The organism is Microbacterium sp. F1-18 (assembly GCF_052921305.1).
On the sequence record NZ_JBREVD010000001.1, the window covers coordinates 281,167 to 337,035 of the forward strand.

Sequence of the window (55,869 nt, forward strand, 5' to 3'; positions counted from 1 at the left end):
CACGCGAGCGCGGAGACGGTGCGCGCTCGCGACCACCATCTCTCGCAGATGAGGCTGCACGCCCTCGAAGCCCCGGCCGGCGTACGCGTCGTCGGAGACGGGATGCTCCGCGCATCATGCGACCTCGCGACCGGAGCCGCTGGTGTGCTGCTCGCTCTCGTCGCGGCATCCCCACACGCCCAGACGACCGACCAGCCGCTTCTCCCCCTGCTCCCCCCGGTGCTCGCACCCGTCGGTCCCCCGGCGGCGATCGAACCGAGGAGGTGAGGAAATGGGCTTCATCCTGTCGCTGCAGACGCTCGAGAAGAGCGAGGACGAGCACCGCACGGTCCTGGCCAGCACGCTGAGCATCGGCCTGTGCCGAAGCACAGTGTCGACCGCCTGCTGAAACGCGGCATCCGCGCCCCATGGAGCGCAAACGAAAGGGCCCCCGCTCAGCGGGGGCCCTTCTCGATGTGGCGAGTGAGGGATTCTGCTGCGGGTGCTAGGATTGAGCCACAACACTGGCTCCTCTTCCAAGGCCGCACTCGCGTTCCTCGGTACGGGCCAGTTTTCTTTTGTGCGATGCTCACCAGGTGGTCGAGTATGTCAAGCGGTTCCTGAGCCTCGAGCAACAAGTCCAGCACCTTCGCGATCAGGGCCTCGATTGCGGCAACCAAGAGGGCGCCTTGAGAGCGCTCCATGAGTTCGGCTACTACCGGCTGACGGCCTACACCTACCCATTCCGACGCTTGCTCCCGGAAGGTGCCGCCCGAGAAAGCTCGGCGCAGTATCGAAGCTCCGAGTATCTTCCCGGAAGCACCCTCGCCGACGGAGTGAGCGCTGCGCGCTTCGACTCTCGTCTGCGCGAGACGGTGTTCGCCGGCGTTGGAAGGTTCGAGCTGGCGTTGCGGTTCCAGCTCGCGCACACACTCGGTCGACGTGGCGCTTTCGCCCATCTCGACATTGCGCATCTCGACCAACGCGTCGCGACCGCACCCCCTCCCGGAGACGGAGCCAGCCATTTCTCAGACGCACATAGCCTCTGGCTGGCGGCGTATCGCGAACAGGCTCGACGGGCGCAGAGCGAGGACTTTGTTACACACATCTTCGAGAAGTACGACTCCCGCGACCTTCCACTCTGGGTCGCCGTCGAGATTCTCGACTTCGGGGCTCTGACCCGTCTGTACAAGCTACTCAAGGACGGCGACCAGAGCGCTATCGCTCGCCGCTTCGGCGTCACCAACGGCAAGCTGTTCTCGAAGTGGCTCGTCGGCGTCAACCTCGTGCGCAACCACTGCGCACATCACGGCCGACTCTGGAACCGAAAGCTGTCGAGCACTCTCAAGCGGATTGCGCCCGGGTCCTTGACGTACCCTGAGCGCCTCGAGCACCTGGCTAACGCGCGTAGCCGAACGAAGGTATACCCCTGGCTTGCGGTCCTGGCGTACTGCCTGACCTCGTACGATCCTGCGTCCCGCTGGCATCATTCTCTGGCGAAGTGCCTCGCGACCTTCCCTCAGAGCGCATTCCTCGAGCAGGCGCGCGACATGGGATCCACTCCTAACTGGTCAAACGAGACACTGTGGACTCGAACACCGCAGCCGGACGCCCCGCTTCCCACCCCGATCGACCTGTCGCCTGTTTCGTAGGACCTATGGCCATCGACGGGGCTTCCCACCGCACGGTCCTGGCCAGCACGCTGAGCATCGGCCTGTGCCGAAGCACAGTGTCGACCGCCTGCTGAAACGCGGCATCCGCGCCCCATGGAGCGCAAACGAAAGGGCCCCCGCTCAGCGGGGGCCCTTCTCGATGTGGCGAGTGAGGGATTCGAACCCCCGAATGCAATGCAGTCTGATTTACAGTCAGATCCCTTTGGCCGCTTGGGTAACTCGCCAGTGCGCACCCGCCCGGCTTGTGCAGTCGACCGGAGGCGCGAGAACCCATATTACCCCCTGTGACCGCGTGCTCCGAACCATGGCGGAGCTCTCAGTCGTCGGTGCCGATGACCCGTCCGACGAAGGCCTCGGTGCGGTGGCGCGTGCCGTCGATCCGGCGATCGACGCTGGCTCGGATCTCGCTAGGCGCGAGTGGTCCTGCGATGCGCACGTTGTCGTGGCAACCGAGGTCTGCGCAGATGTAGGTGCCGATCGTGTCGCCGGCATCGCCCCCAGGCCCCGCTTTGCGGGCGCTGAAGAGCGTCACCTGATCGCCGGGCTGCATCGTGTGGCAGAGGTTGCAGAGCGCGGAGCGTGCCCGCGAGCTTCCCGACGCCGCGCGCAGCACGACTCCGACCGGGGTGCCCTCGTGCTGGGCGATGAGATAGCCGCGTTCGCGCGAGTTCGGATCGCGCCACGCGAGGAAGTCGAGGTGGTCCCAATCGAGCAGCATGAAGTCGATCGGCATCGCCATGATCCGACGGTCGTCGGCGGTCGCGTTCACGAACGAGGCGCGGACTTGTTCTTCGGTCAGAGCTTGCACGCGTTCCAGCCTACGAAGCGCGCGCCGCTCGCGGGCCGCCCCCGCTGCTGCCGGGCGCACGACACGGGGCCCGCCGTCACTGAGACGCGACCCATGCCTGCCAGTCGGCCTCGGTGAAGTCCGTGCTGTCGACGAAGAACCCACCGCCGACGACGGCATCCACCGCCATCGTCCAGGCCGTACCACCATGGGCGTCGGCGTACGCGTAGAACGACCCCGCGGCGTCGTATGCGAGGCCGGCGTCCTGGCTGCGCAGCGCCTCGTCGGAGAAGGCGCCCATCCCCTGCGAAGCGATGGCTGCCTTCACTTCGGGCCGCAGATAGCCGGGGTCGGCGAGACCCGACTTCCATTCGACGAAACGGGCGAACCCCTCATGGACCGCGACGGGCGGAGCGATGAACGATCCGGGGGCCGCGGTGTTGTGGAGCGCGTGCGCGAACTCGTGGACGAACACCTTGTCGCGGGCCGATTCACTGCCCGGCCCCATCACGACGAGGGTGCCGGAGGTATCGGCCCCCGTCGCGATCGCGGGGTCGAGAAAGCGCTGTGCCATCTGCGGGCGCAGGGTCGGCCGGGCGTAGCCCGCGACATCCATGTCCCACGGCGTGCCCTTGCCGTACTGCCAGCGTTCGAAGCGACCGTCGTCGCCGGTGATGGCCGAGACGAAGCCGTCCTGAGTGGGCTCACCGCTGAGCGCCCGAATCGTGTCGAGCGCGGTGACGGCCGACTGCTCAGCCACGTCGGCATTCTGCTCCACCAGATCGGCCTCGTCGCTCATGCCGAACAGGACGACGTGATCGCGCTTGGCGACGTGGATCTCGCCCTCGTCCCACGGGTTCGGCTCCCGCGACGGGACGATGGACGTGATCGTCGCGGGCTCAGGCGGCTCCGTGTCCTCGTACCGGTCGAACGAGCGGGTGGGGTCTGTGCCGGGCTCGAAGGTCACGGTGTACGCGAACCCCTGGATGAGGTCGAGGCCGGCGTCGCGGTCGCCGGCACCTCGCTCGGGGCGCGCCGCGAAGGCGTACTGCGCGCCGAGGATGACCTCGATCGTGCCGGCCTCGTCGACGTCGAAGTCCGACGGGGCGATCGCCGCGACGTCCCACCCGATCTTGCTCGAGTTGTCCCACCACAGCGCGAGCTGCGCCGCAGCGTCGCCGGTGGCGTGGGCGAGGAACCGCTCGCGGTCCTTGTCGCGCATCGCTGCGTTCATCTCGGTGAACGTCGCGCTGGCGGGGGTCGCGAGGTCGTTGTCGGCCCAGGGCGCCCACCCGACCGGGACGTCTGCCGCAGGCCCCGCCTCGGGCGTCCGCGGCCACAGGACGACACCCGAGGCGACGGTCAGCAGCAGCGCGCCGACACCGAGAGAGGCGATGACGATCTGCATCGTCCGCGCCGCCCGATTGCGGGGCTGGCGCTCCGGCGACTCGGCGGCCTGCGCTGGCGTGGTGTCGGTCATCGGGTCTCCGCCTTCGAGATGAGGATGATGCGGCGTTCGGAGTCGTTCGTCAGCTCGCCGCCGACGCCCGTCGATGCGAAGACGAACACGTAGTCGGCGTCACCCGCAGAGATGAGGTACTGCTCGAGGGGCGCGGGGGTACTCGGGTCGTTGTGCCACCCCATGAGGTCGGTGAGCGGCGCAGCCTGACCCACGACCGGGAACCCAGCCGCGAGGGCGTCGATATCGATGCCGTCGTCGAACGATGTCGAGGTGCCGCCGCTCAGGCAGATGGCGGCGAGTACGCCCTCGGTGCGCGCGATCTCCGACAGCTGCGACAGCACGACGTCAGAGGTGTAGCAGGCCTGATCGACGCGCGCGGGCTCGAAGCTGGTCGTCGCGACGACCTCTCCCTCATAGGCCGCCGCCGAGGCGGCGCCCGTCACCCGCCAGGGCCCGACGGCAGTCGGCGTCTTGCCCTGGCGCGCAGCGGAGGGAACGTCATCGCCGTAGTAGTAGGGACGGGTCAGCCAGATCTCGCGCGTCGAGGTCGCCGTCTGCGGTGTGCCGTCGACCGTGAAGGTGTAGGTCATATCGACCAGGGCCTTGGCGGTGTCCGCGCCGCTCGGCGACTCGTAGCCCGCGGTTCCGTTGACGCCGTACAGGATGCCGCGCTTGTCGTACTCGATCGACAGGTCGAGCACCTCGGCAGCGCGGGCGTCGCCGAACAGCGGCGTCGCCGAACCCGAGATCGCGATGTACCCGGGCGAGGCGTACTCCGTCCACGAGGGATCGTCGGCCGTCGCCGCGGCGAGGAAGCCGTCGACGACATCCGGCGCCTCCGACGTGGCCGCCGCGTTCGCCGAGACGACGGTCCACCCGACGAACCCGGCCGCACCGCCGACGATGAGGAGAGTCGCCGCGAGCACGATCCATGTCGCGCGCGTCATCGGCTTCTGCCCGGGTGCCCGGGGAGTGCGAGCGGGGGCGGGTTGCTCCTGGGGCGCCGCCGCTTCGGGTGCGGCCGCCTGGCCGGCATCCGCCGAGGACTGCTGTGCTGCGGGGTAGGGCGAGACGTGGTCGGTCCATCGCTGGCCGTCCCAGTACCTCAGCTGCGGCTGCCCCGAAGGATCGGGATGCCAGCCTGCCGGCGCCGTCGGAACAGATCCCGGCACGTCGTTCACAAATCCCCCTCCACCCCGGCCGCGAGCACCGCCGGTTCGAGACGATGCTATTGGCTCGCGCGAAGTGGCTCATACGCCTGCTTTCCCGCGCCGGCTCTGCTAGCGCCCGGCGCCACCGCCGGTCAGACGAACCAGCCGCCCAGCAGGCCGCTCCCCAGCAGCACCTGGCCCCCGCCGAGGACGACACCGGCCACGGGCCACCCGTATCCCGCGCGTTCGCCGCGCGCCGTGATCAGCCCGATGATGCCGAGCACGCCGCCGACCGCGCCCGCGGCGACCGAGATGGGCAGGGCGACGAACAGCATCCATCCCCAGAGGGGATCGACCGTGGCCGCGAGGAGGAACACGAGCCCCACGGCGAGGATGCCGATGCCCGCGACGATCGTGGCGGCGATGCCCCACCCGCGCGCGCGGCGTCGGGGCGGGGCGGCAGGCTCACTCATCATGGCGCGAGCCTAGCGTCGCCCCCGGCGGGTGCCGGCGGTCGCCGACGGACGCGGCTGAGGTCAGCGGACCATATGGGCGTCCGTGATGGCGGGAGCAGCCGGGTCGATCTTCTCCATCCCGTCGAAATCGAACCCGTTTCTGACGTAGAAGGCGATCGCTCGCGGATTCTGCTTTGCGACCCACAGAGTCGCAGGCGCTGTCCCGAGCACCGAGTCCAGGAGCGCCTGGCCCACGCCCGTGCCGTGATGAGCAGCGGAGACGTAGATCGCGTAGAGATGGGTGTCGCGCGCGGGCTTCTCGTCGCCTTCGGCAGAACTCGGACCCACCAGAGCGAACCCCACGATGCGACCGTCCTGCTCGGCGACGCGCACCGTGACCGCGGGAGAAGGATCGTTGAGGATCTGATTCCACATCCGATGCCGCGAGGCGACGTGTTCCGCGTCGAAGAACCCGCCCGGCAGGAGGTGTGCGTACGCCTCTCGCCAAGTGGCGACGTGGAGTTCGGCGAGCGGCGCTGCTTCCCCGACGGCGGGCTCTCGGATCACGAAGCTCATGCCTCCCACTCTGGCAGGGATGGGCACGATCGTGGCAGGGCGCACGGCGGCTCGGTAGGCTGAGCGGCATGGCAGATTCCTCGTTCGACATCGTCAGCAAGATCGATCGCCAGGAGGCCGACAACGCGCTGAACCAGGCCCGCAAGGAGGTCGAGCAGCGCTACGACTTCAAGGGCACCGACGCTTCCATCGAATGGTCGGGCGAGTCGATCCTCATCAAGGCGAACTCCGAAGAGCGCGCCAAGGCCGTGCTCGACGTCTTCCAGACGAAGCTCATCAAGCGGGGCATCTCGCTCAAGAGCCTCGATTCGGGCGAGCCCACCGCCTCGGGCCGTGAGTACCGCATCGTCTCGACGCTGAAGGAGGGCATCTCGTCGGAGGATGCCAAGAAGATCAGCAAGATGATCCGCGACGAGGGCCCGAAGTCGATCAAGTCGCAGATCCAGGGCGACGAGCTGCGCGTGCAGTCGAAGTCGCGCGACGACCTGCAGGAAGTGCAGCGGATGCTGAAGGCCGCCGACCTCGACGTCGACCTGCAGTTCGTCAACTACCGCTGACCCAGCCGAACCCCCGGCTCAGCGGCGGGGCGCCGTCGAGGCGCGCGGAATGAGTGTCGGCATCGCGCGGACGATCTGCGGCGTCGCAGGGTCGGTCGTCAGGAGGATGTCGAGGGCTGACGTCGCGATCTGATCGAACGGCGTGCGCACCGAACTCAGCGGGACGGGCAGACGTGACACGAGCGGGATGTCGTTGTACCCGACGATCGAGAGGTCCTTCCCCGTCTCGAGCCCCATCGATCGCGCGACGCTGAGCACGCCGATCGCGAGGTTGTCGTTGGCTGCGAAGATCGCGGTGGGACGAGAGGGGCCGGCCAGCAGTGTCTCGGCGGCTTCCATCCCGTGGTCGAGGCCGTAGCCGACCGCCATCACTCGATCTTCGGGGAGGGTCACGCCGGCCTCGGCGAGAGCGCGGTTCGCGCCGCTGCGTCGGTCGCGCCCGCTCGAGGTGAACCAGGGGCCGGTGACGACGGCGATGTCGCGGTGCCCGAGGTCGAGCAGGTGCCGCATCGCGAGATAGCCGCCGGTCTCGTCGTCGCCGAGTGAGGCCGGGCTGACCCCGTCGGTCCGCAGCGCGAGCACATGCGGGATGCCGCGGTCTCGCAGCGACGCCGGGAGCGAGTCGTCGATGCGCGCGGTCGCGAGCACGAGACCGTCGACGTTCCGGTCGAGCAGGGTCTCGGTGGCGCGGCGCTCCTCCTCACCGTCGTCGCCGCATGTCGCGACGACGGCGAAGTAGCCGCGCTGCCGCGCAGCGCGTTCGACCGCCTCGAACATGAGTGCCATGACGGCGTCGGTGAGCCTCGGCACGAGAACGCCGATCGTGCCCGTGGCGCCCCGGCGAAGCCCCGAGGCGAAGACGTTGCGGCGATAGCCGAGCTCCTCTGCGAGAGCGCGAACGCGTTCCGCTGTCGCCGACCGGGAGGGCGGAGTGCGGTCGTCGAGGATGCGACTCACGGTCGAAATGCTGACGCCCGAGGCGGTCGCGACGTCCTTGAGGGTCACGACGTGCCTGACGTTCCGGTCGCCTTCGGCCATATCTTGCCTCCCCTCGCGAGTGTAGTCGGCACGTACCGACCGACAAGAACCTTCCCGGGAACGTTCCCGAGGCGCTTGACATCGACAATCGTCGGGAGCAGACTGCAAACGTTCCTGCAAACGTTATTGGCCTCAGGGACAGCCATCCGGCACCTCCCCGATCTCGACGACGAGACCTCACTCAAGGAGACGACATGGTCCTCGACCTCCGCGGCCTGAACCCCGCCCCTGTCACCCCGTTCACCGTCGACGGCGACGTCGACTACGACGCCATCGCACGGCTCGGCTCGTGGCTCGGCTCCATCGAGGGGGTGAAGAGCCTGGTGGTTCTCGGCCACGCCGGCGAGGGGACCTTCCTCACCGAGAAGGAGCAGCTCGACGTCATCCGCGCTTTCCGCGACTCCGTCGAAGACCGGCTGCCGATCATCGCCGGCATCACGAAGGAAGGCAACGCCACCGCCGCCCTCGAGGCCAAGGACGCCGCGACCGCGGGAGCGCGCGGCGCCCTGGTCTACCCCTCGCACGGCTGGCTGCGCTTCGGATTCCAGCCGGGCGCCCCGCAGACGCGCTACCGCGCGATCTGGGAAGAGTCGGGGCTCGAGGAGATCCTCTTCCAGTACCCCGACAACACCAAGGCCTCCTACGACCTCGACACCCAACTCGAGATCGCCGGACAGGAGGGTGTGAACCACACGAAGAACGGCGTCCGGAACATGCGTCGCTGGTACACCGAGATCCCGGCGCTGCGTGCGGCGTACCCCGAGCTGCAGATCCTGTCGTGCCACGACGAATACCTGTTGCCGACGATGTTCGACGTCGACGGGCTCCTCGTCGGCTACGGAAACATCGCACCGGAGCTGCTCGTCGACCTGATCACCGCGGGTAGAGCGCGTGACTACGCCGCCGCCCACGCCATCCACGAGCGCCTGCTGCCCGTGACGAAGGCGGTCTACCACCGTGGCTCACACATGGAGGGCACCGTCGCCCTGAAGTGGGGTCTGGTCAACCGTGGCATCCTGGACCACGCGACGGTCCGGGAGCCGCTGCTGCCCCTCCCCGCCGGCGCAGAGGCCGAGATCGCCGCGGCCTTCGCCTCGGCCGAGCTCGGCAGCGTCACCGTTCCCGCATAAGACACCCCGGGCGGCCGGAGCCCGCATCCGGCCGCCCCCTCCGCCCCGTTCCGCTCCCCCGACGCGTTGCAGCGCCGGCTCGAAGTCGATGACGACTGCGCGGCATCCCGCCGCCCTCCGAAGGAGTCCCCATGAGCGACCGCACCACTTCACGTCCACCCGCCACCCCCGCGACCGGCCACGGCCGGATCTCGACCGAGACGGTGCGGAGCATCGTCGGCAAGAACCCCGTCCGGCGAACGTTCTGGCGTCGCCTGGCCCTGATCGGCCCCGCGTTCGTCGCGGGAGCATGGCAGTTCGGACCGGGAAACCTCACCACCGCGATGAACGCCGGAGCCGGCTACGGCTACGGCCTGATCTGGGTCATCATCGTCTCGACCATCCTGATGGTGTTCCTCACCGACATGAGCGTGCGTCTGGGCATCCGCACGCCGGTCTCGCTCATCTCGTCGATCAAAAACAGCCTCGGCCGGTGGACCGGAGTCGCCGCCGGCTTCGGCGTCTTCCTGATCACCCTCTGCTTCTCGGTGGGCAACGCCGTCGGCTCGGGCGTCGGGCTGGCGATGCTCATCCCGGGGAGCTCACCCGTCATGTGGACCGTCATCTGCACGGTCGCCGTCGCCACCATCCTGCTGATGAAGGGCATCTACGGCATCGTCGAGAAGATCCTGATCGTCATCGTGGCGATCATGGCGTTCTGCTTCGTCGTCTCGGCGTTCGTCTCCAACCCCGACTGGGCCGCTGCCGGTCTCGGCCTGATCCCCGTCGTCCCCGACGGAGCCTGGCTGCTCATCATCGGTCTCGTGGGAACCAATTTCTCGATCAACGCCGCGTTCTTCGCGTCCTACGGCACCAAGGCGCGTTCACGCACCGAGTCGGAGTACCGCGACATCACAATCGTCGACACCATCCCCGGCATCGTCGCCCCGGGCATCATGACCGCCCTCGTGATCGTCGTGTCGGCATCCGTGCTCTTCGACACGGGAACCGATGCGCCCGGTGCCTTCGTCGGCCTCGCCCGCATCTTCGAGCCGGTCGCGGGACCGGTGGGCACCTGGATCTTCGCGCTGGGATTCTTCGGTTCGGCCTTCTCGTCGATGATCCCCAACTGCATCGCGGGAGGCACGTTGCTCTCGGATGCCATCGGGCGCGGCGCGTCGGCCGAGACGCTGACAGCGCGGCTCGGGAGCGCTTTCATCCTGGCCTTCGGCATCACCATCACCGTCGCTTTCGCGGGCTCGTCGCCGGTCGAGCTGATCGTGCTCGCACAGGCCCTCACGGTGCTGTTCGCGCCCCTGCTGGCCGCCCTGATCATCGTCATGGCGAACAACCGGGCGCTCATGGGCCCCCTCCGGAACCGGTGGTGGCAGAACGCGCTCGGCATCGTCGGCTTCCTGTCGGTGCTCGCCCTCTCGATCCGATTGCTGATCAGCCTCATCGCGGGCTGAGCGCTCACCGGTCGAGGCCGCTGACGAACGACACCAGTCGGTCGGCGGCCTCGGCTCGCGCGCGTGCGGCCGAGAGGAAGACGTCGTGCAGCGCCCCGTCGATACGGGCGATCGTGACGGTCGCGGCGATGCGGGTCGCAGCGCGCGCGATGTCGTCGACGACGAGCACCGAATCGGTCGAGGTCATCGTGTCGTTCCACCGCAGGGGCGACGTCGAGCGGGCCGAAAGCAGCACGAGCGCGGGGGCGCCGACATCGACCCCGGCTGCGACGCGCGCATGCCCCGCGATTACGGCGGCGAGCCACGCGGGATGCGTGGGAAAGCCCTGTTCGGGTCGCCAGCCGTCGGGCGCTTCCGGCAGGCTCCCGACCTCGCGCTGGGCCCGCGTGTAGAACCCGAGATCGACCACGGGATGGCTTCCGCGCGGATCGAACCGCGCCCGGACCTCGACGAGCGGCGCCACCGCCTGCCTGCCGAGCGGCCCGAGCTGAAGCTCGAGCCACGGGCTGTTCAGGACTACGGCTGCAGCTCGCCCCGGGTGGCGCGCCGCCCACAGCGTGAGCGTGAGTCCGCCGGTGCTGTGCCCGAGAAGCACGAGCCGCCGGCCCTGACGTTCGGTGTCCATCGCGGCGAGCGCGGCCTCGATGTCGTCGTCATAGACGTCGAGCGACGTGACGTAGCCGCGGGCCTGACCGGGGCGGATGCTGCGGCCGTACTTGCGCAGGTCGAGGGCATGGAAGCGCGCACCACGATCGGTGAACACGCGGGCGAGATCGGTCTGGAAGAAGTAGTCTGACCAGCCGTGGACGTACAGCACGTCGATGTCACGCCAGGCCCCGAACAGACGGAGACCCGGATGCGGCATCGCGCGCACGAGCGTCGCGACGACCTCGCCCTCGTCGTCCGAGCCGAGCGGAAGCGTCGCCTGCTCGAAACCGGGACCCAGCAGATCGGGGCCCCATGTCACCTCGTCCACCCGCATGTCCCCACCCTAGGTCGTGGAGATCCGCGGGCGCTGGGTCAGCCGGGCAGCTGGGCGAGCCGGTTCAGGCGGCGGAACTCTCCCGCGTCCCCGCGCCGGCGCCGGAACCGCTGCGACGAGCCTCGCGTTCCTGGGCACGCTGCAGCGCGCGCTTGCGCTGCTCCCGGGCATCCTCTTCGAGCATCGCAGCCCGGTCCTCGTCGCGCGTGAGGTTGTCGCCCGTCTCGGGGTCGAACACGTGCAACGAATCGGGCGAGAACCACAGCGTCGCCGGGTCGCCGGCACGGATGTTGCTGAGCGAGTCGAGTGCCACGACGAGTTCGGTCCGCAGCCCTTCGCCGTCGAGATCACGATCGAGCTCGGTGAGCTTCTTGTGCACCGACTCCTCGACCTCGAACGGGATGTAGGCGTACAGCACCTCGCCGAGCCACTCGGTCATCTCGACGTCGACCTCGGCCCGGACGCCCCCGTCGAGCGGACGGTCGGACGTCTCGGCATCCTCGAACGCGTCGGGACGCACGCCCACGATGACGAGCTCGCGGTCTCCGATCGCGCGGCGCAGGCGGTCATCGAGAGGAACGTCGAACATCGGCAGCTTGAGGGTGTCGCCCTCGACCGTGCCGTGCAGGAAGTTCATCGGCGGCGACCCGATGAAGCCGGCGACGAAGAGGTTCACCGGCTGCTCGTACAGGCCGCGCGGGCTGGCCACCTGCTGCAGCTCGCCTCGGCGCAGCACCGCGACGCGATCGCCGAGGGTCATGGCCTCGGTCTGATCATGGGTGACGTAGACCGTCGTCGTGCCGAGCGACCGCTGCAGCCGGGCGATCTCGGTGCGCATCTGGCCCCGCAGTTTCGCGTCCAGGTTCGACAGCGGCTCGTCGAAGAGGAACGCGCGAGCGTTCCGCACGATCGCGCGCCCCATCGCGACACGCTGCCGCTGGCCGCCCGAAAGGTTCGCCGGCTTGCGCTCGAGGTGCTCGTCGAGCTCGAGCAGGCTCGAGGCCCGGCGTACGCGCTCGTCGATCTCGTTCTCGGGCACATTGCTCGACTTCAGTCGCATCGGGAAGGCGATGTTCTCGTAGACGGTAAGGTGCGGGTACAGCGCGTAGTTCTGGAACACCATCGCGAGATCGCGGTCCTTCGGCGCCTTGTCGTTCACGACGTCGCCGTCGATGAGCATCTCGCCGCTCGTGATGTCCTCGAGGCCCACGATCATCCGCAGCAGCGTCGACTTGCCGCATCCGGACGGCCCGACGAGGATCACGAACTCGCCGTCGGCGATGTCGAGGTCGACGCCCTTCACCGCCGTGAAGCCGTCGTCGTACGTCTTCACGATGTTCCTCAGCGTGATGGAGGCCATGACGTTCCCTTCGAAGTGAGCGTGGCAACGGCGCGGATGCGGGAGGTCATCCCTTCACCGCGCCCTGCGTGAGGCCGGACACGATCCGGCGCTGGAAGATGACGACGACCACGACGATCGGGATCGTCACGATGATGGCGGCGGCCGAGATCGCGCCCGTGGGCTGTTCGAACTGCGACGCGCCCGTGAAGAACGACAGAGCCGCGGGCACGGGGCGCGCCGCACTCGTCGAGGTGAGCGAGATGCCGTAGACGAAGTCGTTCCAGGCGATGAAGAACGCGATGATCGCCGTCGTGAACACGCCGGGAGCCGCCAGCGGCACGACCGTCTTGCGGAACGCCTCGAACGGCGTCGCACCGTCGACCTGCGCCGCCTGCTCGAGCTCCCACGGGATCTGGCGGAAGAACGCCGCGAGCGTCCAGATCGCGATCGGCAGCGTCAGCGACAGATACGGGATGATGAGGCCGAGCCACGTGTCGTAGAGCCCGATCACCCGCCACAGATTGAACAGCGGGGTCACGATCGAGACGATCGGGAAGACCGACACCGCGAGCGCGGTCACGAGGATGATGCGCTTGCCGCGGAACTCCAGCCGCGCGATCGCGTAGGCGCAGAGCGTCGCGAGCACGACGGCGACGAAGGTCGCGATGAGCGAGATGCCGACCGAGTTGCGCAGCGCCGGCAGGAACAGGTCTTGAGCACCGCCGCCGGGGGCGAGGATCTCGGTGTAGTTCTCGAGGGTCCATTCCTGCGGAAGCAGGGTCCCCGAGAACAGACCCGACGGCGTTTTGAACGACGTCATGAGAATCGAGAACACGGGGAACAGCGACCACACGAGCACGGCGATGATGATCGCTGCCCATCCGATCCGCTGCGGCCAGGTGAGGGTGCGCATCAGGAGTCCCGTCCCGTCGCCAGGTCGACTTTGAATCCCTTGATGAAGATCGCCGCGATGATCAGGACGCTGAGGAACAGCAGCACCGAGATCGCCGACCCGAGACCGATCTCGAGGCGCCCGATCGAGGTGTTGTACGCCAGCAACGACAGCGCCTCGGTATCGTTCGCGCCGCCGGTCATGATGTAGATGTTGTCGAAGATGCGGAACGCTTCGAGCGTGCGGAAGAGCACCGCCACCATGATGGCGGCCTTCATGTTCGGCAGGATGACGCGACGCATGACCTCCCACCCCGTGGCCCCGTCGACCTTCGCGGCCTCTTCGAGCTCGCCCGGGACCTGTGCGAGGCCCGACAGCAGCAGCAGCGAGATGAACGGCGTCGTCTTCCACACCTCCGAGAAGATGATCACGACGAGCGACGTGCCCTGCTCGGCGAACCAGTTGAGTTCGGGATCGAACCCCGGGATCCAGCTCAGCCAGTTGTTGACGTAGCCGCCCGAGTTGATGTCGAACGCGTAGAACCAGGCGAAGGCGGCGACGACCGTGATGATGCCGTAGGGCACGAGGATGGCGGTGCGCGCGAGACCGCGCAGCTTCTTGATCGCCCGGTGCATCACGAGCGCGAGGAGGAAGCCGAGGATGAGCTCGAGCAGCACGGTGACGACCGTGATGAAGAGCGTCACCCCCATCGACCGCCAGAACGCGGGGTCGCTGAGGACGACCCGGTAGTTCTCGAACAGGACGAACGACCGCTCGTCGGGGGCCGTGAGCCGCAGGCTGAACAGCGAGTCGAAGAGCGCTTGGCCGATCGGATACATCGTGACCAGCAGCATGATGACGAATGCCGGACCAGCCAGCATCCAGCCCAGTCGTCCCTCGGCGCGCGCTCGCGCGGAGCGGCGGGGCCGCGGCACCGGGGCCTCGCGCGTGCTCACAGCAGACGCTCCCCTCGCAGGACGGCGAGGATGAACTCGCTCGACGTTCGCGGGGTCGTCTCGGGGTCGACGGCGGCCGGCGGGTGCCAGGTGCGCTGGAGCCCGATGGAGATCTCGTTGTAGTACGGCGTCTGCGGTCTCGGCACGCCCAGGTCGAGCGATTCGCGGATGGTGTCGGCCATCGGGAACTCCTCCTGCACGCGAGGATCGTCGTAGGCGGCGGCGTTGGACGGCGGGTTGCCGTCCGTGACGAAGTACTCCGACTGGTTCTCGGGCTGGACGATGCACTCGATGGCCTGCCAGGCGAGGTCGGGGTTCTTGCTGAAGGCGCCGACGCCGAGGTTGATGCCGCCCACGGGAGGTGCAGCCGGCGTGTCGGCATCGACGCGCGGGTACACGGCCCAACCCAGGTCATCGGCGATGGCGGGGTCGGCGCCGGTCATCGCCGGCCAGACGAACGGCCAGTTGACCATGAACGACCCCTGCTCACCCTGGAACAGGTTCATGCTCGCGTTCTCGTCGGCGGTCGGGAGCCCTGAGCCGCCGAGCCCCTCGGCTCCGATGCGGTGGATGATGTCCGCGGCGGCGCGGCCGGCGTCGCTGTCGAGCCCCAGCTCGAGCTCGTCGGCCGGGGCCTCGGGGTTCTTCAGGATCTCGCCGCCGGCCGACGCGACGAGAGCGTTGATCCACACGGTGAGCGACTCGGCCAGCGCGCCCTGAACACCCAGCCGCAGATCCTGCTCCTCGGCGACGGCGATGATGTCGTCCCACGTGACCGGCTGCGACATGTCGAGACCGGCCGCGTCGACCACCGACTGCCGATACCAGAGCAGCTGCGTGTTGGCCCAGAACGGAACGGTCACCAGCTCGCCACCCCAGCTCGCGGAGTCGATGGCTCCCTGGACGATGCCGTCGGTGTTCTGGAGCTCCTCGGGAACGTCGTCGAGGAACCCGGGCTCGGCGAGCTCCGGGATGAACGGCGGATCGAGGCTCATGATGTCGAGCGAGGCGTCGCCCGCAGCGAGGCGGCGAGCCAGCTGCTCACGCTGCGACGCGGCGTCGCGCGGCAGCAGCGACGTCTCGATGCGATAGGCACCGTCCGCGGCATCCGTGCAGGCTGCGGCGATGCGCGCCTGCCCACCGTCGTCGGGGTTGATGTACCAGGTGAGCGTAGGCACACCGTCATCGGGGGCGCAGGCGCCGAGCGTCGCAGCGAGTGCGACCACCGATGCGGCTGCCAGGACCCGGGTCGTGCGCATCGGGCCTCCTCGTTCCGTATCGTCGCGTCCCGGCGCGCTCACGGCATCGGGCGTTCCCCCATCATGGCGTCGGAGGAATGCTGCGACCACGGGTTGCCCAACCCGATGCGCTGTAGTACATCGGGCGGTCCGGCCAAGCGATCAGGCCTCGGCGACCGGGCTCTCGATCTCGGCCGGATCGTCGCCATCGAAGGCACGCGACTTCGTCTCGAGGAAGGCGCAGAGCGTCGAGACCATCGCGAGCTCGGTCGACAGGGCGAGGGCGCCGCCCGCGCCGAGGCGCAGCTCGGTCTCGCGCGCCTCGAACGTGATGCGCCACGTGTTGCCGCCGGGAACGTCGGGTTCGATGTAGGTGACGGTCTGCGCGTTCATCATGTTGATCGCGACGAGTCCGGTGTCACGACCGAGGCTGCCGTCCTGCGGGATCACCTTCACAGCGAGCGAGTACCCGAACCGCTGGAACTCCTCGATCCACGCGTCGAGAGTCTGCTTGCTCCGAAAAGTCATCGCCCTGTCCTCACTCGCCACGCGAGATGGAGACCATCTCGTCGCGGTCGACGACCTTCACCCGCGCGCGCTCGGCGGGCGCCCCGAGCGCGATCTCGTGCTCGTCGAGCCGGTGCCAGCCGTCGAGGTCGGTCCACGGCACACCGCGCTCGGTCAGCAGGTCGAGCACCCCCTGTTCGGAGGGATCGGCCGGCTGCCACCATGAGCCCTGGTCGTTGATGACGTGGCGGACGGTCTCCATGGCGTCGGACTTCGTATGACCGATGAGTCCCACGGGCCCACGCTTGATCCAACCCGTGGCGTAGACGCCGGGCACGCGCTCGTTCGAGTCCTCGTGGAGCACCTGTCCCTCGTGGTTCGGGATGACGCCGTGCGTGGCGTCGAAGGGTACGCCCGGCAGCGGCGAACCGAAGTAGCCCACCGCGCGGTAGAGGCCCTGGAGCGCGACCTCGCGCAGCTCACCGGTGCCTTCGACCCCGCCCTGCCCGTCGGGGCGTGTCCGCTCGTAGACGAGGGCGGCCACGCGGCCGGCGGCATCCTTCTTGACCTCGACGGGCTTGGCGTAGAAGTGCAGGTGCAGGCGACGCGAGGCCTCTCCCCCGGTGCCGTTGACGCTCGGGCGCTGCCGCCACGACTGCAGCACCCGGTCGATGACCATCACCTGCTTGTTCGATGCGATCGCCGCCTTCGACGCCTCGTCGTAGTCGAAGTCCTCGTCGTAGACGACGAGGTCGACGTCGCGCAGGTCGCCGAGCTCACGCAGCTCGAGCGGGGTGAACTTCACCTGGGCGGGTCCGCGGCGTCCGAAGATGTGGACGTCGGTCACGGCCGACGAACGGAGCCCCTGATAGACGTTGTCGGGAATCTCGGTGACGAGGAGGTCGTCGGCGTGCTTGGCGAGCACGCGAGCGACGTCGAGCGCGACGTTGCCGTTGCCGATGACGCCGACGGAGGCGGCATCCAACGGCCACTCGCGCGGGAAGTCGGGGTGGCCGTCGTACCAGCTGACGAAGTCGGCGGCGCCGTATGAGCCGTCGGCGTCGATGCCGGGGATGTCGAGCGCGGCGTCGCGGACGGCCCCGGTGGCGAAGATGACCGCGTTGTAGTGGTGCTTGAGGTCGTCGAGCGTGATGTCCTCGCCGAAGCGCACGTTGCCGAACAGACGGATGTCGCCGCTGTCGATCACGTCGCGGAGTGCGTTGATGATGCCCTTGATGCGCGGGTGGTCGGGCGCCACGCCGTAACGGACGAGCCCGTAGGGCGCAGGCAGGTGGTCGAACAGGTCGATCGAGACGTCGAACTTGCGCTCGGCCTTCAGCAGCAGATCCGCGGCGTAGATGCCGGCGGGCCCGGCTCCGACGATGGCCAGCCTCAGCTTGGTCATGGATGTTCCTCGTTCCTGGTCGCACCCGGGCGCGGGCGCAGCGGGGGTCTGTGTCAGCTGGCGCGGTCGACGACGACCTCGGCGAACCGGGTCAGTGCGTCGCGCACGGCGCCGGAGGGCAGCGGCGCGAGAGCCGCGACGGCGTCATCGGCCCATTTCTCGGCGAGCCGCCGTGTCTGCGCCGTCACATCGTGGTCGCGCAGACGGGCGAGCGGCTCGTCGAGGATCGCGGGATCCGCACCCTCTGCGATCTCGGTGACACCGCGGTCGATCGTGGCGGCGAGCTCGCGGGAGGCGTCGTCGCCGGCGCGGGTCAGCAGCAGATAGGGCATCGTCGGCACCCCGGCGCGCAGGTCGGTTCCCGGTACCTTGCCGGTCGCCTCGGGGTCGGCCGAGAGGTCGATGACGTCATCGAGCAATTGGAAGGCGACGCCGGCCTTCTCGCCGAACGCGAGCAGCGGCTCGGCGAGCTCTTCGGGTCCGCCCGAGAAGAGCACGCCCACCTGGGCCGCAGCGGCGATGAGCGAGCCGGTCTTGTCGGCGAGCACCTGGATGTAGAACTCGACAGGGTCGTCGTCGGGCTGTGCGCCGATGGTCTCGTGCATCTGTCCGAGCACCAGACGCTCGAAGGTATCGGCCTGCACGCGGATCGCTCGCTCGCCGATGCGCGCCATCAGCTGGCTCGCCCGCGAGAAGAGGAGGTCACCGGTGAGGATCGCGACGTTGTTCCCCCACACCTCATGCGCGCTGGGGACGCCGCGCCGCTTGTCGGCACCGTCCATGACGTCGTCGTGGTAGAGCGAACCGAGGTGCGTCAGCTCGAGCGCGGCGGCGCCGGCGATGACGTCCTCGGTCGCACCGTTGCCGAGCTGAGCGGTCAGCAGCGCCAGCATGGGCCGCAGCCGCTTGCCGCCGGCTTCGTAGAGGTAGCGCGTCTTGGCGTCGACCAGCGCGTCGCTGACGGTGAGCTCATCGCCGAGGCGTGTCTCGACGCGCTCGAGCCCGGCTTCGACGGTCGCGAGCAGCTTGCGGGTGCGGGGTCCGGCGAAGATGCGCTCGGTCATCCCGAGGTGCTTCGCCAGCCGCGGCGCGGATGGGCTCGATGTCACGGCTCCAGCCTACCGGCCGGGCGACGACGCCGATCCGCGCCGGCCGGTTCAGACGGCGGGCTTGACAGCGCGGTGCAGCGCGACGATGCCGAACGACAGATCGCGGTGCGCGACCTCGTCCCAGCCGGCCTCGCGGATCCATCCGGCGAGGGTGCGCTGGTCGGGCCAGTCGCGGATCGACTCGTTGAGGTAGTCGTACGCCTCGGCGTTGGAGCTCACCAGACGCGCCACCCGAGGCAGGACCCGGTCGTTGTAGAACCGGTAGAGCCCGGCGAAGGCGCGGGACGGCGGCTGCGAGAACTCGCTGATGAGCAGGCGGCCACCGGGCTTGGTGACGCGCAGCATCTCGGCGAGCGCCTTCTTCGGCTCGTTGACGTTGCGGAGGCCGAACGAGATGGTGACGACGTCGAACTCGGCATCCTCGAAGGGCAGGTTCGTGGCATCCGCTTCGACGAACGACAGATTCGGGATGCCGCCGCCCGGCGCCTGCGCACCGTACCGGCGGACGCCCTCGGCGATCATGCCCGGTGAGAAGTCTGCAGCGACGACCCCGGCGCCGCTGCGGGCGAGCGAGACCGAGCTCGCCCCCGTTCCTGCGGCGAGGTCGAGGATGCGCTCCCCCGGCTTCGGGTCGATCGCGCGCGTGGCCGCGATGCGCCAGAGGCGGTCCTGGCCGAGGCTGAGGACGTCGTTGGTGCGGTCGTAGGCGCCGGCCACCTGGTCGAACATGCCGCTCACGCGCGACGGGTCCTTGCCGAGGTCGGCGCGGTTGGGCTCGCTGGTCACGGTTCGAGTCTAGGTGCGGCGGTGCCCCGCGAGCCCCGCTCCGCGAGGTCCCACTTCGGCCGGGTATGAGCCGGTGTTTCCCGGCCGAAGTGGGACCTCGCGGGGGTGAGACGGTGGTGAGACGGGGGTGAGACGGGGGGGAGACGGGGGTCAGGGGGCGGGGAGGGAGGCCAGGATGCCGAGCCAGTGGGCGGCGGTGGCTTCGTCGAAGGGCGGACGGTGCGCGGTGACGGCGGCCTCGAGATCGACCGCGAGGGCCTCGAGGTCGGCGACGATCTCGAGCGGGTAGCCGTAGGCGACACGGTGCTCGTCCCACTCGTCGCGGTCGTCGATCCAGATGCCGCGGGTGGCGGAGTCGACGACATCCAGGTCCATGTCGATCGCGGTGGGCTCGCCGCCCTCGTCCCACCGGGCGTCCCAGGCGATGTCGATGTAGACGCGGGTCGGATGCGGCGGGGCGTTCATCGTGAGGACCCATTCACCGACGGGCGGAAGGAGCATGACACCGGGATGCGTCGCGACGAAGTCGCGCCCGGGCCGGCTGCTGCGGTCGCCCGGACGCTGGCCGAACCAGTCGCCGTGCTCGTCGCTGCCGAGGTACGTGCAGGCGTGCACCCAGTGGGTTCCGCCGTTCCACTTGCGCCAGCGGAAGGTCACCGGGGTTCCCGGCTCGGGGCGGAGCATCACGCGCCGAGTCTAGGCTGGTCGGGTGAACGATTCTGCGCCCGCCGCCCGGCTGCGCGTGGTCACTCGCGAGATCGAGGCACCCGACGAGCTGCTGGTCTTCGCCGACCCGCACGACCCGACGGTGTGGTCGCGCCGGGGCGACATCCTCGTGGGGCGCGGCACCGCCGCGGCCTTCGATTCAGCCGAGGCGAACCCCGGTCCCCGCGAGGCCGCCGACTGGTGGCGCCGAACGGTCGCCGTCGCTGAGATCGATGATCCGGTCGGGCTGCCCGGTTCCGGCCTCGTCGCGTTCGGCGCCCTGCCGTTCGATCCTCGTCCCGACGACCGCGCCGACGCGTCGACACCGGGTCTGCACTTCGCCGTGCCCCGGGTCATCGTGGGTCGTCGCGAGTCGCGCGCGTGGGTGACGTCGATCACCGCGGATGGTTCGGATCCCACCGCTGCCCTGCCCGCGACGATCGGCTTCGGCCCGCACTGGTCGGCGACGACCGGTCCCGGCGCGCTGACTCCGGACGGATATCAGGAGATCGTGCGCGCCGGCGTCGACGCGATCACCGGCGGAAACCTGCAGAAGGTCGTCCTCGCCCGCGATCTCGCGGGGACCGTACCCCCGCACGCCGACCTCCGGCGTCTCGTCCGCGCCCTGTCGTCCGCGTATCCCGACACATGGGCGTTCGCCGTCGACGGTCTCATCGGGGCGAGCCCCGAGACCCTCGTCACCGTTTCGGGCGGTACCGTCACCGCGCGCGTGCTCGCGGGAACGATCGCCCGTGGCGCCGACGCCGACGCCGACACGGCGGCATCCCTGTCGCTGGCGACCAGCACGAAGGACCTCGACGAGCACGGATATGCGGTGCGCAGCGTCCTCGACGCGCTCCGTCCGTCGACCTCGTCGCTGGTCGCCGGAGAACAGCCGTTCATGCTCAAGCTGCCGAACGTCTGGCACCTCGCCACCGACGTCGAGGGGGAGCTCGCCGGGGATGCCTCGGCCCTCGACCTCGTCGCAGTGCTGCACCCCACCGCCGCCGTCGCGGGAACGCCGACGCCGACCGCGCTCGACGAGATCCGCCGCCTCGAGCCGTTCAGCCGGGGGCGATATGCCGGACCCGTCGGATGGATCGACGCGCACGGTGACGGCGAGTGGGCCATCGCGTTGCGGTGCGCGCAGTTCCGTCCGGGCGACCGCGCCGACGACGGTGTCTCGATGCCCTTCACCGCGTACGCCGGTGCGGGCATCGTGGGTGCGAGCGACCCGGAGTCGGAGATGCTCGAGACGCGGGTGAAGTTCCGCCCGATCATCGACGCGCTCGCCTGAGCCGCGTGCAGCCTCGTCGGCTCAGCGGGCGAGCGGAACCTCGATGAGCTGACGTCCGCCGACGGGCGAGGTGAGCACCTGATCGAGCGCCGAGCGCGTCGTGACGCGTCGATACTCCCAGCCGTACGCGAGCGCGAGCTGCTCGAGCCGCGCCTCGTGCGGTGTGAAGAGCACCCGGTCCGCGGCTTCCGGCGGTGCGGTGCCGGCGACCTCGAGCCCGTCGAAGATCGTCCCGCCGCCGTCGTTGCCGACGATGACCTGGATCCGAGGCTCATCCTCGGAGCCGGGGAGCAGCAGCGAGCCGACGTCGTGCAGCAGCGACAGGTCGCCCGTGAGCACGCGGGTGACGCCCGCCCGGGCGTCGTCCTGGCTCGCCACAGCGATGCCCATGCCGGTCGCGATGATGCCGTCGATGCCCGCGAGACCACGGTTGGCGTGCACCGGCACCTTCTTGCCGCCGAGCACCGTGTCGGCCACGCGGACGAGCCTCGACGAGGCGAAGAGCAGACGATCGTGCGGCCAGCTCGCACGCCAGACGGCGTCGACGAGCGACTCGCGGTCGAGCGGAGCCTTGAGGACGGCCATCTCGGCCGAGATGGCGCCGAGTCGCTCCTGCGGCACCGCCGATGCGAGCCCGTCGGCATCGGGGGCCGCGGGGCTCAGGTCGACGGCCTCCTCGCGTGACGCCCGCATCCAGGCACCCAGCCAGTCCCGGTCGGTCTCGCCGGTCGCGACCGACACTGCGGAGACCGCGGTCGTCGTGCCGTTGAGGTTGAGATCCTCGCCCGGGCCGCGCACGGCCCAGACCTCGACATCCGTTCGCGAGAGCAGCGCGGCCACTTCACGGCTGAGGGTCGGATGCCCGAACACCACGACCCGTTCGACCTCCGAGGCGAGCTCGGCGCGGGCGAGGACCGCTCGGTACCCGTGCACGAGATGGCGCCCGAAGCGCGCTCCGCTGACGACCTCGGCGATGAGCGGCCAGCCCCCCGCGTGCGCCAGGTCCTCCGCAGCCGGACCGGCGTCGGCGCCCGCGACGACGAGCGTGTTCGGACCGCGGGTGAGTTCCACCGGCTCAAGGGGCGTCGCGGGCTCCGCCTGTCCGATCCCGCCGCCACCCTGATAGTGGGCACCCGAGACGGTCGCGTCGGCCGCCTCGTCGGCGTCGGTGCCCGCGGCAGCCGCGGCGAGCGCCGACGCGGTGTCGGTGTCGGTGTCGGAATCGGTGTCGACCAGCCACGGCGGGAGCGCACCGGACAGCGGGTTGCGGTACGGCAGGTTGAGGTGCACCGGGCCGGCAGGATGCGATCGATCGCCGCGCGTCGCCGCGAGCGCCTCGACGGCGAGCGCAGCGATCTCGGCCGACTGCGCCGCGGTGGGTTCGTCGTCGACGGTCTCCGGTGTCACGGCGTCGACCTCGAGCCGGACGAAACCCGAGAACATCCCCGGCTGCCGCGTGGCCTGATTGGCTCCGATACCTCGCAGTTCGGGCGGCCGGTCGGCGGTCAGCAGCAGCAGCGGAACCCCGGAGTGGTGTGCTTCGAGCACCGCGGGCATCAGGTTGGCCACGGCCGTTCCCGACGTGCACACGACAGCTGCCGGCATCCGCGTCTCTCGTCCGATGCCGAGAGCGGTGAACCCGGCGACGCGCTCGTCGATGCGGACGTGCAGACGCACGAGACCCCGCCGCTCCAGTTCCGCCGCCACGAGAGCGAGCGCCTGAGACCGCGATCCCGGGCTCAGGACGATGTGCCGCACTCCCCCGGCGACGAGTGCGCCCAGAAGCGCCGCTGCGGCGTCGGTCGCGGGCGCCCGGTCCGGCGGCGTGGGAGCGTGTCGGGCTCCGCCCATGTCAGGCCCGCGGGCCGCGTGAACCGGCCGGTCCCTCAGCATCGTCGTCGCTCTGCGACGACCGAGTCGGTGGGGTGTCACGCGGGTCGTCGGCCTCGGCGTCGAGTGCCGCGAGCTCCTCCTCGAGACGGCGGATGCGCTCGTCCTGGTCGCGCGTCGATCCGAGGCTCCCGAGGAAGTCGGGGTCGTCGTCCGGCGCGCGGCGGGCAGGAGCGCTCGCACGACGGCGGGCTCGTCCCACGACGAACCAGAGGATGCCGCCCAGCACGGGCAGCAGGACCACGATGAGGATCCAGACCGGTTTGCTGACGCCGCGGTGACGCGTGGCGTCCTGCAGGGCGCAATCGACGATGCTGTACACCCAGAAGGCGAGTGCCAGCAGCACACCGATGAGCAGGAGCCGCGCCATCCTCCCATCCTAGGCGTCCGACAGGCCACTCGGCCCGGACGTAGAATGGCCGGATGAATGCCCGCTCGGCCGTCGTCTACTCGGTGCTGCGGCTCCTCGCCTTCCTGATCCCGTTCGGCATCATGATGCTGTTCCCGATCATGCGCGAGTACTACTGGCTCTCGGCGATCTTCGCCGCCCTCATCGGCTTGAGCCTGTCGATGATCTTCCTGCGGCGACCGCTCGACGACGTCGCCTCGGGCCTCGCGGAACGGCGCACGCGTCGCTCCGGCGCCCAGGCCGACGCCGACGCCGAAGACGCCGCGTCCTGACGCGGGCTCGCGCCGAGGTCAGCCGACGAAGGCCCAGAGCAGGAAAGCGCCGTACGCGACCGAGGTCAACGACGTCAGCGCGAGCGCGACGACCAGCTCGCGCGGCTGGCGGTACGTCCACACGATGAGGATCGCCGACAGGGCGGGCAGGAGCGCGAACAGGCTGAGCCAGGCGATCGGGTAGACCAGCGCGAGCAGGACGGCGATCGCGAACGGCGCCAGCACGAACAGGGTGAACACGACGCGTGTCGCCGTCGCCCCGATCAGCACACTGAGGGTGCGCTTGCCCGCGATCCGGTCCTGATCGATGTCGCGGAGATTGTTGGCCAGCAGCACGGCGCACGCGAGCAGACCCGCACCCACCGCGCCGAGCCAGCTCTCCTGCGGCACCGATCCCGCCTGGACGAAGGTGGTGCCCACGGTGGCGACCAGTCCGAAGAAGACGAAGACGAACACTTCGCCCAGACCCGCGTAACCGTACGGACGCTTGCCACCGGTGTAGAACCACGCGGCGACGACGCAGGCCGCCCCGATCAGCAGCATCCACCAGTGCCCCGTCCGCACGACGATCGCGATGCCGGCGACGGCCGCGAGTCCGAAGAACGCCAGGGCGACGATCAGCACGGTACGGGGGCGCGCGAGCCTGCCCCCGGTCAGGCGGGCAGGGCCGACACGCACGTCGTCGGTGCCGCGGATGCCGTCGCTGTAGTCATTGGCGTAGTTGACGCCGATCTGCAGCGCGACGGCGACGACGAGGCAGCACAGCGCGATGACCCAATGCAGTTGCCGGTCGACGAGCATCGCCGCTCCGGTGCCGATGAGGACCGGGGTGATCGCGAGCGGCAGCGTGCGCAGGCGCGCCGCACCGAACCAGTCGCGAGCCGTGGCCTTGCGCGGCGGCGGAGCCGAGACGAGGCCGCGCTTGGCGGGGTTGCCGCCGCGCTGCGCGGGACGGGACGACTTCGGGGAGCGAGACGAACGAGCCACGAGGGATCATCCTAGATCGCGAGCATGCGACGCACCGCCGCGCGGTCGGGTTTGCCGCTCGCGAGTACGGGCATGCGATCGACAGCGACGACGCGCGCTGGGCGTGCGGGCTTGCCGAGCCGGTCGCCGACCGCCACCCGGAGCTCGCTGAGCAGCACCGACTCGTCGACGCCGATCTCGGCGAGCGCCGCGTTCTCGGCGACGACGGCAGACGACTGCCCCCATCGCTCGTCGGGGATCGCGACGACCACCGCCGACGCGAGCCCCGCGTGCTCCCGGACGACGGCTTCGACCCGGTCGAGCGAGATGTTGACGCCTCCGGAGATGATGACGTTGTCGATGCGACCCGTGACCCGCAGCACGTGCCCGTCGAACTCGCCGGCGTCGCCGGTGCGGTACCAGCGCACACCGTCGTCGACGATGAAGGATGCCGCCGTGCGGCCCGGCTCGCCGAGGTAGCCGTCGGCGAGCATCGGGCCCGAGAGCTGCACCTCGCCGGTGACGATCCGCACCCCCACTCCATCGAGCGGGACGCCGTCGTAGACGCATCCGCCGCTCGTCTCCGTCGCCCCGTAGGTGCGCACGATGCGCGCCCCCAGCCGCGCGGCCCGGTCGCGCTGCGGCAGCGGGAGCGCCTGTCCGCCCACGAGGATCACCTCGTAGGCCCGCAGAGCGTCGGCGACGGCGGCATCCGTCTCGGCCGCATCGAGCAGGTCGGCGAGCTGGGTGGGGACCAGCGAGGTGAACATCGCCGCACGCTCCCCGCCGATGCTCGAGTGCATCGACGCGGTGACCGCGGCGAACGCGGCGGGAGAGAACGACCCCGCGAGGACGGCCGGCTCGTGACCCGCGAGCAGACTGCGGACCATCACCTGCAGCCCCGCCACGTACCCGGGCGAGAGGGCGAGGAGCCAGCGCCCCTCGCCGATGCGGGCCGCGGTAGATGCGGCGCTCGCGATGAGGGCCGAACGGCTGAGCACGACGCTCTTGGGCACCCCCGTCGACCCCGACGTCGTCACGACGGCGACGGTTCCGGGCGGAGCCTGCGCCGGGGCGCTCGGGCCGGCGGGTACACCGAGGGCGAGGGCCGGCCCGGCACCGTCGAGGGTCTGCCGGAGAGCCCGGAGCACCTCGCGGGGCTCCGATGCGACGGAGACGAGATCGACCGACATATCAGAGGCGAGTCGTCTCAGAAGTGGTACGGGTAGGGCGACCAGTCGGGGTCGCGCTTCTGCAGGAAGGCGTCACGTCCCTCGACGGCCTCGTCGGTGCCGTAGGCGAGACGGGTCGCCTCGCCCGCGAACACCTGCTGGCCGACCATCCCGTCGTCGATCGCGTTGAAGGCGAACTTCAGCATGCGGATCGCGGTGGGCGACTTGCCGAGGATCGTGCGGGCCATCGCGATCGCCTCCCGTTCGAGCTCGGCGTGCGGGACGACACGGTTGACCGCGCCCATCTCGTAGGCGCGCTGGGCGGAGTACTCCTCCGCGAGGAAGAACACCTCGCGGGCGATCTTCTGCCCCACCTGGCGCGCCATGTACGCCGAGCCGTAACCGGCGTCGAACGACCCGACATCCGCGTCGGTCTGCTTGAACCGGCCGTGCTCGGCCGAGGCGATGGAGAGGTCGCACACGATGTGCAGCGAATGCCCGCCGCCGGCCGCCCATCCCGGGATGACCGCGATGACGACCTTCGGCATGAACCGGATGAGGCGCTGCACCTCGAGGATATGGAGGCGTCCGGCGCGCGCCGGGTCGGCGACGGCGGTCTCGTCGTCGCTGTACTTGTAGCCGTCGCGGCCGCGGATGCGCTGGTCGCCGCCCGAGCAGAACGCCCAGCCGCCGTCCTTCGCGCTGGGTCCGTTGCCGGTGAGCAGCACGACGCCGATGCGCGGGTCCTGGCGCGCGGTGTCGAGCGCGCGGTACAGCTCGTCGACCGTGTGCGGGCGGAAGGCGTTGCGCACCTCGGGACGATCGAACGCGATGCGCGCGATGCGCCCGTCGTCCGAGACGTGAGCCGTGATGTCTGTGTACGCGTCGGCCCCCGGGGCGAGCGACCATTCCGCGGGATCGAACAGTTCCGAGACCATGCCGCCAGCCTATGCCGCGGTGGGAGGATGAACGCGTGGACCCCGCCCTGCCCCTCCCCTCTCTGACCGAGCTGCTCGAGCGAGCGCACGTCGTCGCGCTGCCGCTGACGACGCGTTTCCGCGGTGTCGACGTGCGAGAGGCCTTGCTGCTCGAGGGGCCCGAGGGCTGGACGGAGTTCTCGCCGTTCACCGAGTACGACGACGACGAGGCCGCGACCTGGCTGGCTGCCGCCATCGAGTTCGGCTGGACCGCGATGCCCGCGCCGATCCGCGAGCGTGTCGCCGTCAACGCCACCGTTCCCGCCGTCGCGGCCGAGCGCGTCGCCGAGGTGCTCTCGCGGTACGACGGATGCCGCACAGTGAAGGTCAAGGTCGCGGAGCGCGGCCAGGTGCTCGCCGACGACGTGGCCCGCGTGCGGGCAGTGCGCGAGGCGCTCGGCCCCGAGGGGCGCGTGCGGATCGACGCGAACGGCGCGTGGAATCTCGACGAGGCCGAGCACGCGCTCCACGCCCTGGCGGAGTTCGATCTGGAGTACGTCGAGCAGCCCTGCGCCACGGTCGACGAGCTGGCGGAACTGCGCCGCCGCGTGGGCTACATGGGGATTCCCGTCGCCGCCGACGAGAGCGTCCGCAAGGCCGACGACCCGCTCGCGGTGGCACGGGCCGGCGCCGCCGACCTGCTCGTCATCAAGGCGCAGCCGCTCGGAGGCGTGAGACGTGCGCTCGCGATCGTCGCGGAGGCGGGACTTCCCGCGGTGGTCTCGAGCGCCCTCGACACGAGCGTCGGCCTGTCGATGGGGGTCGCCCTGGCGGCGGCTCTGCCCGAGCTCGACTTCGACTGCGGGCTGGGAACGGCCTCGCTGTTCGCCGCCGACGTCGCAAGCCCCGCCCTGCGTCCGGTCTCGGGTGAGCTCGCGACCGGGCGGGTCGCGGTCGACCGGGATGCCGTCACCGCACTCGCCCCGTCAGCGGACCGGCAGCAGTGGTGGCGTGAGCGCCTCGAGCGGTGCCACGCCGTGCTCGCGCGACAGCGCTGACCTCAGGTCGCATCGGCCTCGGGTCGCACGGGCCTCAGGCGTCGAGAAGGGCGGTCGCGAGCTGCCCGATCCGCTCGTGGAGCAACCGCGTCGTCTCGGCTTCGCCCAGGCCCTCGATCGCCGCTCGTTCGCACGTCGCGTCGGCGAGATCGACCATGAGCTGCGCGACCTCCGTCGTCGGCAAGCGAAACCGCAGCTCGTAGACCTTCCGGATGTCGTCGACGATCACCCGGACGCGCTCGATGATGCCGTCCTGGAGGCGCAGGTACGCCTCGGCCATCCGCTCGTCGCGGAGTGCCTGCGCCCGCAGCTCCGACACCAGCCGGGGCTCCATGCCCGCGAGCGAGACGCCGACGACTTCCGGGACGAGCGAGGACGGGTCGGGCGCTGCGGTGCGGTCGAGAGCACGAACCCGGTCGGCGACGAGGTCGAGCTTCTCGCTGGATGAGCGCTCGACCAGGGCGAGGAAGAGCTCGCCCTTCGAGTCGAAGTTCGAGTAGAACGCGCCACGCGAGAACCCGGCGCGGTCGCACACCGCTTCGACGGAGGCGGCGTCCAGACCGACCTCGGCGAAGACCTCGGCGGCGGCGTCGAGCAACCGGGCGCGCGTGTTCTCGCGGCTTCGGGTGGCCGGGCGGGCCTCGGCATCCATGGTGCTCCTCGTGTTTCACACCGATCGTCCAGCCTGACCGATGAGGGATGACCCTAGGATACATTGGTGTATCGGATACAGCGCTGTATCGAACAACCATGACGATCGATCAGACCTGGAGCGCCCGTGTCCACACTCCTGTTCACCCTCGGACGCTGGTCGTTCCGTCACCCGTGGCGGGTGCTCGTCTCCTGCCTGCTGATCCTCGTGATCGCCGGCGGCGGCGCCGCCCTGTTGAACAAGGGCACCGACAACTCCTTCTCGATCCCGGGAACCGAGGCGCAGGAGGGGCTGGAGCTGCTGAACCGCACGTTCCCCCAGGCGAGCGGCACGAGTGCTCAGCTCGTCATCGTCGCCCCCGAGGGCCAGAGCGTTCGTGACGACCCGTTCGCCACCGAGGTCGCCGACACCGTGACCGCGTTCGGCGACCTCGGCGACGATGTCCTCGCCGTGACCGACCCGTTCGACCAGACGGTCTCGGGGCTGGTCTCGGAGGACGACCGGGCCGCTATCGTCCGCGTGCAGTTCGACGGCGAGTCGACCTCGGTCAGCGGCGAGACGAAAGACGCGCTCACCGCGGTGGCCGACCGGATGCGCGCCGATCTGCCCGCGGGCAAGCAGATCGCGCTCGGCGGCGATCTGTTCTCGACATCGATCCCGGCACTGTCGATCGTCGAGGTGATCGGCGTGCTCGTGGCCCTGTTCGTCCTCATCGTCACCTTCCGCTCGTTCGCCGTCTCGTGGTTCCCGCTGGTCAGCGCTCTCATCGGTGTCGCGCTGGCGACGGCGATGATCTTCGTCGCGACGCAGTTCGCCTCGGTGTCGTCGACGACGCCGCTGCTGTCGGTCATGCTGGGTCTCGCCGTCGGAATCGACTACTCGCTCTTCATCGCCGCGCGTCACCAGGACCAGGTGCGCGCGGGCATGGATCCCGAGGAGTCGGCCGCACGCTCCACCGGCACCGCGGGATCGTCGGTCGCCTTCGCCGGTATCACGGTGCTCATCGCGTTGATCGGTCTCAGCTTCGCCGGCATCCCCTTCCTCACGACGATGGGCATCGCGGCAGCGGTCGCCGTCGCGATCGCCGTCGTCGTCGCCGTCACCCTCACCCCCGCTCTCCTCGGATTCGCCGGAGCGCGGGTCGCCGGCTGGCCCCGCCGGGCGAAGCGGTCGCGCAAGCGTCCGGCAACGCCCCGTCGATCGTTCTCGGAGCGCTGGGTGCGCGGCGTCACGCGGCATCCGCTCGTCACGACGATCGCGGTCGTGGTGGGTCTCGGCATCGTCGCGATCCCGTCGGCCAGCCTCACCCTCGCCCTCCCCAACGCGGGCGTCCAGCCGCCCTCGAGCGAGGCCCGGCAGGCATACGACCTCACCGCCGAACACTTCGGTCCCGGCGCGAACGGCCCGCTCATCATGACGGGCACCATCGTCACCTCGAACGACCCCTTGACCCTGATGCAGGACATCGGCGACGACATCGCGACGATCCCCGGCGTGAAGGAGGTGGCGCTCGCGACACCCAACGAGACCGCCGACACCGGTCTCGTCCAGATCGTTCCCGAGACCGCACCCGACTCGCCCGAGACCGCCGACCTGGTGCGCGAGCTGCGCGCCCAGCACGACCGTCTGCTCGACGAGTACGGCGTCGACCTGAAGGTCACCGGGTTCACGGCTGTCGGCATCGACATCTCCGACCGGCTCGGCGAGGCACTGCTTCCCTTCGGCGTCTTCGTCGTCGGGCTCTCCCTCATCCTCCTGACGATCGTGTTCCGATCGATCTGGGTTCCGATCAAGGCCGCCCTCGGCTACCTGCTGTCGGTGCTCGCCGCGTTCGGCGTCGTCGCCGCGGTCTTCGAGTGGGGCTGGTTCGCCGACCTGTTGCACGTCACCCGCGAGGGACCTGTCATCAGCTTCATGCCGATCATCCTGATGGGCGTCCTGTTCGGCCTCGCGATGGACTACGAGGTGTTCCTCGTCTCGCGGATGCGCGAGGACTACGTCCACGCACGCCGTGACCGCGGTGGCCGCGCCGACCGCCTCACCGCCGTCGGGGCCGTTCGCTCCGGATTCACCTCGTCGGCACGCGTCGTGACGGCGGCGGCGGTCATCATGTTCGCCGTGTTCGCGGCGTTCGTCCCCGAAGGCGACTCGTCGATCAAGCCCATCGCTCTGGGGCTCGCAGTCGGCATCGCCGTCGACGCCTTCCTCATCCGTATGACGCTCGTGCCGGCCGTCATGGCCCTCCTCGGCGAGAAAGCGTGGTGGATGCCGCGCTGGCTCGACCGCATCCTGCCCCACTTCGACATCGAGGGCGAGGCCGTCGAGCGCGAGCTGTCGCTGCGCGAATGGCCCGAGCGCAACACCTCGGCGGCCCTGGTCGGAGAAGGGGTCGCCGTCCACGCCGACGACGATGGCCGGATCGCGGTCTTCACCGACGCGACCTTCCGCGTCGAGCCGGGCGAATCGCTCGTCGTCTCGCACCCCGATCCGCGGGTCGGCCGCGCCTTCGCCCTCGCCGTCTCCGGGCGTCTCCGGGTCGACGACGGGCTGCTCCGCGTCGGCGGCCACCTGCTGCCGGAGCGGGCGCCGTGGGTCCGCGCGCATGTCGGCCTCGCGCTGCTCGACGACGCGACCGACCCGGTCGCCGAGCTCCGTCGCGCCACCGCCGGCGGGGCGACGATCGTGGTCGTCGACGGTCTCGACGCCCTCGCCGGCGCCGACCGCGACCAGGCCGCGGCGGTGCTCCGCGACGCGGCATCCGATCTCGACGACCGCCACGCGGGGGCCGGCGCGCTCACCGTCGTGGCTGTCGTCCGGCGCGAGCTCGGCGTCCTCGACATCCTCGCCGAAGCGCATCGCGCGACACCCCACTCCCTCCCCCTGCACGGCGGTGCATCCGCGGCGTCCGCGTCCGAACCGTCGCACCCGAACACCGAGGTGATCTCGTCATGACCCTGCCCATCGAGCGCGCCCGCTCGCGCAAGCCCATCACCTGGCTGACGATCGTCGGCGTCATCCTGCTGCCCGTCCTCATCGGCGGCGTGTTGGTCGCCGCGCTCTACAACCCCGTCGAACGGCTCGACAACATGCGCGCGGCCATCGTGAACGACGATCAGGCCGTCGAGATCAACGGCCAGCTCGCGCCGCTCGGCCGGCAGCTGACTGCGGGCCTCGTCGCCGGCTCCGACGAGGTTCCGAGCAACCTCGACTGGGTCATCTCCAACGACGAGGACGCGCGGACCGGGCTCGCCGACGGCACGTACGACGCCGTCGTGACCATTCCGAGCGGGTTCTCTGCCGCGGCCACATCGACCGCTCCCGGGGGAACTCCGGAGAAGGCCACGATCCGCGTCGACACCGCCCCCGACAGTCTCGTCGTCGACGACGCGATCACGGCACAGATCACACAGGCCGCCACATCGCTCATGGGCTCGCAGCTCTCGACGGTGTACCTCGAGAACGTCTTCCTCGGCTTCACGACCCTGGGAGACCAGCTCGGGGATGCCGCCTCGGGAGCGCATCAGCTCGCCGACGGCGGTCGGCAGGCGGCCGACGGTGCGACCCAGCTCGCCGATGGCGCCGGTCAGCTGGCGAGCGGCGCTGGGACCCTCTCGGACGGAGTCGGTCAGCTCGCAACCGGCGCCTCGCAACTCTCCGACGGCGCCGCGGCGACTCAGACCGGGCTCACCACGTGGGCGCAGGGCGCACGTACGCTCGCCGGCGGCACCAATGAGTTCGCGACGCAGCTCTCTCAGTCGCTGAACGGACTCAGCGTTCCCGAGATCCCCGCCGAAGCGGTCGCCGGCGCGCAATACCTCGCCGAGAACTCCGACCGTATCGCCAGCGGTGTGACGCAGGCCGCCGACGAGCTGGCCGCAGTGTCGGCGAGCTGCGAGGCCGATGGCGGGTCGGCGCAGGTCTGCGACGCGCTCCGCGCCGTCTCCGCCCGCACGCAGACCGCACTGCCGGAGGTCACCGGAGTGATCGGCCAGTCGGGCCAGATCGCCGGACAGGTCTCGGGCCTCGCTGCATCCGCTCCCGAGCTGATCGCAGGCTTGCAGCAGGCCGCGGGCGCGGCGACACAGCTCGCGAACGGCATGACCGAGCTCGCCGACGGCGCCGACGCGCTCGCTACCGGAGGCGGCCAGCTCGCTTCCGGCGCCTCGGCACTGGCCGACGGTGCCGTGTCCGCCGCCGATGGCGCCGCGCAGCTCTCGTCCGGGGCGGGCGAGCTGTCCGGAGGCGCGACCGACCTCGCGTCGGGCGTCGGCACGCTCGCCGATGGCACCGGCACCCTCGCCGACGGCCTCGACACCGCGACCGCGGCGCTGCCCTCGTACACCGACCAGCAGGCGACCGACCTCGCCAGCGTGGTCGCTGCACCGGTCGCCGCCGAAGGCCTGGGATCCGAGCTGTTCGGCGCCTCGGCGATCCCGCTCCTCACGGGCCTCGCCCTCTGGCTCGGCGCGATCGGTTCGTTCGTCGCGCTGCAGGCGGTCCCCCGCGGCGCGCTGACCTCGCGACGCCCCTCGTTCCTGCTGACCCTGCGAGCATTCGCTCCGGCCGCCGTGGTCGGGCTCGTTCAGGGTGTGCTCGTGGCCGTCGTCGTGCAGCTCGCTGCGTCGTACGACCCATGGACCTGGGCCGCATTCGCCGGGCTCTCCGCCCTCGCCGGCGTCGCCTTCGCCGCGGTGAACCAGGCGCTCGTCGCCCTGCTCGGCGGAGCCGGCCGGTGGGTCGCAGCGGGCGTCGCTGTGCTGGCGGTGGCCACGGGAGTCGTCTCGACCGTGCCGGGAGTGCTCTCGCAGATCGCGGGACTGCTGCCGACGGCATCCGCCTATCAGGGCCTGCTCGCGGTGCTCACCTCGGCCGGAGGTGCCGGAGCCGCGATCGCGGGACTGCTCGTGTGGACGGCGATCTCACTCGTGGTCACGGTGATCGTCACGGCGCGTGCGCGCACGACCTCGGTGCGCGCCGTGCTCCAGCCCGCGACCGCCTGACTCCGCACAGCCCCCGCCCCCGCCTCCACGTTGAGGCGGGGGCGGAGCTGTACGGGCGACGCGGGCGAATAGCCCGCCGGGTCTTCAGCCGACAGGTCACGCCCCGACGACATCAGGCTTCGGTTGGCAGATCACGCCCGCTCGCACGCCGGGAACAGGACAGCTTCTGCCAAGCGAAGCGATGTCCCCGCACCACGACGTGCCTCGGTTGGCAGATCACGCCCCCTCGCACGCCGGGACCGGGCACCTCCTGCCAAGCGAAGCGATGCCCCCGCACCACGACGTGCCTCGGTTGGCAGATCACGTCCGCTCGCACGCCGGGACCGGGCACCTCCTGCCAAGCGAAGCGATGCCCCCGCACCACGACGTGCCTCGGTTGGCAGATCACGTCCGCTCGCACGCCGGGAACGGGCACCTCCTGCCAATCCAACCGGGTGCAAGCTCAGCGAGGGGTCAGCTCAGGCCGCTGTACGCGTGGAGGCCCTTGAAGAACTGGTTGACGATGATGAAGTTGAACAGCACCGCCGAGAAGCCGACGATCGAGAGCCAGGCACTGCGGGTGCCGCGCCAGCCGCGGGTCGCGCGAGCGTGGATGTACCCGGCGTAGAGCACCCAGATGACGAAGGTCCACACTTCCTTCGTGTCGAAGCCCCAGTACCGACCCCATGCGTCGTTGGCCCAGATGGAACCCGCGATGAGGGTGAAGGTCCAGAAGATGAAGCCGATGATCGCGAAGCGGTAGGCCAGCGACTCGAGGGCGTCGGCACTCGGCAGGGTGCGAAGGAACCGCGCGCCATCGCGCCGGGGCGCGGATGCCGCGGATGCCGTCTCACCGTCTTCGCCGCTGACCCGGGCGAGAGCACGCGCCTCGCGTCGCGCCTGCATGAGCTGCACGATCGACAGGGCGAACGCCAGCGCGAAGAACGCCGACGCCAACGACGCCACGAAGACGTGGATGACGAGCCAGATCGACTTCAGCGGGTCGGCGAGAGGCACCACCGCGACGTGGAAGTTGATGACCGAACCACCGAGCAGGACGACCGCGAGCCCGGTGATGAAGGTACCGAGGAAGCGGAGGTCGTATCGGAAGAGCACCACGAGATAGACCATGACGACCAGGAGCAGACCGGTCAGGGCGAACTCGTACATGTTCGACCACGGCACACGCTCGGCGGCGATGCCGCGCAGCACGGTCGCCCCCAGGTGGAACAGGAATCCGATCCAGGTCAGGGTCGTGCCCATGCGCGCCCAGAGCAGACGCGGGCGGTCTGCGGGCCGAGCGTTGAGGGCGAGCTCCGCCTGCGCCTCCGCAGCGCGGATCTCGCCGATCGTCTGAGCGCCGCCGCCGGCGGCGACGAGGGCGGGCGCAGCGGCCGCCGCCGGAACCGTGTCCTTCGTCTTCAGCGCGAGGTCGGACCGGCGCGCCAGATCGACCGCGTAGGCGATGAAGGCCAGCGCGTACACAGCCACCGCTGTCCATACGAGCAGGACCGATACGGCATCCAGCGACAGGTCTTCGGGCATGATCCTCAGTTTACGTCGGGCGCTTGCGCGCGGGCGGGGCGGGGACGACGGGGACGCTCGGCCTCCGGCGGCAGCTCGACCTCGTCACGCCCGAGGGCGGCGAGGTGGCTGCGCGAGATGTCGGCGACCGCCTGGGCGATCGCGGGATCCTCGCCGCGGGCGAGGCCGGCGTACTCCAGGCGGATCGCACCGTCGACGGGAGTCGCCTTGACCCACAGGCGCCGACGCGGCACGAAGAGCCCCGCGAGCAGGCCCAGGGTGGCGAGGATCGCGAACACGAGCACGAACGGCGCCCCCACGTCGCGGTGGATCGACAGCGAGACGTAACGCTTCACCGCTTCGTCGGCACCCGACGCTCGCTGGTCCTCGAACGTCACGGTGCCGCGGCCGCCGGGCAGGTCGACCGTCTGACCGGGCTCGAGCTCGAGCGACGCGGCCCCCGAGTCGCCGCCGGCGATCTGCTCCATACCGGTCGGGTCGAGCGTGTAGACCGAGCGCGGCGTTCCGTCGTCGATGCCGAGGTCCCCCTCGTACACGCGGAAGGTCACGAGCGGGTTGGTGAGGTCGCCGTAGGCGGAGGCGATGGCCCCCGACTCGAGTGTCGCCGCCGTCGGGTAGAAGAACCCGGCGAGTCCGAGCTGCTGCGGCATCCCATCGGCGATCTTGACGACGCCGATCGAGGTCATGTTGTTGTCCTGCGGCAGGAACGGCACGTCTTCGCTGAAGACGACCTCGCCCGCGGCGTCGCGGACGGTGATCGTGGGGGCGTACCCGTTGCCCATCAGGTAGATGCGGTCGCCCTCGATCCCGTACGGATGATTCACCCGCACCTCGCCGTCCCGCGGCTCCTGCCCGGGCTCGGCCACCGTGAGATGGGCGAGGAAGTCGCCTGCCATACCGTGGCCCGGTCCCCCCGTGAACGGACCGTACGAGACGTCGAACTCGTCGAGGGTCAGCGAGTACGGCGGCATCTGGTCGGTGTCGACGAACCGACCCGGGTTGAACGAGGTGTAGCCCAGACCGAGCGAGTTGACGAACGTGTCGCCCTCGACGATGACGGTCTGGCCCGTGTAGGTCAGGCCCCCGCCGACGCCGACCGAGATCAGCACGCCCACGAGTGCACCGTGGAAGACGAGGTTGCCCGTCTCACGCAGATAGCCGCGCTCGGCCGAGACCGAAGCGGTCTGGCCCGAGTCGTACCGCTCGACGCGGTAGCCCGACTTGCGCAGCTGCCGCTGGGCTTCGTCGATGGCGGCGGAGGCGACGGCCGCGGCATCCTCGTCGTCGCGCAGGGAGACGCCGACCGTGCGGTGATCCGCCAGCCGCGACAGGCGGGCGGGAGTGCGCGGCGGACGCGACTTCATCGCCTGCCAGTGGTGCTTCGTCCGCGGGATGACGCACCCGACGAGCGAGACGAACAGCAGGATGTAGATCGCCGAGAACCACACGGACGTGTACACGTCGAACAGCTGCAGCGCGTCGAGGATCGGATACAGGTCGGGGTTGTCGGTGCGCCACTGGGTGACGCCGTTGGGGTCGGCGCCACGCTGCGGCACGATCGACCCCGGGATGGCGGCGATCGCCAGCAGGAGCAGCAGCACGAGCGCCGTGCGCATGCTCGTCAGCTGACGCCAGCCCCACCGCAGCCATCCGACGACGCCGAGCTGGGGCTGCGTGATCGGGCGGTCGCCGCCGGCCCCGCTGTCGAGAGGGGCGTCGGAGTGGTCGCCCGGTCGCAGCGGCGCCGAGGGATCGGCCTGGTCAGAGGAAGGTCGGGACACCGGCCACCACTCCTTGGAAGACGGACATGATCGTGGTCCAGACGCCGGTGACCATCAGCACGCCGAGAACGACCAGCAACGCACCGCCGGCGATGTTCACGACGCGGATGTGCCGGCGCACGAACGCCACGGAGCGGGTGGCCCAGCTCGCGCCGAGCGCGAGAAGCACGAAGGGGATGCCGAGGCCGAGCGAGTACGCGACCGCGAGAACCCCCGCGCGGGCGGGGTCGGCCTGGCTGAGCGCGATCGAGAGGATCGCGGCGAGGGTCGGACCGATGCACGGCGCCCAGCCGATGCCCATCGCGATGCCGAGCAGCGGGGCTCCGGCGAGACCGAGGTTCTGTCGCAGCTGCGGCCGGTAGATGCGCTGCGCGAAGCCGAACATCCCGACGAAGACGAGGCCGAGCACGATCACGACGGCGCCGAGGACGCGGGTGATGACGTCCTGGTACTCGAAGAAGACCCGGCCGATGGTGCCCGCGAAGACGCCCATCGCCAGGAAGACGACGGTGAATCCCGCGATGAAGAGCCCGACGCCGAGGAGGAGTCGTCCGCGGCCGGGGCCGGAGGGGACGGTCGCATTCGCCACCGTCGGAGAATCCGTCGAAACGCGGACCGATCCGCCCGCATCCTCCGACGTTCGCGAGATCCTCCGATTCCCGTCGCGGCCGGCCGCACCGGCGGCGGGCTCACGCGGCGTGACCGCGCTGCCGAGGAAACCGAGGTAGCCGGGTACGAGGGGCAGGACGCACGGCGAGAGGAACGAGACGAGGCCCGCGAGCACGGCGATAGGCACCGCGAGCCACAGGGCTCCGCCGAAGACGATCTCGCCCGGGTTCACGACGATCCCGCGCCGGCGCCCGCCTTCGCGGCGTCCTCGACCAGAGTGCGGAGGATGCCGGCATCCCGAAGCTGCCCGACGATCCGCGCGGCGACCCGGCCCTCGGTGTCGAGCACGAGCGTCGTGGGGGCGGCCTGAACCGACGCGGATGCCGCGAGCGCCAGCTTGAGCTCGCCGTCGCCCTGCATGAGCAGCGAGGGGTAGCCGATGCCGTAGTTCTGCTCGAAGGCCGCAGCCTGCTCGGGCCCGTCGTAGATGTTGATGCCGAGGAAGTCGGCGCCGACGGCCTGCGTGTCGGTGTAGACCTCCTGGAGCAGCGGCGCCTCGGCGCGGCACGGCCCGCACTGGGCGTACCAGAAGTTCAGGACGAGAGGCTTTCCGGCGTAGTCGGCGCTCGAGACCGTCGAGCCGTCGACGGCCGTTCCCGTGAACTCGATCGGGGCGCCCCGTTCGGCCTCCGGGATCTCGGTCGTCGTGCCGTCGCCTGAGATGAAGCCCTTGTTGTCACCGTCGCGGTACTGCCCGGCGAGGTCGTCGTTCGGGCTCGAGCAGGCGGCGAGCCCCGCCGCGAGTCCGAGGGCGAGGGCGGCGGCCATGAGGCGACGCTTCATCAGACGGCTCCTACATCGACGGCGCCCGCGGTCGATGCGGGCTCGGCATATGCGACCTCGCGCCACGCGGCACGCTCTCCCCCGTCGCCGAGCTCGAAGCTCGTGACGCTCGAGAGGGCGCACCGACGTCGGCGCGGGTCGTGGCGCAGGGGTTCACCCGCGATCGCGAGGTGGGTGATCCAGATGGGCAGCTGGTGCGAGACGATCACGACGTCGCCCGCATCGCTCGCATGCCATGCGTCGCGCATCGCAGCGTCCATGCGCGCCACGATCTCGATGTACGGCTCACCCCAGCTGGGGGTCGCCGGCGTGCGCAGGTGCCGCCAGTTCAAGGGATTGACGAGCGCGTGGCGCATGCGCCGGCCCTCGAAGACGTTGTGCGGCTCGATGACCCGCTCGTCGATGACGGGGTCGAGGCCGAAGAGTTCGGTGAAGGGTTCGGACGATTCGCGGGTGCGCTGCAACGGAGATGACATCAGCGCGGCGACCGGGCGGTCCAGCGACGCGACGTACTCGGCGGCGGAGCGGGCCATACGACGGCCGTCCTCGCTCAACCCGAAGTGCGGCAGCCGTCCGTAGAGCACGCGCCGGGGGTTGTGGACCTCACCGTGGCGCACGAGGTGGAGACGGGCTGCGGGCACGGTCTCCAGTCTACGGCGGCCGCTCCTATGCGGACCCTGAGCGCACGACCGGTCAGGGCCCCTCCGGGCTCGGCTCGGGGGCGGTGCCCGAACCGGTGGTCCGGCCGCGCCGCAGGTCGCGCACGCGCGAAACGACGAACCACACGACGAGCACGGCGACGACGATGATCACGATCGTCTGGAAGATCTCGGCGTACTGCTCGACGATGTGCCAGTTCTCACCCAGCAGGAAGCCCGCCATCACGAAGATCGAGTTCCAGATGAGGCTGCCCGCCGTCGTGAGCAGCCCGAACTTCCACCAGTGCATCCGGGCGACCCCCGCGGGGATCGAGATGAGGCTGCGGAAGAGCGGCACCATGCGCCCGAAGAACACGGCGATCGACCCGTGCTTCTCGAACCAGTGCACCGACCGCACGACGTCGTCGCCGGTCACGAGCGGCATCCGGTCGGCGATGCGGCGCAGGCGGTCGGCGCCGAGCCACCGGCCGAGGACGTAGAGGATGTAGGCGCCGAAGACCGACCCGAAGGTCGTCCACAGGATCGCCTCCGCGAGGGTGAACGAGCCGCGCGAGGCGGCGAGCCCGGCCATCGGGAGCACGACCTCGCTCGGGATCGGCGGGAAGAGATTGTCCATGCCGACCGCGATCGCCGCGCCGGCGGGCCCGATCGTGTCCATGAGCGAGACGGTCCAGTCGGCGAGGGTCGTCAGCCACGACCCTCCCTCCTCGGCGGCAGGTGCCGACGCGTGAGCGTAGGCGGTGCGGGTCAAGACGGTCATCGGGTGCCTTCGCGCTCGGTGATCGGATGCCCGGGCGGGCCCCGCGCACAGCCTAGGGGCGCGACGTCGGAGATAGCTGGACGCGTAGACTCTCCCCTCGTGAGTGAACGCGTTCTCGTCCAGCAGCTGCAGGCCCGCCCCGACGGCCCCGTTTCGGTGTCCGGATGGGTCGAGACCGTCCGCGATCAGAAGAAGGTGCAGTTCGTCATCCTCCGCGACGAGACCGGCGCCGTGCAGCTGGTCAACCCCGCGACCCGCCCGACCGAGGACGGCAGCGAGCAGGATGCCGCGGCCCTCGCCCTCACCGAGCTGATCTCGAACCTGTCGACGGGCACCTTCCTGACCGTCACGGGAGACCTCAAGCACGACGAGCGGGTCAAGCTCGGCGGCGTCGAGATCAAGATCGGCGCCCTCGACATCGCGGCCGCGGCCCTGCCCGAGACCCCGATCGCCGCCGACTCCGGCCTCGACAAGCGCATGGACTGGCGCTTCCTCGACCTGCGCCAGCGCCGCAACAACCTCATCTTCCGCGTGCAGACGACGCTCGAGCACGCGATGCGCACCTACTGGATCGAGCGCGACTACATCGAGATCCACTCCCCCAAGCTCATGGCATCGGCATCCGAGTCGGCAGCTGAGCTGTTCGAGGTGCCCTACTTCGAGGACAAGACCGCGTACCTCGCTCAGAGCCCGCAGTTCTTCAAGCAGATGGCGCAGTCGGCGGGCTTCGGGAAGATCTTCGAGATCGGCGACGTCTTCCGCGCCGACCCGTCCTTCACCTCGCGCCACGCGACCGAGTTCACCTCGATCGACGCCGAGATCAGCTGGATCGACTCGCACGAGGACGTCGCCGCGATGCAGGAGGAGTTGCTGCAGTTCGCCTTCCAGGCCGTCAAGGACAAGCACGGTGACGAGATCGCCGAGCTGTTCGGCGTCGAGGTGCAGGTGCCGCAGACCCCGTTCCCCCGCATCCCGCTCGCCGAGGCGCGCGAGATCGTCGCGGCCCGGGGCTACGACATCCCGCGCACCGACGGCGACCTCGACCCCGAGGGCGAGCGCCAGATCTCGGCGCACGTGCTCGAGACGTACGGCCACCAGTTCGTCTTCATCACCGACTACCACCCCGAGATCCGCGCGTTCTACCACATGCGCGACGAGGAGACCGGGCTCACGAAGTCGTACGACCTGCTCTTCAACGGCGTCGAGATCACGACGGGCGCGCAGCGCGAGCACCGCGTCGACGTTCTCATCGAGCAGGCCAAGGAGAAGGGTCTCGAGCCCGAGCACCTCGACTTCTACCTCGACTTCTTCCGTTACGGCGCCCCGCCCCACGGCGGGTTCGGCATGGGTCTCGCACGCGTGCTGATGCTGCTGCTCGGCGAGTCGTCGATCCGCGAGGTCACCTACCTCTTCCGCGGTCCGACGCGCCTCGCCCCGTAACACATCTCCCCACGCACCCGGCAAGCGCACAGCCGGCGTTCGGCACCGCCCGTATCGTGGCTTCTTCGGCGACGGAAGGAGCAGAACGTATGTGGGACGGGTGGATGCAGTTCGCCATCGCTGTACTGGTGGGCCTCGCGGTCGCCGCTGTGATCGCGGTGGTCGCTCATGTCGCGCTGCGCATCGCGGCGCGACGGCAGCGTTGGCCCGAAGTGCTCAGTCGTCGTTCCCGTGCCCCGTTCCGGTCGCTGCTCGTCGCCATCGCCCTCTGGGCGGCGGTGCAGACGTCGTTCCCGGACGAGCTGTGGCGGTCGGTCCTCGGCCAGGTCCTGACGATCGCGATCATCGCCGCGAGCGCCTGGCTGCTCGCTTCCCTCGTGCTCGCCGTCACCGATGTCGCGCTCGGCCGGTACCGCATCGATGTGCCCGACAACCGCGTCGCCCGCCGCATCCGCACGCAGATGCTGATCGTCCGCCGCCTCGCGGTCGCGATCATCATCGTGATCGGCATCGGTGCGGTGCTGCTGACCTTCGACTCGGTGCGCGCCGTCGGAGCGAGCGTCCTGGCCTCTGCGGGTATCGCCTCGGTGGTCGCCGGACTCGCCGCCCAGTCGGTGCTCGCCAACGTCTTCGCGGGATTGCAGATCGTCTTCAGCGACGCGCTGCGTGTCGATGACGTCGTCGTCGCCGACGGCGAGTGGGGTCGCGTCGGCGAGATCACCCTCAGCTACGTCGTGCTCGACCTCTGGGACGACCGGCGTCTGGTCCTCCCCTGCACCTACTTCACCACGACCCCGTTCGAGAACTGGACTCGGCGCGGCTCGGAGCTGCTGGGCGCCGTCGAGATGGACCTCGATTGGAACGTCTCGCCCACCGCGATGCGCGCCCATCTGCACGATGTGCTCGAGAAGACCGACCTCTGGGACCGCCGGACATCGGTGCTGCAGGTGACGGATGCCGTTGCCGGCTATGTGCGCGTGCGCATCCTGGTCACCGCGAAGGATGCCCCCACGCTGTTCGACCTGCGCTGTCTCGTGCGCGAGGCGATGGTGATGTGGGTGCAGCGCACCATGCCGCAGGCCGTCCCGGTGCAGCGCATCGTCATGTCGGATGCCGCGACCCCGGGCCACGGCGACGACCACGCCATCACGCACGACCCCACGCCGACCAACGACGGGCTGTTCACCGGGAGCGCCGAGGCGGAGCGACGGGCGAGCACGTTCACCAACGCGATCCCGGTGATCGTGACAGGCGACCTCGCCGAGCGCGATCGGCGCGACTGACGCGCTCGTCCGCGCCGCCGCGTGCGGTGGAGCCTCGGCTCAGACCTCGAAGTCGACCGAGATGCGGCTCGCGACGACGCCGCGGACGAAGGCGGCGACCTCCTGGTGAGCCGGGTGCACCTGATACTCCTCGAGTCCGGCGACATCATCGAAGTCGGCGACCAGTGCCACGTCGCCGTTGACCTCGGCGTAGGCAGCGTTCGGTCCGATGCTCAGTGAGCGGATCGAGGGGACGACACCCACGAGGGCCTGGATGCGGCGCGACACCTCGGCGGCGTGCTCGGCCCGGGTCGCGGCGTCCTCAGCGGCGAGCTTCCAGGCGACGACGTGGCGGATGGTCATGCGGGCTCCTCGGTCGGGGTCTTCTCGGTCAGCGCGGTGCGCAGCCGGTCGGCGGACACGCGCCAGTGCGCGTGGAGGCGATCGTCGATCAGCACGACGGGGATCTTCTGCCACCATTGCTCGAAAAGCGACGGGTCATCGAAGATCGATCGCTCCACGACATCGACCTCGGTGCCGGCGGGCAGGTCGGCCACGACGGTGTCGACGATCTCGCGGGCGACATCGCAGAGGTGGCAGCCGGGCTTGGAGATGAGGGTGAGGGTGGGCATCGGACGCGAAGCGGTGTCAGCGCTCGAGCTCGAAGCCGCGTGCGGCCCACTCGCCCGTACCGCCGGTGACGTTCGTGGCGTCGTAGCCGCGGGCCTCGAGCGCCGCGACCACCTGGGCCGACCGTCCGCCGGCCTGGCAAATTACGTCGAAGGCGCCGTCGGGCAGCTCGTCGATGCGTTCACCGAGCTGCGACATCGGAATGCTGATCGCGCCGGGCACGCGCCCCGCGGCGTACTCGTGGTCTTCGCGCACGTCGATGAGGGGGATGTCGCGGCCCGCATGGAGCTCGTCGATGGTGATGGATTTCATGCTCATTCCTCCACGTTCAGCCTAGGCCGCACCGCACAGCACCGTGGCGGCGGCACCCGGAAAGCACGAAGCGCCCCTCGGCCGGAGCCGAATGGGGCGCTCAGTGACGTCGCCGCGACTTACTTCTTGTTGCGGCGCTGGTGGCGAGTCTTGCGAAGCAGCTTGCGGTGCTTCTTCTTCGCCATGCGCTTGCGGCGCTTCTTGATGACAGAACCCACGGAAAACCTCACTATGTCAGGGTCTGGACGCATCTCGTATGCGTCCGGGAACAGGCACCTCGCGAAAAATGCCTCGGATCAGTCTAGCCGACGTCGGCGATCGGCCGTTGCACGGCGTCGCGCACCGCAGATTCGGGTACGCGGTAGCTGCGGCCGAAGCGCACAGCGGGCAGCTCGCCGGAGTGAACGAGGCGATACACCGTCATCTTCGACACCCGCATGATCTCCGCCACCTCCGCCACAGTGAGGAAGCGCACATCGGGCAGCTCGGCCATCGTCATCCCTTTCCCCCGGATGCGAACACTCTAGGGGCGAGGCGCGACGCGTGTAAACCGAAGTGACGCCTGTTGCTTCCGGGGCGCGGGATGTGCCGGGGTCAGCGCGCGGAACGCTTGCCGAACACGCTCGTGACGGCGTGCTTCGCGGATGCCGCAGCCCGCCCGACCAGCTCGGCCGCGGCGACCGCCTGCTCGGGGAGCGCGGGGACGGGCTCGGCGTCGTAAGCCTCCGAGGAGAGGAACGGCACGAGCCAGTCGTCGACGACGTCGAGCGGCTCGGGCGACAGGCTGTAGTAGCGGTGCTGCCCTTCCTCGCGCACGGTCACGAGCTCGGCCCCCCGCAGCACCTTGAGGTGCTTGGAGATCGTCGGCTGGCTCACGCCGAGCTCGTTCACGATCTGCGAGACGCTCGTCCCGGAGGAGCGCGGATCGGAGTCCCGATCGAGCAAGAGCCGCAGGATGTCCCGACGGGTGCCGTCGGCGATCACGTCGAAGATGTCCGCCATGCATTCAGGTTAGTCGGCGCGCGCGCCCGAGTACCATGACATCGGCACCGACCTACTGCGGAGCCGGGAGCAACAGCTGCGATCGTGGGGAGGAACACGCATGGCGGACAGGTCCGTCGGCGCGATCGTCCTCACCCGTCTCGGCGGCTTCGGACGCAGTGCCTGGGACGCCGGTCGCGACCTGGCGACCGCCTCGCCCTCACGCTTCGCGGTGCTGATCTTCTCGACGCTGATCCTCGTCTTCACGACGCTGTTCTCCCTGCCCGCGGCATCCGCATCGGGCCGGGCTACACCCTTCGCCGATGCGCTCTTCACCGCGGTGTCGACGATCTGCGTCGCGGGCTTGGCCACCGTCGACATGGCCACGCACTGGTCGCCGTTCGGCCACATCCTCATCTACATCGGCGTCAACGTCGGTGCCCTCGGCGTGCTGACACTCGCGTCGATCCTGGGGCTCGTCATCTCCAAGCGCCTCGGCCTGCGTGCGAAGCTCATCGCCGCCGGCGACAGCAATCCGATGCGCGCACACGGCGGTCCGGTCAACGAAGGTCAGGCCGTCCGCCTCGGCGAGGTCGGCTTGCTGCTGCGCACCGTCGCGCTGTCGACGCTCGTCATCGAGGCGGGGCTCGCCGTCCTGCTGTACCCGTCGCTGCTGCTCGGCGGCGTCGATCCCCTCACCGCCCTGTGGGAGGCCCCGTACTACGCGGCCATGGCCTTCACCAACACCGGCTTCTCACCCAACGCGGAGGGGCTGCAGCCGTTCGCGCAGGACTACGTGATGCTCACCGTGCTGATGGTCGGCGTGTTCCTCGGGTCGATCGGCTTCCCCGTGATCTTCACGCTCTGGCGGCACCAGTGGCATGTGCGCGCGTGGTCGCTGCACGCGAAGCTCACGATCATCACCACGGTCATCCTGTTCTTCACCGGCGCCGGAGTCTTCCTGCTCCTCGAGTACGACAATCCCGCGACCTTCGGGTCGATGGAGGCGTGGGACACGACCTTCCAGGCCTTCTTCATCTCAGCGATGACCCGGTCGGGCGGCTTCTCGATCATCGACATCGGCGAGATGCACGGTTCGTCCCTCATCGTCGGATCGATGCTCATGTTCGTCGGCGGCGGATCTGCCTCCACCGCCGGCGGCATCAAGGTCACCACCCTCGCGGTGCTCGCCCTCGCCGTGTGGTCGGAGGCGAAGGGACGTCCGTCGGTGCAGGTGTTCGGCCGCCGCATCCCCAGCGACGTCCAACGCGTGGCACTCTCGGTCGTCGCGTGGAGCGCCACGATCGTCGCGATCGGCACCGTGACCATCGCGCAGATCACGAAGGCTCCCGTCGACGAGGTGCTCTTCGACGTCATCTCCGGGTTCGCGACCGTGGGGCTGTCGACAGGCCTGACGGCCGAACTCCCCGAGCCCGCGGTGTACGTCATGGCCCTCGTCATGTTCATGGGACGCGTTGGTACAGTGACACTCGCCGCAGCGGTGGCCGCGGCATCCCGTTCGCAGTTGTACGCCCTGCCCGTTGAAAGGCCGATCGTTGGTTGAGCAGATCCGAAGCGACGCTCCCGTGCTGGTCATCGGGCTGGGGCGTTTCGGCGCCGCCTGCGCGGGCGAGCTCGACCGCCTCGACCGCGAGGTTCTCGCGATCGACGACAACCTCGAACTCGTGCAGAAGTGGTCGGAGCGCGTCACGCACGCCGTGCAGACCGACGCCCGCAACCTCGACGCGCTCAAGCAGATCGGCGCACAGGACTTCCAGGTCGCCGTCGTCGCCGTCGGCTCGTCGATCGAAGCGTCCGTGCTCATCACCGCGAATCTCGTCGACCTGAAGGTCCCCCAGATCTGGGCGAAGGCCGTCTCGCAGTCGCACGGCAAGATCCTCGCCCGCGTGGGCGCCAACCACGTCGTGTACCCCGAGCGCGAGGCCGGCGAGCGCGTGGCCCACCTCGTCAGCGGGCGCATGCTCGACTTCATCCGCTTCGACGACGACTTCGTCCTGGCGAAGATGTACCCCCCGAAGTTCATCCGCGGCGTCGGTCTCAACGAGTCGGGAGTGCGCACGAAGTACCGTGTCACCGTCGTCGGCGTGAAGAGCCCCGGCAAGCCCTTCCGCTACGCGGAGGCCAATACCGTCGTCACCAACCACGACCTCATCATCGTCTCGGGGACGAACTCCGACATCGAGCGCTTCGCCTCACTCGACCGCTGACCTGCCCCGCGCTGCTGCGCGCTGCCCCCGCCTCGAGGTCCCAGTTGGGCCGGGTAAACGGACGGCATACCCGGCCCAAGTGGGACCTCGGATGACGTTGCGTCGGGGTCAGGAGCCGGCGGCGAGCTCGCGCGCGCGGGCGAGCGCGGCGTCGGTCGCCCGCGCGAAGACGTCGTCGAGCCGAGCCTCCTGCAGCACGGCGATCGCCCGCTCGGTCGTGCCCTTGGGGCTCGTGACGCGGCGGCGCAGCTCGGCCGGGTCCTCGCCCGAAGCGTCGAGCAGAGCGGCCGCGCCGATGAAGGTCTGCTCGGCCATGACGCGAGCCTCGGCCTCGGCGAATCCCTTGCCGACGGCAGCCCGGGTGAGCTCCTCGATCAGCAGGAAGACGTAGGCGGGCCCCGAACCCGAGATCGTCGAGAGCGCATCGATCTGCTCCTCGGGCACCTCGACGACGACTCCGCATGTCTCGAACAGGGCGCGCACCGTCGCCCGGTGGTCATCGGATGCCGCAGGCCCGGCCGCGAGCCCCGTGACGGCCTTGCCGACGACGGCGGGGGTGTTGGGCATCGAGCGGATCACGGCGACGTCGGGCCCGAGGATGCCGGCGAAGGTCTCGATCGTGACCCCGGCGGCGAGACTCACCACGACCGCGCCGGGGCGCAGCACCGGGGCGATCTCGCGCAGCAGATCGGGCACCATCGCGGGCTTCACACCGATCAGCACGACGTCGGCCGCAGCCGCGGCATCCGTGTTCCCCTTGGGAGTGTCGGCGAGCGCGATGCTCGTGACCCCCGCGAGGTCGGCGAGGGCGGCGGCCTTCTCGGCGGTGCGGTTGGTGACGGTCACTCCCCCGGCCGCGGCACCCGAGGCCACCAGGCCCGACAGCACGGCACCCCCCATCGAACCGGCTCCGAGGATGGCGATCGGGGGCAGGGCGACGACGTCGGACATGCCGTCATCTTAAGTCCGGTCGTTTCCCAGCAGAGCGCACGGCTGCGAGGTAGAGTCGGAACGTCCGCGGGCGCGGAGGCGCTCGCCGCGCAGAGCAGAGCGAAGGATCCCGCCATGCCCCTCTTCGACGGCATCACGCCACGCATCATCGAGACGTCGCGCCTGGCGGTGAGCATCCTCGAACGCGGCGCAGACGACCCCGAGACTCCGGCCGACCGCACGCTCGTGCTGTTGCACGACGCTCCCGGGTCGAGTCTCTTCTGGCAGGAGATCATCGAGGATCTGCCGAGCGACGTCCGCCCGATCGCGATCGACCTCCGCGGCTTCGGCGAGACCGAGCGACTGCCCGTCGACGCGACCCGCGGTGTGCGCGACTTCTCCGATGACGTGCGGGCGACTCTCGACGCACTGGGCCTCGATGCCGTCCATTTCGTCGGCTGGGGCCTGGGCGCCGCCGTCGCCATGCAGTACGCGCTCGATCACCCCGTGCTCTCGCTCAGTCTGCTCTCGCCCGTGTCGCCATACGGCTTCGGCGGTACGCGACTCGACGGCACGCGCCTGACGGACGATGACGCGGGATGCGGCGGCGGAGCCGTCAGCCCCACGCTCGTCGACCGACTCACGGCACGCGACGCGGGCGACGACGAGGGCACCGCCCGATCGTTCTTCCGCACGTCGTTCGTCTCGCCCGACTACGAGTCCGACAACGAGGACACGTGGGTCGAGGCGATGCTCACGACGTCGACCGCCGAAGGCAACTACCCCGGCGACAGCGTGCCGAGCGACAACTGGCCGGGCTTCGCGGCGGGCCGGCTCGGCGTGCAGAACGCCCTCGCACCGGCACACTTCGACGTCTCGTCCATCGTCGACCTGGCCGCCGGATACGATGCGCCCCCGATCCTGTGGATGCGCGGCGGTGCCGATGTCATCGTCGCCGACGGGTCGTTCGCCGAGAGCGGTCATCTCGGCGAGATCGGCGCGATCCCGGGTTGGCCGGGCGTGGAGACGGCACCGGCGCAACAGATGGTCGCGCAGACCCGCAACGTGCTCGAGCGGTACCGCGAGGCGGGCGGACAGGTGACCGAGGTGGTCATCGAAGGCGTCGGGCACGCCGTGCATCTCGAGCGCCCGGGCAAGGTCCGCACCGCGATCCTCTCGACGATCGGCTACCTCGGCACCCCGATCTCACCGGCTCCCCCGACCGAGGCGATCATCCTCAGCTCCTGGGACTGACCGGCCGGGCGGCTCACCGCTGCTGCGCGAAGAACATGCGCAGCAGCGCGGACGACTCGGCGGAGCGCACGCCCGCCACGACCTCGGCTCTCACGGGAAGTCGGCGGTCGCGCACGAGGTCGTACTGCGATCCGGCGGCGCCCGCCTTGTCGTCCCATGCACCGAAGACGAGCCGCGAGACGTGGGCCTGCAGCATGGCGCCCGCGCACATGGCGCACGGCTCGAGCGTGACCGTCAGAGTGCACCCCGCCAAGTTCCACGACCCGATCGCGGCGGCCGCGGCGCGAAGCGCGACCACCTCGGCATGAGCGGTCGGGTCACCGGTCGCCTCGCGGAGGTTGCGGCCCTCGCCGAGCACTGCACCCGAGGCATCCGTCACGACCGCTCCGACGGGGATGTCACCCGCCGCCGCCGCGGCCTCCGCGAGCTCGAGGGCGCGCGTCATGCTGCGGATGTCGCCAGCGGATGCCGTCAGGGTCACGGCACCAGCGTAGAGCCGAGAAGACGCGAGCCGTCCGCGTAGGATCATCACATGCGTGTTCACGTCGCCGACCACCCGCTCATCACCCACAAGCTCTCGGTCCTGCGCGACAAGAACACCACCTCGCCGGTGTTCCGTCAGCTCACCGAAGAGCTCGTGACGCTGCTCGCGTACGAGGCCACCCGCAACGTCCGCACGGAGCAGGTCGAGATCGAGACCCCGGTCACCCGCACGACGGGCCTCGCGATCGCCAAGCCCCGCCCCCTCGTCGTGCCGATCCTGCGCGCGGGACTCGGGATGCTCGAGGGCATGACCAAGCTCCTCCCCACCGCCGAGGTGGGGTTCCTGGGGATGGCCCGCAATGAGGTGACGTTCGAGCCGACCACGTACGCCGAGCGTCTTCCCGACGACCTCAGCGACCGTCAGTGCTTCGTGCTCGACCCGATGCTCGCCACCGGAGGCTCACTGGGCGCGGCGATCGACTTCATCTTCCAGCGCGGGGCACAGGACGTCACGGCCATCTGCATCCTGGGGGCGCCCGAGGGCCTCGCCGCGATCGAGAAGCAGGTCGGCGACCGCGATGTGACCCTCGTCCTGGGCTCGCTCGACGAGCGTCTCGACGAGCGCGGCTACATCGTGCCGGGCCTCGGCGACGCCGGCGACCGTCTCTACGGCACCGTCGACTGACCCGCGACCCGCGACCCGCGACCCGCGACCCGCGCATCGAGCGCACCTGCGCCGATGGAGCGCAGTTCGAACCGCGCCCGTCGCTGACAACTGCGCCCCATATGCGGAGCGCGCGCCTCAGACCGCCCCGACGAGACGGGCGAAGGCGCTCATCCGTGCAACGCCCTCGGGGGTGCGGGGCAGGTCGTCGAGGATGCCGGTGCCGTAGACGACGTATGCGGTGTGCTGCGCGCGCGAAACGGCCACGTTGAGGCGGTTCTGCAGCAGCAGGAACTCCAGCCCCCGAGGCGCGTCTCGACCTGAGGATGCCGCGAGCGACACGATCGCGACCGCCGCCTCCTGGCCCTGGAACCGATCGACCGTGCCCACCGGCACGTCGTCCAAGCCCGCCGCGGCGAGCGCTTCTTCTACGAGCACCTGCTGCGCGTTGTACGGCGTGACCACGATGATGTCGCGCTGCGCGAGCGGACGAGGCTCGAGCGCCGGGTCGGGCAGCCACGCACGGTCGAGGAGATCCGAGATCAGCCCCACGACGACCTCGGCCTCTTCGGGCGAGGCCGTGGCATTGCGCCGGTGGGCGACGGGCACGGGCATGACCCCGGGCGCGACGCCCGCGAGCACCCGGCCGGCCGTGGATGCGTGCGCGGCGAGTCGACCGTCGTAGGCGAGCACGGAAACCGGTTCGGCGACCTCGGGCCGCATGCGACGGGTCTCGGCCAGGAAATAGCCGCGATCGCTCGGGATGACGTGGGCGCCGTCCATGATCCAGCCGAGGGCCGAGGTGTCGACCGGCTCGGGATGCGTGCCCTGGCTGACCTGCGGCAGCTGTTGCGGATCGCCCAGCAGCAGAAGCCGGGAGGCCGCGACCGAGACGGCGATCGTCGAGGCGAGGGAGAACTGGCCCGCCTCGTCGATGACGAGGAGATCGAGACTGCCGCGCGGGATGCGGCCGGCGTGCGTGAGGTCCCAGGCCGTGCCGCCGACGACGTATCCGTCCGGACGCCCCGCGGTGAAGTCGGCGACGCCGTTCTTCGGGATGACCGTGAAGGCCTCGTCACCGGTGGGTTCGCCCTTGACCGCCTTCGCGATCTTCTCGCGCGGCACCCCCGCGGCGGCGATGCGATCGAGCATGTTCTCGACGACGGCGTGCGACTGCGCCACGACGCCGACGCGGAATCCGCGTTCGGCCACGAGACGTGTGACGACATGAGATCCCACATAGGTCTTACCCGTTCCGGGAGGGCCCTGTACCGCGAGGTAGCTGCGGTCGAGATCGAGGATCGCGCTCGAGATGTCGGCGACCGCGTCCCCGCCCCCACTCGGCAGCGAGCCGGACAGCGTCCGCGGCGGGCGTCGCAGCAGAAGATCGGTCGCGGGATCGGCCGGCAGGTCGGGCGTCGCGGCGATCACCTCGTCTGCCCACGCGTCGATCGCCGCCTGCTGGCTGCCCGCAGGCGGCGGGGCTGCCGGGGTGAGCGCGATCGGCAGCTCGGACCACATGTACGCGCCCGCGGCGAGCTCCTCGACGATCGCGCCGTCATCGAGCACCTCGATGACCCGCACCCGCCGGTCGGCGTGGATGAAGCGGGGCCGCGGTTCCGTCGGGAACGGCGCGGGCGCCTCGTAGATCGCGAACGGCGACGAATCGACGCTCAATCGTGTGCCCGGTGCGACCTCGCCGCGCAGTTCGAGGACGCGCCGGTCGGTGCGAGCCCCCTCGGGCCGATGCCAGTCTTCGAGCACCCGGCTGCGCTCGGACGCCACGGCGACGACGTCGCGGGTGTCCTCCCACATCGAGAGCGGTTCGCGCAGGCGGAGGAAGTGGGTGGCCCAGAACGACTTCGCCTCACGGGGGTAGTAGTCGATCGCAGCCGCCCCGAGCCGCAGCGCGACGGCTGACGGGGCGTCGGCACCCGCGGGGTCGTCCGCGGCCGCGGCATCCGCGAGTCGCGACAGCGCGGTTGCGCGCGGCGACGGCTCGTAAGCGCGCTCTTCGGGCTCGACATCCGCGGATGGCCGCAACTGCGCCTCCCGCGCCCGGTCGACGAGCCAATCGCGCAGCCGCCGTGTCGAGACGCAGTCGTAGCGGTTGTAATCAGCCAGATCCGCGAGGATCGCCGCGGCGGCGTCGGCATCACCCGCCTCGGCGAGTGCCCGCGCCTCGACGTACCGGACGATCGAATCGTCGCCCTTCTGGACGTCGCTCGTGCGGACTTCGGACCCCATGTAGAGCGGCTCGAGCTTCTTGATCGAGTACGAGCGCGACCCCACCCGCAGCGCGCGGCGGACGATCGGATACAGGTCGACGAAGACCCCGTCGCGCAGCAGCCGGTCGACCTCGGCCTCACCCACGCCGTACCGCGCAGCCATCGCGAGAAGATGCGTCGGCTCGTACGGTGCGTAGTGGTAGATGTGCATCGCCGGGTGCGCGGCACGCTGCACGGCGACGAACTCGAGGAAGGTCTGGAACGCCGCCCGCTCCTCGTCGAAGGTGTGAGCCCAGAGTGCGGAGTACTGCTCGCGGAGATCGACCCAGCCGAACAGGTAGTCGATGCCCCATTGCCGAGCCGCCCCCTCGGTGTAGAGCGGGTCGCCCTCGAAGTCGAAGAAGAGATCGCCGAGGTCGGGCCGCGGAAGCGCGCCGAGCGCCTTCGGGAAGACCACCTCGTAGGTGGGGACGGGGGCCCCGTCTGCCGCCGGCTCGCCCGCGCCGACGCCGCCCGCGGGGCTCTCGAGCTGCAGCCGAGCCTGGGTGCGGAGGCCCGCGAACGTGTCCCACGACATCCGGGCGGGCGCCTCGCGCGCCGCGGCGAGCTCGTCGATCGTCGTGACTCCGGCCGCCCGCAGGCGCTCGCGCTGGATCGGTCGCATGCCCGCGACGAGCAGGAGATCGCGCGCGGCGACGACCTCGAGGTCGCAGGTCGCACACCGTCCGCAGGCCGCGACCCGCAGATCACCGCGATCGTCGCCCCACGCGATGGGTTCGCCCGCGGCGCCCGCGGCCACGTCACGGTCGGCGATGAGCGAGCGCAGACGCTCGCGCCGCAGGACGAACACCGGTGCGATGTCGGCGCGCTCGTGGCGCGACGTCGTGCCGTCGCCCAGCAGCAGCTCGACGTGACCGGCGACGGCCGCGCCCTGGCGGTCGAGCTGGACGGCATAGGCCTCGAGCTGCATCAGCGCGGTGACGCGCGCGTGGCGTGCGAGCTTCGTGTCTTGCACGACCCACCGGCCGTCGTCGTCGCGTAAGAGGAAGTCGGCGAACCCGACGAAGTCGGTGTCGGAGAACGCCGCCTGGTAGATCACCCGCGCATCCGAGGCGAGGGCGTCACGAGTGAGCGCGACGGCACGCGCCAGGCCCGCGGCATCCGACGAGCGCGTCTCGGGGATCTCGGCGACACGATCTCCGAACTCGGCACGGTACGCGGCGAGCTGACGTTCCTCGTGGCGATCGCCGAGACGGCCCGCCCGCTCGAGCGTCGGATCGTCGGGCTCGTCGACGGCGGAGACGCGTCCGAGCTTGGCGTCGATCGCTCGCAGCCAGGCGAACTCGCACTCGGCCGCCGCCTTGAGGTCGCTCGCGCTCCAGACGATCCGGCCTTCGTCCTCGATGTATCGCATGATCCCCTCCCGTTCAATGACCCTAACCGCGGGGTGCGACACCGCCGACGCCGGTGCCAGACTGAGGAGGGTGAACGAGTCGCTCCCCTTCGCCAGCGTGTACGCCCACGGGTTCGCGCGGGTCGCCGCCTGCACCATCCCGGTCGCCATCGCCGACCCGGCGGCCAACGCCGAGGCCGTCCTCGCCGAGGCGCGCGCCTGCGACGCCGACGCGGTCGCTGTCGCGGTGTTCCCCGAGCTGTGCATCACCGGCTACGCGATCGACGACCTCGTGATGCAGGACGCGGTGCTGGATGCCGTCGACGCGGCCATCGAGCGCATCGTCGACGCATCCGTCGATCTCATGCCGGTGCTCGTGATCGGAGCTCCCCTCCGTCACCGCAGCCGCCTGTACAACTGCGCCGTGGTCATCCACCGAGGCGAGATCCTCGGCGTCGCCCCCAAGGCCCACCTGCCCACCTACCGCGAGTTCTACGAGCGCCGCTGGTACGCGGCGGGCGAGGAGTGGGACGGCGAGGGCATCCGCATCGGCTCGCACGAGACCGTGTTCGGGACGAACCTGCTGTTCGACGTCCGCGACGTGCCCGGGCTCGTGCTGCACGCCGAGGTGTGCGAGGACATGTGGGTGCCGGTTCCGCCGTCGTCGCGCGCCGCGCTGGCAGGTGCCACGGTCCTCGTGAACCTGTCGGGCTCGCCCATCACGATCGGACGAGCAGATGATCGCCGCACGCTCGTGCAGTCGCAGTCGCTGCGGTGCCTCGCCGTCTACGCCTACGCGGCGGCAGGTCTCGGCGAGTCGACCAACGACGTCTCCTGGGACGGCCAGACCATGATCTACGAGGGCGGCTCGCTCCTCGCCGAGACGGAGCGCTTTCCCGACGGGGCGCGGCGCAGCATCGCCGACGTCGATCTCGACCGCGTGCGTCAGGACCGTTACCGGCAGGGAACCTTCGACGACAACCGCCGCACGACCTCGACCGACTTCCTCACCGTCGAGACGTTCCTGCACCCGCCCACCGAAGACATCGGGCTGCGGCGCACGCTCGATCGGTTCCCCTTCGTCCCGGATGACCCGGCACGCCTCGACCAGGACTGTTACGAGGCGTTCAACATCCAGGTGTCCGGCCTCGAGCAGCGGATGCGGGCGATCGGCGGCCCTCGTCCCGTGATCGGGGTGTCGGGCGGGCTCGACTCGACCCACGCACTGCTCGTCGTCGCCCGCGCGATGGACCGTATGGGGCGCCCGCGCAGCGACATCCTCGCGTACACGATGCCCGGGTTCGCCACGAGCGACCACACGAAGTCGAACGCCGTGGCACTCGCCGAAGCAATCGGCGCGACGATCGAGACCATCGACATCCGCCCCGCCGCGAACGAACTCCTGCGCGGCATCGGGCACCCCTATGCCTCCGGCGAGCCCGTGTACGACGTCACCTTCGAGAACGTCCAGGCCGGGGTGCGGACCGACTTCCTGTTCCGACTCGCGAACCGTCTGAACGGCATCGTCATCGGCACCTCCGATCTCTCGGAGCTCGCCCTCGGCTGGGCCACCTACGGGGTCGGCGACCACATGAGCCACTACGCGGTCAACGTCGGCGTGCCCAAGACGCTCATGCAGCACCTCATCCGATGGGTCATCGCGCACCGGGAGGGCACGGGCACCGATCTGACCGATGAAGCGGTCGCCGTGCTGCAGTCGGTCCTCGACACCGAGATCAGCCCCGAGCTCGTGCCCGCGGGCGAAGACGGCAAGGTGCAGTCCACGGAGTCGACGATCGGCCCCTACGCCCTGCACGACTTCGCGCTGCACCACGTCCTGCGCTACGGCTTCCGCCCGTCGAAGATCGCCTTCCTCGCTCAGCACGCCTGGTCGGATGCCGACGCCGGTGACTGGCCGGTGGGATTCCCCCGCGACAGCCGCTACGCGTACGACCTGGCCGAGATCGCCCACTGGCTGCAGGTGTTCATCAAGCGGTTCTTCGGCTTCGCGCAGTTCAAGCGCAGCGCGATCCCCAACGGACCCAAGGTCGCCGCGGCCGGCTCACTGTCGCCGCGC

General features: G+C 70.0%; 55 protein-coding genes and 1 tRNA gene (2 of these 56 cut by a window edge). 18 read left to right on the plus strand and 38 right to left on the minus strand.

The features are described 5' to 3' along the window. From lanKC to ACU6RU_RS01360, 3 genes are all read left to right on the plus strand, one after another. A protein-coding gene (lanKC, locus tag ACU6RU_RS01350) for a class III lanthionine synthetase LanKC (RefSeq protein ID WP_446725705.1) crosses the window boundary here: on the plus strand, positions 1-267 show its end. Its footprint begins 2,355 nt before the window's first position; only the last 267 of its 2,622 coding nucleotides appear in the window; its start codon lies beyond the left edge, outside the window; its stop codon occupies positions 265-267. A gap of 4 nt (positions 268-271) precedes the next feature. Then, complete coding sequence (locus tag ACU6RU_RS01355; RefSeq protein ID WP_114597945.1) at positions 272-388, plus strand: SapB/AmfS family lanthipeptide; 117 nt, start codon at positions 272-274, stop codon at positions 386-388. A gap of 187 nt (positions 389-575) precedes the next feature. Further along, a complete protein-coding gene (locus ACU6RU_RS01360) occupies positions 576-1,631 on the plus strand; it encodes an Abi family protein (protein ID WP_446725706.1) in 1,056 nt (351 codons plus the stop codon). Between the two features lie 163 nt (positions 1,632-1,794). On the opposite strand, the gene ACU6RU_RS01365 is transcribed toward ACU6RU_RS01360, so the two are convergent. From ACU6RU_RS01365 to ACU6RU_RS01390, 6 genes are all read right to left on the minus strand, one after another. Continuing rightward, positions 1,795-1,876 (minus strand) — tRNA-Tyr (locus ACU6RU_RS01365). Between the two features lie 92 nt (positions 1,877-1,968). Then, the gene (locus tag ACU6RU_RS01370) at positions 1,969-2,460 is read right to left on the minus strand and encodes an FBP domain-containing protein (RefSeq protein WP_120263296.1); all 492 of its coding nucleotides are present in this window, start codon (positions 2,458-2,460) and stop codon (positions 1,969-1,971) included. Between the two features lie 76 nt (positions 2,461-2,536). After that, positions 2,537-3,919: a hypothetical protein gene (locus tag ACU6RU_RS01375; RefSeq protein WP_446725707.1), complete on the minus strand. Its 1,383-nt coding sequence runs from the start codon at positions 3,917-3,919 to the stop codon at positions 2,537-2,539. After that, positions 3,916-5,082 (minus strand): DUF2510 domain-containing protein, encoded by a 1,167-nt coding sequence (locus ACU6RU_RS01380; protein ID WP_446725708.1) that lies wholly within the window; start codon positions 5,080-5,082, stop codon positions 3,916-3,918. Before ACU6RU_RS01380 ends, ACU6RU_RS01375 begins: the two co-directional genes overlap by 4 nt. A 122-nt stretch (positions 5,083-5,204) precedes the next feature. Beyond that, the gene (locus ACU6RU_RS01385) at positions 5,205-5,528 is read right to left on the minus strand and encodes a hypothetical protein (protein ID WP_120263298.1); all 324 of its coding nucleotides are present in this window, start codon (positions 5,526-5,528) and stop codon (positions 5,205-5,207) included. A gap of 60 nt (positions 5,529-5,588) precedes the next feature. Next, positions 5,589-6,083, minus strand: coding sequence for an N-acetyltransferase family protein (locus tag ACU6RU_RS01390; RefSeq protein ID WP_446725709.1), 495 nt, complete (start codon positions 6,081-6,083; stop codon positions 5,589-5,591). Between the two features lie 68 nt (positions 6,084-6,151). Here ACU6RU_RS01390 and ACU6RU_RS01395 point away from each other — a divergent pair, with 68 nt between their 5' ends. After that, complete coding sequence (locus ACU6RU_RS01395; protein ID WP_120263300.1) at positions 6,152-6,640, plus strand: YajQ family cyclic di-GMP-binding protein; 489 nt, start codon at positions 6,152-6,154, stop codon at positions 6,638-6,640. Positions 6,641-6,658: 18 nt separating this feature from the next. Here ACU6RU_RS01395 and ACU6RU_RS01400 read toward each other — a convergent pair whose 3' ends face one another. Continuing rightward, a complete protein-coding gene (locus tag ACU6RU_RS01400) occupies positions 6,659-7,678 on the minus strand; it encodes a LacI family DNA-binding transcriptional regulator (protein WP_289330999.1) in 1,020 nt (339 codons plus the stop codon). 194 nt (positions 7,679-7,872) lie between these two features. Here ACU6RU_RS01400 and ACU6RU_RS01405 point away from each other — a divergent pair, with 194 nt between their 5' ends. Both ACU6RU_RS01405 and ACU6RU_RS01410 read left to right on the plus strand, forming a co-directional pair. Further along, a complete protein-coding gene (locus ACU6RU_RS01405; RefSeq protein WP_446725710.1) occupies positions 7,873-8,808 on the plus strand; it encodes a dihydrodipicolinate synthase family protein in 936 nt (311 codons plus the stop codon). Positions 8,809-8,939: 131 nt separating this feature from the next. Then, complete coding sequence (locus ACU6RU_RS01410; RefSeq protein WP_446725711.1) at positions 8,940-10,256, plus strand: Nramp family divalent metal transporter; 1,317 nt, start codon at positions 8,940-8,942, stop codon at positions 10,254-10,256. 4 nt (positions 10,257-10,260) lie between these two features. On the opposite strand, the gene ACU6RU_RS01415 is transcribed toward ACU6RU_RS01410, so the two are convergent. From ACU6RU_RS01415 to ACU6RU_RS01460, 10 genes are all read right to left on the minus strand, one after another. Continuing rightward, positions 10,261-11,238, minus strand: coding sequence for an alpha/beta hydrolase (locus ACU6RU_RS01415; protein ID WP_446725712.1), 978 nt, complete (start codon positions 11,236-11,238; stop codon positions 10,261-10,263). A 64-nt stretch (positions 11,239-11,302) separates the two neighbouring features. Further along, positions 11,303-12,598, minus strand: a complete 1,296-nt coding sequence (locus ACU6RU_RS01420) for an ABC transporter ATP-binding protein (protein WP_446725713.1) — start codon at positions 12,596-12,598, stop codon at positions 11,303-11,305. A 46-nt stretch (positions 12,599-12,644) separates the two neighbouring features. After that, positions 12,645-13,493 (minus strand): carbohydrate ABC transporter permease, encoded by an 849-nt coding sequence (locus ACU6RU_RS01425; RefSeq protein WP_094262209.1) that lies wholly within the window; start codon positions 13,491-13,493, stop codon positions 12,645-12,647. After that, a complete protein-coding gene (locus ACU6RU_RS01430) occupies positions 13,493-14,428 on the minus strand; it encodes a carbohydrate ABC transporter permease (RefSeq protein ID WP_120263305.1) in 936 nt (311 codons plus the stop codon). Before ACU6RU_RS01430 ends, ACU6RU_RS01425 begins: the two co-directional genes overlap by 1 nt. Beyond that, positions 14,425-15,687, minus strand: coding sequence for an extracellular solute-binding protein (locus tag ACU6RU_RS01435; protein ID WP_446725714.1), 1,263 nt, complete (start codon positions 15,685-15,687; stop codon positions 14,425-14,427). Before ACU6RU_RS01435 ends, ACU6RU_RS01430 begins: the two co-directional genes overlap by 4 nt. Positions 15,688-15,828: 141 nt before the next feature. After that, positions 15,829-16,194 carry a hypothetical protein gene (locus tag ACU6RU_RS01440; protein ID WP_120263307.1) on the minus strand — a complete coding sequence of 122 codons (366 nt, stop codon included), beginning with the start codon at positions 16,192-16,194 and terminating at the stop codon, positions 15,829-15,831. A 10-nt stretch (positions 16,195-16,204) separates the two neighbouring features. Next, positions 16,205-17,578, minus strand: a complete 1,374-nt coding sequence (locus tag ACU6RU_RS01445) for an FAD-dependent oxidoreductase (protein WP_446725715.1) — start codon at positions 17,576-17,578, stop codon at positions 16,205-16,207. A 53-nt stretch (positions 17,579-17,631) separates the two neighbouring features. Next, positions 17,632-18,642, minus strand: a complete 1,011-nt coding sequence (locus ACU6RU_RS01450) for a polyprenyl synthetase family protein (RefSeq protein ID WP_120263309.1) — start codon at positions 18,640-18,642, stop codon at positions 17,632-17,634. A gap of 93 nt (positions 18,643-18,735) precedes the next feature. Further along, positions 18,736-19,473, minus strand: a complete 738-nt coding sequence (gene ubiE, locus ACU6RU_RS01455; protein WP_446725716.1) for a bifunctional demethylmenaquinone methyltransferase/2-methoxy-6-polyprenyl-1,4-benzoquinol methylase UbiE — start codon at positions 19,471-19,473, stop codon at positions 18,736-18,738. A 150-nt stretch (positions 19,474-19,623) separates the two neighbouring features. Beyond that, the gene (locus tag ACU6RU_RS01460; protein WP_310790737.1) at positions 19,624-20,157 is read right to left on the minus strand and encodes a DUF402 domain-containing protein; all 534 of its coding nucleotides are present in this window, start codon (positions 20,155-20,157) and stop codon (positions 19,624-19,626) included. Positions 20,158-20,182: 25 nt separating this feature from the next. On the opposite strand from ACU6RU_RS01460, the gene ACU6RU_RS01465 reads away from it, so the two are divergent. Next, positions 20,183-21,475, plus strand: coding sequence for an isochorismate synthase (locus ACU6RU_RS01465; RefSeq protein WP_446725717.1), 1,293 nt, complete (start codon positions 20,183-20,185; stop codon positions 21,473-21,475). Positions 21,476-21,496: 21 nt separating this feature from the next. Here the strand turns inward: ACU6RU_RS01465 and menD are convergent, their stop codons facing one another. Both menD and ACU6RU_RS01475 read right to left on the minus strand, forming a co-directional pair. Further along, on the minus strand, positions 21,497-23,326 hold the full coding sequence (gene menD / locus ACU6RU_RS01470) for a 2-succinyl-5-enolpyruvyl-6-hydroxy-3-cyclohexene-1-carboxylic-acid synthase (protein WP_446725718.1): 1,830 nt from the start codon (positions 23,324-23,326) through the stop codon (positions 21,497-21,499). Position 23,327: 1 nt separating this feature from the next. Further along, positions 23,328-23,735 carry a PLD nuclease N-terminal domain-containing protein gene (locus ACU6RU_RS01475; protein WP_120263314.1) on the minus strand — a complete coding sequence of 136 codons (408 nt, stop codon included), beginning with the start codon at positions 23,733-23,735 and terminating at the stop codon, positions 23,328-23,330. Positions 23,736-23,788: 53 nt separating this feature from the next. Between ACU6RU_RS01475 and ACU6RU_RS01480 the strand changes: the two genes are divergently transcribed. Further along, positions 23,789-24,046, plus strand: coding sequence for a DUF4229 domain-containing protein (locus ACU6RU_RS01480; protein ID WP_120263315.1), 258 nt, complete (start codon positions 23,789-23,791; stop codon positions 24,044-24,046). An 18-nt stretch (positions 24,047-24,064) separates the two neighbouring features. Here ACU6RU_RS01480 and ACU6RU_RS01485 read toward each other — a convergent pair whose 3' ends face one another. Genes ACU6RU_RS01485 through ACU6RU_RS01495 form a run of 3 tightly spaced genes read right to left on the minus strand, consistent with a single transcriptional unit; the run spans position 24,065 to position 27,122 of the window. Continuing rightward, positions 24,065-25,033 (minus strand): 1,4-dihydroxy-2-naphthoate polyprenyltransferase, encoded by a 969-nt coding sequence (locus ACU6RU_RS01485; protein WP_446725719.1) that lies wholly within the window; start codon positions 25,031-25,033, stop codon positions 24,065-24,067. An 11-nt stretch (positions 25,034-25,044) separates the two neighbouring features. Beyond that, positions 25,045-26,205, minus strand: a complete 1,161-nt coding sequence (locus tag ACU6RU_RS01490; protein ID WP_446725720.1) for an AMP-binding protein — start codon at positions 26,203-26,205, stop codon at positions 25,045-25,047. A 17-nt stretch (positions 26,206-26,222) separates the two neighbouring features. Beyond that, entirely contained in the window at positions 26,223-27,122 is a 900-nt protein-coding gene (locus ACU6RU_RS01495) for a 1,4-dihydroxy-2-naphthoyl-CoA synthase (protein ID WP_446725721.1), read from the minus strand. Between the two features lie 47 nt (positions 27,123-27,169). Between ACU6RU_RS01495 and ACU6RU_RS01500 the strand changes: the two genes are divergently transcribed. Next, positions 27,170-28,159 (plus strand): o-succinylbenzoate synthase, encoded by a 990-nt coding sequence (locus ACU6RU_RS01500; RefSeq protein ID WP_446725986.1) that lies wholly within the window; start codon positions 27,170-27,172, stop codon positions 28,157-28,159. A 34-nt stretch (positions 28,160-28,193) separates the two neighbouring features. Here ACU6RU_RS01500 and ACU6RU_RS01505 read toward each other — a convergent pair whose 3' ends face one another. Then, a complete protein-coding gene (locus ACU6RU_RS01505) occupies positions 28,194-28,811 on the minus strand; it encodes a TetR/AcrR family transcriptional regulator (RefSeq protein WP_120263319.1) in 618 nt (205 codons plus the stop codon). A 126-nt stretch (positions 28,812-28,937) separates the two neighbouring features. On the opposite strand from ACU6RU_RS01505, the gene ACU6RU_RS01510 reads away from it, so the two are divergent. Next, a complete protein-coding gene (locus tag ACU6RU_RS01510) occupies positions 28,938-31,763 on the plus strand; it encodes an MMPL family transporter (protein WP_446725722.1) in 2,826 nt (941 codons plus the stop codon). Further along, complete coding sequence (locus ACU6RU_RS01515) at positions 31,760-33,811, plus strand: YhgE/Pip family protein (protein WP_289330991.1); 2,052 nt, start codon at positions 31,760-31,762, stop codon at positions 33,809-33,811. The genes ACU6RU_RS01510 and ACU6RU_RS01515 overlap by 4 nt, the downstream gene beginning before the upstream one ends. A 453-nt stretch (positions 33,812-34,264) precedes the next feature. Here ACU6RU_RS01515 and ccsB read toward each other — a convergent pair whose 3' ends face one another. From ccsB to ACU6RU_RS01545, 6 genes are read right to left on the minus strand one after another with little or no spacing between them, the layout of a single operon-like run. Then, the gene (ccsB, locus tag ACU6RU_RS01520) at positions 34,265-35,335 is read right to left on the minus strand and encodes a c-type cytochrome biogenesis protein CcsB (protein ID WP_446725723.1); all 1,071 of its coding nucleotides are present in this window, start codon (positions 35,333-35,335) and stop codon (positions 34,265-34,267) included. A gap of 5 nt (positions 35,336-35,340) precedes the next feature. Continuing rightward, positions 35,341-37,116 carry a cytochrome c biogenesis protein ResB gene (gene resB / locus ACU6RU_RS01525; protein ID WP_446725724.1) on the minus strand — a complete coding sequence of 592 codons (1,776 nt, stop codon included), beginning with the start codon at positions 37,114-37,116 and terminating at the stop codon, positions 35,341-35,343. Next, positions 37,097-37,957 (minus strand): cytochrome c biogenesis CcdA family protein, encoded by an 861-nt coding sequence (locus tag ACU6RU_RS01530; protein WP_446725725.1) that lies wholly within the window; start codon positions 37,955-37,957, stop codon positions 37,097-37,099. The genes resB and ACU6RU_RS01530 overlap by 20 nt, the downstream gene beginning before the upstream one ends. After that, the gene (locus ACU6RU_RS01535) at positions 37,954-38,568 is read right to left on the minus strand and encodes a TlpA family protein disulfide reductase (protein ID WP_120263325.1); all 615 of its coding nucleotides are present in this window, start codon (positions 38,566-38,568) and stop codon (positions 37,954-37,956) included. The genes ACU6RU_RS01530 and ACU6RU_RS01535 overlap by 4 nt, the downstream gene beginning before the upstream one ends. Beyond that, positions 38,568-39,209: a histidine phosphatase family protein gene (locus tag ACU6RU_RS01540; RefSeq protein WP_120263326.1), complete on the minus strand. Its 642-nt coding sequence runs from the start codon at positions 39,207-39,209 to the stop codon at positions 38,568-38,570. The genes ACU6RU_RS01535 and ACU6RU_RS01540 overlap by 1 nt, the downstream gene beginning before the upstream one ends. A 52-nt stretch (positions 39,210-39,261) precedes the next feature. Next, entirely contained in the window at positions 39,262-39,987 is a 726-nt protein-coding gene (locus tag ACU6RU_RS01545) for a DedA family protein (RefSeq protein ID WP_120263327.1), read from the minus strand. 99 nt (positions 39,988-40,086) lie between these two features. On the opposite strand from ACU6RU_RS01545, the gene aspS reads away from it, so the two are divergent. Further along, the gene (aspS, locus tag ACU6RU_RS01550; protein WP_446725726.1) at positions 40,087-41,427 is read left to right on the plus strand and encodes an aspartate--tRNA(Asn) ligase; all 1,341 of its coding nucleotides are present in this window, start codon (positions 40,087-40,089) and stop codon (positions 41,425-41,427) included. A gap of 89 nt (positions 41,428-41,516) precedes the next feature. Further along, the gene (locus ACU6RU_RS01555) at positions 41,517-42,710 is read left to right on the plus strand and encodes a mechanosensitive ion channel family protein (protein WP_289330986.1); all 1,194 of its coding nucleotides are present in this window, start codon (positions 41,517-41,519) and stop codon (positions 42,708-42,710) included. A gap of 39 nt (positions 42,711-42,749) precedes the next feature. Here ACU6RU_RS01555 and ACU6RU_RS01560 read toward each other — a convergent pair whose 3' ends face one another. The 6 genes from ACU6RU_RS01560 to ACU6RU_RS01585 form a co-directional block, all read right to left on the minus strand. Further along, the gene (locus ACU6RU_RS01560) at positions 42,750-43,052 is read right to left on the minus strand and encodes a Dabb family protein (RefSeq protein ID WP_120263330.1); all 303 of its coding nucleotides are present in this window, start codon (positions 43,050-43,052) and stop codon (positions 42,750-42,752) included. Beyond that, positions 43,049-43,321: a glutaredoxin family protein gene (locus tag ACU6RU_RS01565; RefSeq protein ID WP_446725727.1), complete on the minus strand. Its 273-nt coding sequence runs from the start codon at positions 43,319-43,321 to the stop codon at positions 43,049-43,051. The genes ACU6RU_RS01560 and ACU6RU_RS01565 overlap by 4 nt, the downstream gene beginning before the upstream one ends. Before the next feature lie 16 nt (positions 43,322-43,337). Continuing rightward, entirely contained in the window at positions 43,338-43,631 is a 294-nt protein-coding gene (locus tag ACU6RU_RS01570; protein WP_446725728.1) for a rhodanese-like domain-containing protein, read from the minus strand. A 119-nt stretch (positions 43,632-43,750) separates the two neighbouring features. Beyond that, on the minus strand, positions 43,751-43,849 hold the full coding sequence (locus tag ACU6RU_RS01575; RefSeq protein WP_003792170.1) for a 30S ribosomal protein bS22: 99 nt from the start codon (positions 43,847-43,849) through the stop codon (positions 43,751-43,753). A gap of 83 nt (positions 43,850-43,932) precedes the next feature. Beyond that, positions 43,933-44,124 (minus strand): helix-turn-helix domain-containing protein, encoded by a 192-nt coding sequence (locus ACU6RU_RS01580; RefSeq protein ID WP_094262527.1) that lies wholly within the window; start codon positions 44,122-44,124, stop codon positions 43,933-43,935. A 101-nt stretch (positions 44,125-44,225) separates the two neighbouring features. Beyond that, positions 44,226-44,633, minus strand: a complete 408-nt coding sequence (locus ACU6RU_RS01585) for an ArsR/SmtB family transcription factor (RefSeq protein WP_120263333.1) — start codon at positions 44,631-44,633, stop codon at positions 44,226-44,228. Between the two features lie 100 nt (positions 44,634-44,733). Between ACU6RU_RS01585 and ACU6RU_RS01590 the strand changes: the two genes are divergently transcribed. Next, entirely contained in the window at positions 44,734-46,176 is a 1,443-nt protein-coding gene (locus ACU6RU_RS01590) for a TrkH family potassium uptake protein (RefSeq protein WP_120263334.1), read from the plus strand. Next, positions 46,169-46,840: a potassium channel family protein gene (locus ACU6RU_RS01595; protein WP_023952231.1), complete on the plus strand. Its 672-nt coding sequence runs from the start codon at positions 46,169-46,171 to the stop codon at positions 46,838-46,840. The genes ACU6RU_RS01590 and ACU6RU_RS01595 overlap by 8 nt, the downstream gene beginning before the upstream one ends. Positions 46,841-46,948: 108 nt before the next feature. Here the strand turns inward: ACU6RU_RS01595 and proC are convergent, their stop codons facing one another. Beyond that, entirely contained in the window at positions 46,949-47,791 is an 843-nt protein-coding gene (gene proC, locus ACU6RU_RS01600; protein ID WP_446725729.1) for a pyrroline-5-carboxylate reductase, read from the minus strand. A gap of 114 nt (positions 47,792-47,905) precedes the next feature. On the opposite strand from proC, the gene ACU6RU_RS01605 reads away from it, so the two are divergent. Beyond that, positions 47,906-49,024 (plus strand): alpha/beta fold hydrolase, encoded by a 1,119-nt coding sequence (locus ACU6RU_RS01605; RefSeq protein ID WP_120263336.1) that lies wholly within the window; start codon positions 47,906-47,908, stop codon positions 49,022-49,024. Between the two features lie 13 nt (positions 49,025-49,037). On the opposite strand, the gene ACU6RU_RS01610 is transcribed toward ACU6RU_RS01605, so the two are convergent. Beyond that, on the minus strand, positions 49,038-49,469 hold the full coding sequence (locus tag ACU6RU_RS01610) for a nucleoside deaminase (RefSeq protein WP_446725987.1): 432 nt from the start codon (positions 49,467-49,469) through the stop codon (positions 49,038-49,040). An 87-nt stretch (positions 49,470-49,556) separates the two neighbouring features. On the opposite strand from ACU6RU_RS01610, the gene upp reads away from it, so the two are divergent. Next, positions 49,557-50,192 (plus strand): uracil phosphoribosyltransferase, encoded by a 636-nt coding sequence (gene upp / locus ACU6RU_RS01615; protein ID WP_120263337.1) that lies wholly within the window; start codon positions 49,557-49,559, stop codon positions 50,190-50,192. A gap of 117 nt (positions 50,193-50,309) precedes the next feature. Here upp and ACU6RU_RS01620 read toward each other — a convergent pair whose 3' ends face one another. Beyond that, the gene (locus tag ACU6RU_RS01620; RefSeq protein WP_446725730.1) at positions 50,310-53,813 is read right to left on the minus strand and encodes a TM0106 family RecB-like putative nuclease; all 3,504 of its coding nucleotides are present in this window, start codon (positions 53,811-53,813) and stop codon (positions 50,310-50,312) included. A 70-nt stretch (positions 53,814-53,883) separates the two neighbouring features. On the opposite strand from ACU6RU_RS01620, the gene ACU6RU_RS01625 reads away from it, so the two are divergent. Continuing rightward, positions 53,884-55,869, plus strand: the 5' portion of a protein-coding gene (locus ACU6RU_RS01625; RefSeq protein ID WP_120263339.1) for an NAD(+) synthase. It continues 84 nt past the right edge of the window; the window shows 1,986 of its 2,070 coding nt (coding positions 1-1,986); it begins with the start codon at positions 53,884-53,886; the stop codon falls past the right edge of the window.

Excerpts from the sequence above, each read along its gene's own strand:
- ACU6RU_RS01355 (WP_114597945.1), top strand. The coding sequence starts at position 272 with ATGGGCTTCATCCTGTCGCTGCAGACGCTCGAGAAGAGCGAGGACGAG.
- ACU6RU_RS01375 (WP_446725707.1), bottom strand. The coding sequence starts at position 3,919 with ATGACCGACACCACGCCAGCGCAGGCCGCCGAGTCGCCGGAGCGCCAG.
- ACU6RU_RS01385 (WP_120263298.1), bottom strand. The coding sequence starts at position 5,528 with ATGATGAGTGAGCCTGCCGCCCCGCCCCGACGCCGCGCGCGCGGGTGG.
- ACU6RU_RS01390 (WP_446725709.1), bottom strand. The coding sequence starts at position 6,083 with ATGAGCTTCGTGATCCGAGAGCCCGCCGTCGGGGAAGCAGCGCCGCTC.
- ACU6RU_RS01395 (WP_120263300.1), top strand. The coding sequence starts at position 6,152 with ATGGCAGATTCCTCGTTCGACATCGTCAGCAAGATCGATCGCCAGGAG.
- ACU6RU_RS01400 (WP_289330999.1), bottom strand. The coding sequence starts at position 7,678 with ATGGCCGAAGGCGACCGGAACGTCAGGCACGTCGTGACCCTCAAGGAC.
- ACU6RU_RS01405 (WP_446725710.1), top strand. The coding sequence starts at position 7,873 with ATGGTCCTCGACCTCCGCGGCCTGAACCCCGCCCCTGTCACCCCGTTC.
- ACU6RU_RS01410 (WP_446725711.1), top strand. The coding sequence starts at position 8,940 with ATGAGCGACCGCACCACTTCACGTCCACCCGCCACCCCCGCGACCGGC.
- ACU6RU_RS01415 (WP_446725712.1), bottom strand. The coding sequence starts at position 11,238 with ATGCGGGTGGACGAGGTGACATGGGGCCCCGATCTGCTGGGTCCCGGT.
- ACU6RU_RS01420 (WP_446725713.1), bottom strand. The coding sequence starts at position 12,598 with ATGGCCTCCATCACGCTGAGGAACATCGTGAAGACGTACGACGACGGC.
- ACU6RU_RS01425 (WP_094262209.1), bottom strand. The coding sequence starts at position 13,493 with ATGCGCACCCTCACCTGGCCGCAGCGGATCGGATGGGCAGCGATCATC.
- ACU6RU_RS01435 (WP_446725714.1), bottom strand. The coding sequence starts at position 15,687 with ATGCGCACGACCCGGGTCCTGGCAGCCGCATCGGTGGTCGCACTCGCT.
- ACU6RU_RS01440 (WP_120263307.1), bottom strand. The coding sequence starts at position 16,194 with ATGACTTTTCGGAGCAAGCAGACTCTCGACGCGTGGATCGAGGAGTTC.
- ACU6RU_RS01445 (WP_446725715.1), bottom strand. The coding sequence starts at position 17,578 with ATGACCAAGCTGAGGCTGGCCATCGTCGGAGCCGGGCCCGCCGGCATC.
- ACU6RU_RS01450 (WP_120263309.1), bottom strand. The coding sequence starts at position 18,642 with ATGACCGAGCGCATCTTCGCCGGACCCCGCACCCGCAAGCTGCTCGCG.
- ACU6RU_RS01460 (WP_310790737.1), bottom strand. The coding sequence starts at position 20,157 with ATGCTCCGCCCCGAGCCGGGAACCCCGGTGACCTTCCGCTGGCGCAAG.
- menD (WP_446725718.1), bottom strand. The coding sequence starts at position 23,326 with ATGGGCGGAGCCCGACACGCTCCCACGCCGCCGGACCGGGCGCCCGCG.
- ACU6RU_RS01475 (WP_120263314.1), bottom strand. The coding sequence starts at position 23,735 with ATGGCGCGGCTCCTGCTCATCGGTGTGCTGCTGGCACTCGCCTTCTGG.
- ACU6RU_RS01480 (WP_120263315.1), top strand. The coding sequence starts at position 23,789 with ATGAATGCCCGCTCGGCCGTCGTCTACTCGGTGCTGCGGCTCCTCGCC.
- ACU6RU_RS01490 (WP_446725720.1), bottom strand. The coding sequence starts at position 26,205 with ATGTCGGTCGATCTCGTCTCCGTCGCATCGGAGCCCCGCGAGGTGCTC.
- ACU6RU_RS01495 (WP_446725721.1), bottom strand. The coding sequence starts at position 27,122 with ATGGTCTCGGAACTGTTCGATCCCGCGGAATGGTCGCTCGCCCCGGGG.
- ACU6RU_RS01505 (WP_120263319.1), bottom strand. The coding sequence starts at position 28,811 with ATGGATGCCGAGGCCCGCCCGGCCACCCGAAGCCGCGAGAACACGCGC.
- ACU6RU_RS01515 (WP_289330991.1), top strand. The coding sequence starts at position 31,760 with ATGACCCTGCCCATCGAGCGCGCCCGCTCGCGCAAGCCCATCACCTGG.
- ccsB (WP_446725723.1), bottom strand. The coding sequence starts at position 35,335 with ATGCCCGAAGACCTGTCGCTGGATGCCGTATCGGTCCTGCTCGTATGG.
- ACU6RU_RS01535 (WP_120263325.1), bottom strand. The coding sequence starts at position 38,568 with ATGAAGCGTCGCCTCATGGCCGCCGCCCTCGCCCTCGGACTCGCGGCG.
- ACU6RU_RS01545 (WP_120263327.1), bottom strand. The coding sequence starts at position 39,987 with ATGACCGTCTTGACCCGCACCGCCTACGCTCACGCGTCGGCACCTGCC.
- ACU6RU_RS01555 (WP_289330986.1), top strand. The coding sequence starts at position 41,517 with ATGTGGGACGGGTGGATGCAGTTCGCCATCGCTGTACTGGTGGGCCTC.
- ACU6RU_RS01560 (WP_120263330.1), bottom strand. The coding sequence starts at position 43,052 with ATGACCATCCGCCACGTCGTCGCCTGGAAGCTCGCCGCTGAGGACGCC.
- ACU6RU_RS01565 (WP_446725727.1), bottom strand. The coding sequence starts at position 43,321 with ATGCCCACCCTCACCCTCATCTCCAAGCCCGGCTGCCACCTCTGCGAT.
- ACU6RU_RS01570 (WP_446725728.1), bottom strand. The coding sequence starts at position 43,631 with ATGAAATCCATCACCATCGACGAGCTCCATGCGGGCCGCGACATCCCC.
- ACU6RU_RS01580 (WP_094262527.1), bottom strand. The coding sequence starts at position 44,124 with ATGGCCGAGCTGCCCGATGTGCGCTTCCTCACTGTGGCGGAGGTGGCG.
- ACU6RU_RS01585 (WP_120263333.1), bottom strand. The coding sequence starts at position 44,633 with ATGGCGGACATCTTCGACGTGATCGCCGACGGCACCCGTCGGGACATC.
- ACU6RU_RS01590 (WP_120263334.1), top strand. The coding sequence starts at position 44,734 with ATGGCGGACAGGTCCGTCGGCGCGATCGTCCTCACCCGTCTCGGCGGC.
- proC (WP_446725729.1), bottom strand. The coding sequence starts at position 47,791 with ATGTCCGACGTCGTCGCCCTGCCCCCGATCGCCATCCTCGGAGCCGGT.
- ACU6RU_RS01605 (WP_120263336.1), top strand. The coding sequence starts at position 47,906 with ATGCCCCTCTTCGACGGCATCACGCCACGCATCATCGAGACGTCGCGC.
- ACU6RU_RS01610 (WP_446725987.1), bottom strand. The coding sequence starts at position 49,469 with ATGACGCGCGCCCTCGAGCTCGCGGAGGCCGCGGCGGCGGCGGGTGAC.
- upp (WP_120263337.1), top strand. The coding sequence starts at position 49,557 with ATGCGTGTTCACGTCGCCGACCACCCGCTCATCACCCACAAGCTCTCG.
- ACU6RU_RS01620 (WP_446725730.1), bottom strand. The coding sequence starts at position 53,813 with ATGCGATACATCGAGGACGAAGGCCGGATCGTCTGGAGCGCGAGCGAC.